We start from the raw sequence: 54727 nt of genomic DNA on the forward strand, positions 1-54727 counted from the left end.
AGTCTTGTACTGCTTCAAAACTCATCGCATACGGCTTGAGCTGGGAGTTCTCCGAAAGGGCTACGCGACTCGGTGGTACTCGTTGATCAACCCGTCGAGTAGCGTCCGGCGCTTGATCGGACCTTCCAGGGGTACGACGGTCCGCCCGTCATGATCGGGTGACAACTGCCGGCAGGACCGGTGCGGGCGATGCCCGTTGTAGTGATCGGCATAATCGATCAGCACCAACCGCAAATGCCGTTCGTCGTAGATCAGCACTCAGCCCGCACCCATCGTTCAGCGTAGCAGTTCGCCCGCGGCGTCCGCGGCGGCGTCTTCACCACCGCCACTCCCCCGTCGGCGAAAACCTCGTCGAAGACGAGCATCGGCGCTCTCGGCGGTGCATGAGGGCAATCCGTCGCTTGCGATTGGACCAGATACTCCGGACAGCGGCAAAACGGTCGAGGGGCAGCGGCGACCGCGCTGCCCCTCGACCGTTTCCACGCGCCTACCAGTGCAATTCCCCGCTTTCGTCGCGGAACGTTCCTGTTGGACCGTCCGCATCGAGGGTTGCCAGGCGTACGACAGTTCTGGCGCTCTCTTCGGGTGACCTTCCGATTCCGAAGGCCGCGGTCATGTCGGTGGCGGTGGTGCCGGGCTCGATTGCATTGAACTTGATGCCCGGCTGGGCCTTGGCGTACTGAACCGTGAGCATGGTGGCTGCTGACTTGGACGCGGAGTAAAGCGCGAGGGGCAAGTGGAACTCCGGCCGGTCGGGGTTGTTCACTGCCCAAAATGACCCGGCGCTGCTCGAAACGGTGACCACGTTAGGGTTCGATGATCTGCGCAGCAGGGGAAGTGCCGCCTCCGTGACGCGCACGATTCCCACCGCGTTGGTGTCGAACACGCGGAGAGCCGTGGGACCGTCGATGACTCCCTCTCCCAAGATGCCCGCGTTGTGCACCAGAACGTCGAGTCGGCCCTCAGCCGCGTCGATCGTCGCCAGTGCGCTGCTCACCGATGCGTCGTCGGTCACATCGAGGTGAACGAATCGTGCGCCAAGTGCTGCTGCGGCCTTCTCGCCTCGTTCGACGTCACGCGCGCCGATGTAGACGACGTGGCCCAACTCCAGAAGCTGTTTGGCTGTCTCGAAGCCGATGCCCTTGTTGGCCCCGGTGATCAGTGTGATGGTCATGCTTTTCCTTTCGACATATCTGGAGCGATGCCGCCACGGCCGGCGCCTGACAGCAGCCCGGGCCGGCCGTGTCCGCCCATGTGTTCGGCTTTCCGATCTATGCCACCGGCCCGGGAAGTCGAGCGCGATGTCGGCCTGAGCCGTGCTGACGGCCGCCACCGCGTTCAACTACGCCCGGTGCCGAGACTTGCACCATCCCTCGGACACCTGCGGGCGTCCCTGGCCCTGCGGCGTTCTCCGGGTTGCTGATGATCGCGGAGGTCAGCCGGTCAGCTGCCGGTGTAGTTCGCCGGCGTCGTGCAGGGCCGTCATATGCACGAACCGGCCGTCACGGACCTGATAGATGGCGTACTCGACGATTTCGAACGAGGCGCCGGTGGGAGCCACACCGAGCCACTCCTTCACCGGAGTGCCCGTGTTGACCAGACGCGCAGCCAGGCGGTCACCGTCGAAGAGCAGTTCCTTGAGCTCCCAGTGCAGGTCCGGAACCGCGTCCACGTCAGCCTTCTGAACCGCGATGAGGTCGTCCCGGGTGGCCGGCTCACTGTTCAACGTGGTCCGGTCGTTGATGAACTCGTCCATGCCGTCGAACCTGTGGGCGTTGAGCGCCTGGATGTAGCGCAGGTAGAACGCGCGTAGATCGCTGTCGGACATGAGATGACCCTTCTGTATGGCAGCCCCCGAGTCGGGGCTCCGACCACATGTCGTCAGGACGCGACGCCTTCACGGCTCCACCAACGTGGACGTCGGCGATGAGGGGCTCGGCGTGTACGCGGCGACCAAGGCCGCCACCCGGCAGTTCTCCCGGACCTGGGCCAACGAGCTCAAGAGGCGAGGTATCCAGGTCAACCCCATCACGCCCGGCCCGACCGATACCCCTGCTTTGAGGGGGCTCACCCCGACCCGGAGCAGTTCGAGCAGCACCTGGCTACGCGCGTGCCGCTGGGCCGGCTCGGGCGCCCGGAGGAGATCGCCGCGGCCGTGACCTTCCTCGCCGGCGAGCAGAGCAGTTTCATCCCGCCAGTCGCACGGCACTGGCCAGGCCGATTCCGGTGCTACCCCCGGTGACGAGAGCGGTCTTACCGTCAAGTAGCCCCACGATGATGCCCCCTTCGAGTTTTGCATCGATCGCTACAGAAGTCCGACGTTAGCACTTCTGTAGCGATCGCTGCAAAAGGCGGTAGGCTGAAGGAGTGGGGAGAAAGCAGAGCGGCCCCATGGGCCGGCCGCGAAAATTCGATGCCGACGAAGCTCTCGAGCGCGCCGTGCTGACCTTCTGGGAGCACGGCTACGAGGGGGCCAGCACGGCCCACCTGGCGAACGCGATGGGCATCTCCACCACCAGCATGTACGCGGCCTTCGGCAACAAGGAAGAACTGTTCCGCAAGGCCCTGGAGCGCTACACCGAGGGCCCGAGCGCATACCTGGTGCAGGCTCTGGAGGAGCCGACTGCCCTCGGCGTCGCCACCGCGATCCTGGCCGGCACCGTTCGAACCACCACCCGCCCGGCCCATCCCCACGGCTGCCTGGGCGTCCAGGGCGCCCTGGCCGCCAGCGACTCCGGGCGTGAAGTCCGCGACCTTCTCGTCGCCTGGCGCAACAGTTCCTACTCCTGTGTTCGAGAGCGGTTCCAGCGAGCCGTCGACGACGGCGACCTTCCTCCGGAAACCGATCCGGGGCTCCTGGCCCGCTACGTCACCACTCTGGCGTTCGGTATCGCCGTGCAGGCCGCGAGCGGTGTCGGCCGCGACGAACTCCAGGAGTTGGCCGACGCCGCCCTACGCAACTGGCCGCTCTCCTGAGAACCTGTCCCGCTCGAAAACCCAGTTTCGCGCTGTGAGCTGGGGTTTCGCTGCACGATCAGAGCGGCGGCTGCCATCATCGCGAGGTGGTGTTGTCGCTTGTCTGCCGGTTGATGAGGAGCTTTTTCGGCCTGCTGGCGGTGCTGGTCCGCTCTGATCTGTCCAGGGACGTTGAGCTGCTGGAGCTTCGTCAGGAGAACCGAGTGCTCCGCCGTCAACTCGGTGGCCGGCCGCGGTGGGGTCACGCTGACCAGCTCCGGCTTGCGGCGTTGTCCCGGCTGATCCACCGCCGCCGGTGGGCGGAGCTGTTCCCGCTCACCCCGGCGACAATCCTGCGTCGGCACCGTGAACTCGTAGCGCGTGAGTGGACCTTCACCGGCAGGATCCGCCCGGGACGGCCCAGCACCCGTCGGCCGGTCAAGGCGCACGCGATCGTCGCGTGTGACCTCCTGGTGGTCGAGACGGTACTGCTCAAACGGCTGAATGTGCTGGTCCTCATCGAGGTGGCGACGCGGCGTGTGCACATCCCGGGCGTGACCACGAACCCGACCGGCGCTTGGACGGCCCAGCAGGCCCGTTACCTGCTCATGGACCTCGGCGAGCGGCTCGACTCCTTCCGCTTCCTCATCCGTATCTTCGATGCCGTTTTCGCCAGCGCGTGCGTGACGGTACTCTCGGGGCAACTGCTATTCCGAGCGATGGGTGCGCACCGTACGAGCCGAGTGCTACGCCTGCGCCACCGCGTCCTCCCTGTGCGAACATCTCCTGGTGGGCTCCCCCGAACCGCAACGGACCTCGAACACCCGAAGCGTTCAGCGGAGCCCGCCCGCACGGATGACACCGCCACTTCGGAGCCGGTGGCGAAGCGGGCTTGGTCGGAGGCGGTGAAAAGGATGAAGTCGGCGATCTCGTCGGGGGCTGCGTTGCGGGGGACGGCGAGGTTGTCGACGGGGACGATCGGATTGCCGTCGGGGTCGTAGGCCAGGGGCGTTTCGATGATGCCGGGATGGACGGCGTTGACGCGGATGTTGTCGCGGGCGAGTTCTTTGGCGGCGGCGCGCATGAGCCCGCGCAGTGCCCATTTGCTGCTGCTGTAGGCGACGAGGCCGGGCGCGGCGGTGAGCCCGGCGATGGAGTTGACGTTGACGATGGCGCCGCCGCCGGCTTTGCGCATGGACGGGGCCGCAGCGCGGATGCCGAGCAGTGCGCCGGTGAGGTTGGTATCGAGCACACGCCGGAACTCGTCGAGCGGGATGCGCTCAGTGGTGCCGATGCGCAGGTAAGCGGCGTTGTTGACCAAGATGTCCAATGATCCGAAGTGTTCCTAGGTCCGGGTGATCGCCTCGGCCCACTCTGTCTCGCTGGTGACGTCGAGGCGGACGCCGAGGCTGTTGCCGCCGACCTCCTCGGCTACCTCGTCGTAGCGGCTGCGGGACGCGGCGACGACGTTCGCGCCGGCCTGCGCGAATTGGACGGACAGCGTGGTGCCCAGCGCGCCGGAGGCGCCGGTGATCAGGACGGTCTTGCCGGTGAAATCGAACATGACGGGCTCCTTCAGTGGGAGGTGGAGGTGGTGAGGGCAGGTGCGTGGACGACGTCGTCGGCGTCGGTGGAGTAGGCAAGGCTTCGCCCGGCCTCCAGGGCTTCGAGGCGGCCGCGCAGGGCTGTGGTCGCCAGCTCGTAGGCGTCGGAGCCCAGCGTCAGGCGGAGCGGCGCCTCGGCCTGGTCGGCGGAGGCGATGATGGCCGCCGCCATCTTGACGGGGTCTCCTGGTGTGGGCAGCGGCGGCAGTTCGCCGGAGAGCACGCGTCGCAGCTGCCCGGACGGGCCGTCGGCGTATTCGGGCAGCGGTGCGCCGAGGACGGCGCTGCCGGCGCCGAAGTTGGTGCGGGACATGCCGGGCTCGACGATCGTGACGCCGATGCCGAACGGCGCGAGCTCGGCGGCGGAGGACTCCCAGAATCCCTCGATTCCCCACTTGGTGGCGTGGTAGAGGCTCATGGCAGGGAAGGCGATCTGGCCGCCGACGCTGGCGATCTGGATATAGCGTCCGCCTCCCTGCCGGCGCAGATGCGGGGTGGCGGCGCGGGCGAGCTGGATCGAGGCGGTGAGGTTGGTCGCGATCTGCCGGTCGATCTGCTCGTCGGTGAGTTCCTCGGGTGCCCCGAACAGGCCGTAGCCGGCGTTGGACACCACGATGTCGATGCGGCCGAGGTCGGTGAACGCGCGGTCCACGACCTGACGCAGCGCGGTCGTGTCGGTGACGTCCAGGCGGGCTCGCCACAGTTGCCGGCCGTAGCGGGCCGCCAGGCCATCGAGGGACTCCGGACGTCGTGCGGTGGCGGCGACCCGGTCTCCCCGGGCGAGCAGTTGTTCGGTGAGTTCACGGCCGAAGCCGGAGGAGGTTCCGGTGATGAACCAGGTGCGCATGAGGGCTCCCCTTCGTTGGTAACTAACTAGATACATTCATACGGCATGCCATGCCGTATGTAAATCCCTGGATAGTTATGTACGATGGGTGGATGCCACCTGACGCGACCGAGACCAAGCGGCGACTCATGAAAGCGGCGGTCGACGAGTTCGCCCGGTACGGTCTAGCCGGTGCCCGGGTCGACCGCATCGCCGAGAACGCCGCGGCCAACAAGCGGTCGATCTACATGCACTTCGGCACCAAGGAAGAGCTGTTCGACAAGGTTGTCGCCGACACCTTCCTGGAGCTCGCGGCATCGATCCCCTTCGGCGACGATCACCTGATCGGCTACGCCGGGGACCTGTTCGACCGCCTGGAGAAGTGGCCGCACGTCCGGCGGCTCTACCTGTGGGCAGGGCTGGAACGAGAGCAGTCCTTCGAGCCCGAGGTCGCGGGATACCGCGCGAGGGTCGTCGCGATCGCGGCCGCTCAGCAAGCGGGCAAGCTCCGCACCGACATCCCGCCGGCAGAGCTCATGGCCATGGTGATCGGAGTGGTGATCAGCTGGGACAGCGCCGCCTGGTCGCTGAAAGCTCTGCAATCGGAATTCGGTTTCCACGATCTCGCCAGCCGCCGGGCCGCGGTGGTGAGCGCCGTGGCCGGGCTCGTTCAGCCACCCCGACCCCACTCCTGAGAACCATCCAACGACACACCGGTGAACTGGCCGCCACGGTCGCGGATCAAGAAATTCAGCTCCGTCATGTCGGTGCCGGTGTTCATCAGGAAGTTGCGAGCCGCCTGAGCCGTCAACGTGCCGGTGGGATTGGCAGTGACGCCGAGCAGGTGGGCACGACGGCTGCCGCGTTCGGGCGCAGCGGGGTCGATCCCGGCCTGCTTCAGTCTGTTCCAGACGGTGGAGGCGGCGATCGTGTGGCCGAGGCGGGTCAGTTCACCATGGATACGCCGGTGACCCCAGCTCGGGTTCTCCGCGGCCATGCGCAGGATAAGTGCCTTGACCGCAGCCGGACGCGGTACACGGTCCTGGCCCGCTCCAGCAACCCCTTAGCCGCCAAATAGCGATCCTGGAATCACGCCATCGAGCGATGCGAGTCACAGAGTGCGGTCACCGCCACCGTGACCGCGACCGACCGTAACCAGCATCCCTCGCCCTTCGGGCTTGCTGGTTACGGTCGGTCGCTGTCGTCGGGCCGGCCTTGATCGGCGTTCCTGCCCTTCTTCTTGCTGCTCTCCAGCAATACGGCGATGCCGATGGCGATCAATATGCCGATGGCGGAGATGATCCAGCCTGCCGGGTCCATCTGAGTTCCCTCTCTGGGCTCTGTCCTCTCAGCGGTACTTGTTCGGCGGGCCCGTCTGCGGTGCGACGAGCCCGCCGTTCGGCAAACCTCTCGACGTACCCGTCCCCGACGGGCAAAACCCTTTCAGCGAGCGAAACTCAGCGGAGCACGCGGGGACACCGAGCTCCGTCATCTGATGGGCCTTGCGAAAGACCTCGATCACGGCGGCCGGCGTGCCGATGTCAGACGGCGGGTCGCCGGCCACCGTGATCAGGTCCGCGTCGTAGCCAGGCAAAGTCTTGCCGTTGCGCTCCCCCGTTCCGCGGCCCGCGTCTCCTCGGGGTGCGTATGGGCCTCATCGTCAACCCCCGATCTTGGATGAGACCGTCTCGGGGCCCTGAGGAACCTCCGGAATCGGATCGGGCGCTGGAGTCGGGTTATGAGCGGGTCGTCAACACTTCTTCAGGTTGTAGAACGTGCCGGGCGACCTGTAGTAGTGGGTCCGATACCCACCAGGTCTGATGGTCCAGCACGGTCCATTGGGCCACCAGGCGATCCTCGCCCTCACTTGCTTCGTCTGCCCGCACTTGTTCTTGATCGTGACGCTACGGTAGAAGCCGACGTCGTTGATCCAGATGTCGTAGCAGGACACCTTCGCGCCAACCCTGCCTGACAGGTTCCCGGACCGCGCGGCTGGTGCTGTGGCACCGTCTGTGCCGGCGTGAGCAGTGCCCACGAAGCCGACTCCGGCGAGGGCGCCGGCCAGCACGAGGGCTCCCCCTATGATCGCGATACGCACGGTGTTTCCCTCCTTTTGTCGGGGCGCCGGCGTGGGTTAGCCGCAGGCCTTCGGAGTGGTGCCGCTGCCCTTGTTGGCGCGGCCGATCCCGGTCGTCACACTGCCCGTGGCCTTGGCACAGACGCCGCTGGGGGCGTAGACCATGTTGCCCCAGTGGTGCCCGCCGTTCCCGGGGCGGTAGCTGAAGGATCTGCTCGTCTTGCTGGTAAAGACCGTGATGGCGCCGGAACCGCTCTTGGCGACCGACACCTCGCCCCAGTTGGTGCCGCAGCGACGAGAGTAGAACAGCCGGATCGTGCCCAGGCTGTCGCCCACCTCGTTCTTCAGCGAGGCCTTCTTCCCGGTGTTCACCTTGGTGCTGGCGCACCCGGTCGTGTAGGGGTCCATTCCGTCGTAGGGGTGAGCGCTCGCTGGTGCTGTGGTCATCACGACCGATGAGATCGCCGCTACGGACACCGCAACCGCTGCTCTATGGATCTTCACGTCGAACCGACTCCTTTGCGACAGGCCCAGGCATGCAGGACGGCCAGAAAGCACTCCGCATGCCCAGGGGTTCTTTTGGTCGACGACGGTTTGCCACACCCCACGCTGACCACCGTGGATGGGTCCGATTCGAACCCGCGTACCGTCGCCGACGGACTGAAAACGCCCCCTCACCACGTGGCCATGTGTCGACGCCGGCTTAAAGCAGGTGCCCTTCCGGGCCACCGCCTGAGCACGACGCGGGCCACTCAGACCATGAGATGGGGGCTGCGGATGAGCCGTTGTAGCCAGTTCTCGCAACGGCCCCATCGCGATCTTTCGAATGAACCCGCAGATGACGGGCTTACCGGACCGACTCGGACAGCCACCGGCCACCTGCGTCAACAATCCTGCGGGTCAAAACAACTAGTGGCAGGCGACGCCCGTGAGGCTACGACGACCGTTGTAGCTCTCGTAAGGGCCAGTGGCGTCCTCGTGCATGGCGTGGATGCTCACGCACAAGTTCTTGCCGTAGACCTTGACCGGGCCGGCGTAGTACTTGAAGCTGCCCTCTTCCCGGTCGTGGTTGTTCTTGATGGCGTCCTCGGCGTAGCGCTCGTTGTACATCTCGATGAATAGCGGGGTCTTCTCGCCGTAGCGGGCCTGTCCGGGGCGCTTGACCAGGGCGGCGCAGTTCCAGCCGCTGGCCGGGTTGTAGAACAGCTTGATGTCGCTGCGGTAGTAGGTTTCGCCGGTGAGCAGGTCCTTCAGGGGCACCCGCCAGCTTCCCACGAGGTTGCCGCGGCAGCCGTAGGCGCCCGCGTTCGCCGCCGACGGAACCGCGATTGCCGTCGCCGAGACCGTCGTTGCCGCCGTGAGGATCGTGAGGATTCGCTTGAACGTGCTGTTGCTCATGGTGTGACGGCGGGCCTGCTTGTCCGATGGGGCGTCGCCCGGCCCGTGGTCCCGTCTCTGGGCATGCGCCGTTTTCCTGTCTACCCTCGGGGGCATTCGCCGCGAAAGTCTGTGCCGAAATGCACACTGAACCGTCCTTTTTCGTTCGCGGCTCGGGGGTGCACCGGCGCTCACCCGTACAAGAACGTCAGGAGGGGTTCGGTGGCACCTTCTTAGCCGGCAGGCACACCTCGTCGGCCGGGCGAGCCGTTGCGCACGCCGAAGTGCATCCCGACTCCCATCCGACTCAGAAAGCGGCCTCGCTCAGGCGGGCGTTGAGGAGGCGTCCAGGTTCCGGGCCGTAGTCGTCGGGAAGCCGAATACCACCCGGGGTGGTCAGCGGCTCAGGTCGGGGCCCGCGATCGACGTCGCGGCCGGGCGGCGGCCGGTAGGCCTGGCGGCGTGCACGCTCGTGCTGCCGCCCGGGTGTAGGGCGGGTGGGGTCGTCAGTCCGGCTCTCGGCCGAGAGCCAGGTCGCGCTCGACCGCGAAGAGGCACAGCAGGGGCGGCTGCGGCGCCACTACCGCCTGACCGACGACGGCGCCGAGGCCCTGCGCCTGCCGGAAAGTCCATCCATGCAGTTCAAGCGGCATGTGAGTACTCGTGGAGAACCCCGCCGAGCCGATCTCGTCGGCGTATATTCAGGTTATCGATTCGCTTCGGATCCGTGATCGGATCTGGGACGGTACGCAGCGGAGCCGCTTGAGCCCGGACTCGGTGCTCGTTGTAGAAGTGTTCGTACTCGCGCAGGGCGTGCCGCAGGCGGCGTTCGTTCCGTTCAGCACGGTCTGGATGCCGGCGTCGGACAGGATCTCGTCCATGAGAGCCGGAAACTTGGTAGCGCGCCCGGCCCGTTCAAGGTGATGTTCTCGATGAAATCGCAGGCCAACAAGGCGTCAAGTGGCGAGCGCAGGAAGTCGGCCCACGTCGTGGACGCCCTCTCGGGCGCCGGATCAAGCCCTTCCCGCTTGAGGATCTCCCAGATCGTGTACGGGGCGATCTTGATGCCGAGTGTGGTGAGCTCACCGTGCACCCGCCGATATCCCCACGGGGGATTTTCACGAACCAGTCGCAGCACGAGGACACGAATGGAGCGAACCGTGGGCGGGCGCCCTCGCCTGTTTGGCCGGCAGGTCTGGGCGTGACGCCGTTTCATCAGATCGCGGTGCCCCGGACGAGCAGCCGTACCTGGCGCGGGACCCCCGTGGCAGCGATGTCAGCAGCGCGGCCAGGAAGGCTCAGTCCTCGGGCATGAACCTCACTCTGGCATCGGCGCCGAGCTGCCGTTCAAGCATGGTGATCTGATGGCGCGGGGCGAGTATCTCGACGTCCTTGTCCCGATTGCCCATGGGTAGCAGCCGCAGCACGGCAAAGGCGTTCGTAACAGTGACATAGGCCAGGCGAAGGAGCACGGCCGATCATCATGCCGCACCCGCCCCCTCCTTGGTGGTGCAGAATGCTCAACCATGGCGGCTTTGTGCGCACTGGTCGGCGGGCGGGACACTCCGTCCCGTTTGCAGCGTCTTGGGGCGAAAGCATGAGGTGGCGACTCGCAGCCTCAATCGTTTGCGCGCTGGTCGCTGCAGTGCTGGCCGCCGCACAGGTCCTCGCCGCGCACCGCTTGGGCATCAACGAATGGACGACCGCAGGGGGTTCGTACTCGGAGTACATCGACTGGGACCACGCAGTAACTCGTTCCACATGGTATCCGGTCGCTTCCACGCTGGTCGCCTCCGCGATCACGTACCGCGTGTTTCAGCGTGCGCCGTGGTCGTGGCTGTGGCTGCCGCCGGCAGCTTGGCTCGGCTCCTGTCTGACCGCTACCCCGCTTCTGTACGGCCTGGCATCCGCAGCGCCGGAAGACGGCATCAACTCCAGCCCGCTCGAGGTGGCCTGGGCGACCATCTTCGGCGGCGTGATCGGCGTCGCCGCTGCGATGGCGGCGCTGCGGTATCGAGAGATCGGGGTCGGCCTGCTGGCCTACACCCTGTGGGTCTCCCTCCTGGAATTCGCCAGACCGTGGTGGTGGGACAGGGCGCCCACCTTCGACCCCATGCTCACGGAAGCCGGGCTGAGTAGCAAGACCGGTCAGTACGTCGTGAAGGCGACCTTCATCGAGGCCGGTGGGATCACTGCCGGGCTGATCGGACCAGTCATGGTCAGCGGAATCATCGCGGCGTGGGCGGCGGCACAGCACGGCCGATGGAAGCGCGGTGTCCAAGCGGGCGTGGCCGGTCCGCTTCTGCTCGCCTCTGTCTACCTCACGATCGACCCAGGCTTGGACAACCAGGACAGCATTCAGGCCACTCTGTGGGCCTACTCCCTGTTGGCGGTGGTGATCGGGCTGTGCGTCAGCGTGCTCACCGCCACCGTCGCCCAGATCATCGCGAAACGGAAACAGGCCGGTGTCTGTTAGAGCGTGTCCCGTGATCATGTGATGGCGGTGGGCAGGAGGTCCCCGCCAGCAAGGTCACCGACTTTGCTGGGGAGGCGGCGGTGCCGCCGTGTTGCGCGATTACGGGGGCGGAAGCCGTAGCTGCACGGTTCGGGATAACACCAAGGAAACATGTCCCGCCCTAGAACTGTGGCTCGACATCTGATTGTTCGGACTTCCACAGAGGGAGACTTCATGGTTTCGCGTCGAGCGACAGTAGCTCGCGTCGCCTCGGTGGCGTGCGCGGCGCTGGCCCTGAGTGTGGCCGCGCCCGCGACCGCCTCAATATCTGCCGACCCCATCAAGGTCGGGGATGTGCAGAAGGCGATGGAAGACTTGGTGAAGACGGGCTCTGTGGTGGGCGCCATCGGCGAGGTGTATGTGGACGGCAAGCGGGTCGGGAAGGGATCGGCCGGGTCCCGCTTGCTCGACGGCAAGGGTGGCGCGATCCCGTCTACCGCCCGCTACCGGATCGGCTCGCAGACCAAGGGCATGACCGCCACCGTGGTGCTGCAGCTGGTCAAGGAGGGCAAGCTGAGCCTGGATGACAAACTCAGCGCGGTCCTGCCGGAGGTGGCGGACAAGGACCTGGTGGAGCGGGCCGACGAGATCACGGTACGCAACCTGATCCAGCTGACCTCGGGCATCCCCGACTACATCGGCGCGGACGTGAATCCCCTGGACCCCACGCGCAACTATCGCCCGACCGACCTGCTGGCGGCCTCGCGCAAGAACCCCCGGCCCGTGGAGATCGGGACCTTCAACTACTCCAACACCAACTACATCCTGCTCGGCATGATCATCGAGAAACTGGCCGGGAGGTCACTGGCCGCTGAGTTCAACCGCAGGCTCTTCACCCCGCTCGGAATGCGCGATACCTACCTGCCCATGAAGGCTTCGGTGGGCATCAAGGGCCCGCACGGGCACGGTTACGCCCCGGACGAGACGGGCAAGCTGCACGATGTCGACAAGCTCAACGTCACCACCATGCTCGGCGCCGGCGGCGTGGTCTCCACCGCGCGCGACATGAGCACCTTCCAGCGCGCCTTCCGCCAGGGCAGACTCCTGCCGGAGTCGCTGCGCAAAGTGATCACCGATCCGGCGCCTGGCATGCCGCCGCTGCCTTCGGGCGGCCCGTGCGCCGGCAAGCCCGAGTTCGCCTCAGGAGGCGGGGGCAGCGCCCCCGGCTTCACCGCCGCGACCTACACCTCCTCCGACGGCCGCCTGCAGTTCGCCGTGTCCGTGACGGTGGCCATGGACGATGCCGAGCGCATGACCACGCCGCAACGCATCACCAACGCTCTCAAATCGGTGTTCTGCCCGGCGACATAAAGCGTGTCCTGTTCTCACGTGACGGGGTCCCGGAGCCAGATCCGGATCGAGGCGACATCGATGGTGCCCTGGTAGATGCGCTCTCGCTTGTCGAAGCGGGTGGCCACGGCCCGATGCTGGCGGAGCTTGTTGACGCAGCGCTCGACGGTGTTGCGTTCCTTGTACCGCTCAGCGTCGAAGTTGGGCGGGCGGCCTCCGGCCGAGCCCCACTTGAGGCGGTTGGCCTTTTGATCCTTCTTGACAGGGATGACCGCCTGAATACCGTGTCTGCGCAGGTAGGCGCGATTTCCCCGAGGGGATTACGCCTTGTCGCCCATCGCGCGGGCGGGCCGCTTGCGCGGCCTGCCCAGCCCGCGCCGCCGGATACGGATGGACTCCATCAGGGGGATGAAGCGGGGCGAGTCGCCGTGCTGGCCGGGGCTGGTGAGCCGGGCGATCGGACGGCAGCGCCGGTCGGCGACCAGGTGAATCTTGGTCGACAGGCCACCTCGGGAGCGGCCCAGCGCCTCCCGACTCGACGTCACCCGTTCGTGATCTTTATCGGCCCCTTTGACGGGATGTCGAGGGCCGGGGCATGCCGCGCCCCGGCCGCGTGCTGGTGGGCGCGCACCACCGTGGAGTCGGCGCTGACCGTCCAGTCCTCGCCCTCGGCCTCATCGCACCCCGCCCGCAACTCATCGAGGATCCGTGCCCAGGTCCCATCCAGTGACCAGCGGCGATGCCGGTTGCAGGCCGTCTTCCACGCCCCGTAGCAGGGCGGCAGGTCCCGCCACGGGGTGCCCGTCCGCGTTCGGTGGAAGATCCCGTTGATCACTGTCCAGTGGTCGTTCCACCGCGCGCCCCAGCCCGTGCTCACCGGCAGCAGCGGCTCCAGCCGTGCCCACTCCTCCGGGACGCGCCCTAGTTCCGGACCCCAAATCCGGCTTTGAAGGGGATCTGGTGAGCTGGAGGTCACTACGTGCACGCCCCGCCAAGTTCAGCCGAAAGGGACAGGCAGGGATTCGAGGTCGTGTACGCCGACGAGAGGGAGGGAGGCGGCGGGCGGGATTGGTGGCCAGCAGATTTCTCACCGACATTTCTCGACTGCTTGGCCAAGAGCGCTGTCCAAACTGATGTCCTCTGTCATCTATGGTTGACCAATGTCACTGGAAGTTGATGGCCATGAGGTTCATGCCGCCATAGTTTGACCGGAGAGGCTCCGGTCGTCATGAGTGGCAGTGGAGAAAAGGGATGGCTCGCCTCGTGGGAGAGGTTCTGTGAGACGTGTTCATGTGATCGCTATTGTCGCGGGAACGATCGTCACTCTTGGGCTGGCAGTCGTCATGATCTTCATGACGGCCAGAGTGCTCACAGCGAGGACCGGAGCGCCCCGATCTGAGCCGCACGTGACGTCCTTTGGGCTGCTGCCCGTGCTTGAGACGTCCTCCATTCCCTGCGCTACGGGTACGGTGGGCGCTCTCGACGGCACCTCGTGTTACAAGCTCGGCCAGGGCATGACCGACATCACAGCAGAGAAGGCGGCAGCCGGCCTGTCCGGAGGGGCGACCTGGGTAGTCCAGGTCACGCTCAACAACACCGACAGTGCCAAGTTCGCCGCGCTGACATCGGCCCTGTACCAGCTGCCCGCCCCGCGGAACCAACTCGCCATCGTCATCGACGGCAAAGTGGTCACCGCACCGGCCATTACACAGCCGATTTCTGGTCCCGTGCTGGAGATCAGTGGTGCCTTCACCCAGAAGGACGCCACCGACCTAGCCAGCCGGCTGACTGGCGTGCCTGACTGACCCATGCCTTCGCCAACCTATGTGATTACGCACTCTGAGTCGCAGGAAGGTGCCTGGGAGACGCAATCAAGCTTCGGTGGCACACGCTCATCCTTCGGTGGCACAGGACAACTGACCCGCAAACGCTGCCACTAGTCACCGACGAATCAGCGGCCCGCGCGGCGGTTTCCCGTTCGGCGGTGCGGAGGAAGTCGGCGACCTTGCCCGGCATGTCGAGGGTGACCGGCAGCTCCGGGGACAGGCTGTCCTCGTCGGCGGGGGTGTGCGCGGGCATGAGGTCGGCGAGGGCCGTGCGGATGGCGCCGGGGCTGACGGCGTGTTCGCGGGTGAGGACGGCGATGGAGCGGCCTTCCAGGTACGCGGTGCGGAGGTCTTCCCGGCCGCCACGGCCGGGCGGCGGCCGCCCTTGCGGCCCTTGGCCTGGGCGGCCCGCAACCCGTCGTAGGTCAGCTCGAGGACGCCCGGGGCCAGGGCATGGTGGGCCGTCCGTCGTCCAGGTATGCCGCCAGCGGGCCGGCCATCTGGGACTGTGCCGGCGGATGCAGGGCCAGCCCGGTGGCGTAGGTGGCGAGGTAGCCGACCTCATCGGAGGCCGTGGAGTTGAGGTCGCCGAGCAGTTCGACCGCGTGCGGGACTATCCGGGAGAGGGCGTCCTGCACGCAGTATCGGACGTACAGCGAGTCGGCGAGCGTCGACTCGTCCAGGCCATCGTCGCTGACGCTCACACCATAGAGAAACGTGGGCACCATCGTGAACGCCAGTTCATCGCCCGTGCCCTCCTCGCGGGGGACCATGACTCTGACGGCGAGCAGGTTCATTGACCGGGCCAGACTGCGCGGGCCCGTCCTGCTGCCCAGTGCGCGCTGCACCGCAGGGCGTCCAGGGCGCCGGCTCCCTGCCCGCCGTTGGAGATCGGCACCAGCAGCCCGGGGCCGCCGTGGTCTGTGAGGCGGCCCCGCCGCAGGCCCCGCAGGCGCGTTCCCGGATTCCGGGTGCGCGCCTGCTGCCAGGGGTATCAGTGCTGGCCCGGCAGGTCACGGAGAAGCGGCTCTACGCGAAGGTCGCCAGGGCCGCGCACCGGGCGGACCGCGCTCCCGGGCACTTGATGGCGCTGCTGGAGGGGCGGCAGGTCTCGAAGTTGGAGCGGCTGCGCAGGCCGCCGACGCGGACCACGGGCGCGGGGATCGTGAACGTCACCAGGCCCTCGGCGACCGCGACGCCACCCTCCGCATCACCGGCACAGAGCTGGTCGAGGGTCGGCGCGCAGGGGCCTCGCCCCCGCAATCGTTATCTTGGATTCTTTCCCTCTTCTCGCAGGTCAGAGCGAGATGATCTTTTAAGGCACGTTGGCTGGCGTTGAAGGCATGTTGCATCGATGTCGGCGCTGGGGCTGGCCCGGTCAGCGCGTGCGGCGGCGGGCGGGGTCATGCTCGGCGGTGATGCGAGCGGAGATTTCTTCGCCCAGGCGGATGTCGTGGCCGGAGGCCGGCCAGGTGGGGTGTTCACGGATAGGTTGGACCAGCGGCTGAGACTGGGCTACGAAGATCGCTTCCCTCGAGGGCGCTGATCGTTTCTCGCCACCGCCGCCCCACGAGACCCTCGGCGATTCAGTGACGCATGGCACGGATCAGTACAGGCAGCGCGACGAGCAAGGCGATTCCTCTCAGCGCCCCCGCGACCGGGTACGGCGCGCGGAGCCCGAACGCGTGCGCCACCAGCCCCCCGGCCAGCGCCCCGAGCGGGATCAGTCCCCAGCCGAGCATCCTGTAGACGCTGTTGACCCGGCCGAGCATCTCGGACGGCACGATCCGTTGCCGGAGGCTGACGGTCACAATGCTCCAGAGCGTGGTCACGAAGCCGTTGACGGCTAGCAAGGCGCCGAGCACGATCACGTTCGGGCTCAGCCCGATCCCGAAGAAGATGACGACGTTCGTGATGAGCGCGGCAAGAAGCGCGGAAAGCTCGCCCATCCTCTGGACGAGGCGCGCGCTGACCAGCCCGCCGAGCAGACTGCCGATCGCGGCGCCGGCGAGCAGCAGCCCGTAACCGGGGGCATCCAGGCGCAGTGTCTGGGTCGCCAGGAGGACCAGGGAGACGTTGCCGAGCTGAAAGCAGAAGGTGTTGACGCCGAGCAGGATGGCGAGGGTACGCAACAGCCGGTGACGGGCCAGCCAGCGCAGGCCGTCCGCGATCGCCGTCCGCATCGGTGGATGTTCGATTCGCTCGCGCCTGCGCCTGGGCAACGTCGCCAGCAGCGCGGCGGACAGGGCGAACGAGGCGGCGTCCACACTGAACGGCAACGCCACGGCGACCGCGAACAGCAGGCTGCCGGCCGGTGGCCCCGCGAACTGCAAGCCGACCGTGGTGATGACCTGCTGATGGCCGTTCGCCTTGTGCAGCAGCGGCTCGGCGACGATATCCGGCAGCACCGCCTGGGCCGCGTTGGCGAAAACGACCGTACACGCTCCTAGCCCGAAGGCGATGATGGCGAGCATCGGGATGCCGATCTGGCCGAAGGCGGCAAGGACCGCGATGACAGCGACGATCAACGCCTGGATCGCCTGAGCGCGCCACATGAGGGCGACGCGGTCGTGCCGGTCGACGAGCGCGCCGGCGGGCAGGGACAGCAGCAGCCAGGGAAGGTATGTCGCCGCGGACACGATCGACACGAGCCGGGGGTCGCGTGTGACCGTGACGGCCAGCAGGGGAACAGCCGCGGCGAACGCCCCGTCGCCGACGCTGTTGATACCGGTCGCCCACCACAACCGCCAGTAGCCCGCAGACAAGCGTGACTCGGTCTCACATTGCGTCATGTTCCGTGCCATGTGGTGATCTTCGGCTGCCGGGCGCCGGCACGACAGTATTTAGGCGAGTGCTAAATAATCGATCTGTGGCGCTGATGATCGATCTTGGTGTGGCCGAGTTGGCGGCGACCCGGTTCGCGATCTCGCCGCTGTCGGAGACCGTGTCCGGCTTGCAGCAGCTGGGTGATCTTGACCGGAACCCGCTCCACCTGCGGTGGCTGCGGTGGGCGGCGGATGAGCTCGCCAGAAATCCCCTGGATCTCTCGCATACATGGCCGCTGATCGTCAGCGACCGGCCGAACTGGCCGGAGTTCCTCGTTCCTGCCCCGCTCGGCTCGGGGGCATCCATCGACGACGACCTTGCCGCGTTGCGCAGGACACCCGCATCTCAAGTGCGGATCAGCCTCCGGCGCGTGTTCGGCGAGGACCTCCCCGCCCCGGCCGCCGCGCTCGCTGAACAGCCGGCGGCAGGGCTGCGTGCGATCGCCGCGGAACTGCGTGCGGCGCACGACCGGCTCATCGCGCCGCACTGGTCACGGATCCGGGCCGTCCTCGATGCGGATGTCATCCATCGGGCCAAGCAGATGGCTGCGGGCGGTGCCGAGAGGTTGTTCGCCGACCTGCATCCGGATCTGCGCTGGCGCGATGGCCGGTTGATACTGGGGGGAGCACGCTGGCGGGTCGAGCGTGTCGTGGAGCGCGGTCCGGGTGGGCTGGTGCTCATGCCGGTGGTTCTCGGCTCACCCTACGTGCTGATCAAGAAGAGGACGTCCACACAGACCACAGTGCGCTATCCGGCACGAGGCGTCGGGGCGCTGTGGACCGCCGGAACGCAGGCACCCGCGGGCAGCACGGTCCGGCTGCTCGGTCGGGCGCGCGCCGAACTGCTTGAGGCACTGCGGTCCCCCGCAACGACGACGGACTTGGCCCGACTGCTCGGGATCACGCCCAGCGCCGTGTCACAGCATCTTCGCGTACTGCGCGAGAGCGGGTTGGTCACCCGCGAGCGATCCGGGCGCAGCGTCTTGTATATGACGACTACTCTTGGGGCTTCCCTGAGCGGGACAGTCATCTAGGAAGTATCCCGTGGATCATTGAACCGGCCACGGAGCCAGATCCTGATCCAGACGACGTCGACAGCGCCCTGGTGGATACGTTCAAGCTTGTCAGTGGGGCGGGCGCGCCGGGGAAACGGATCAGCCGCGAGGCTGACACCACGCCCCGGTCCGACCCAACCCTGTTGCAGTTCCGGCAGCAGCCTCGCCCAGCGGGAACATCCGGCCTCGAAGATGTACCCCAGGGTGGCGGTCGGATGGTACGAGCTGGCGGCTACACACCCCGGCTTGTGCGAGATCGCCCCGAGTGACCAGCGCATCCAGCGCATCCAGCGCCGCGGGCAGCCCGGGGTCGGCCTGCTCGGCGCGCTTGCGACCCGCTCCGGAGCGGGTCGCAAGCGGCCCTCGGCCAGCGGACGGCACCCCTCGTTTCGGGCGGTCTTACATGGAGTAGGCGCCGGAGGCGAGGGCGATGACGCCGACCACGGTCATCAGCAGCGCCGAGCCGGGGTGCATGGCGATCGAGATGCGGATGTCCTGCTTCTTCCAGGCGAGCCAGACGCCCGGGTAGAGGAAGACGAGCTTCGACAGGACCGTCCAAGGGGCCCAGAAGTGGTACACCGAGAAGAAGAAGGTGTTGAAGAACGGAGCCCACTTGCCGAGCTGCGGGAGGCGGGGCAGCAGGAAGCCGCGGAAGTAGTACTCCTCGAGCAGGGGCAGGGTGAAGCCGGTGAACGGCGCGCAGATGAGCAGCGTGGTGAGCACGAGCTCCTGCGGGTAGCCCTGGAGGTAGGCGGTGCCGTCGGGGCCGGCGCCCTGGTAGTTCACCCAGGTGAAGAACCAGTCGTAGACGATGTTGTCCAGGGGGGTCAGCGAGAGCGAGACCACGGTCATCCACACGAGGCACGCGGCCCCGAGCCAGAAGACCTTGCCGCGCGAGAGCGGCTTGTCGCGGTAGTGGACGACGCCCTTCATCGTGAAGCGGCCGGTCTGCTTCTTGCCCAGCCACAGCAGGAACAGCTGGAGCGGGAAGAGCACAACCGCGAGGGCGATGGCCCAGGCCAGGAAGATCGGGAAGTGGATCGCCCGGACCAGGGGGGCGGCGATGAACGCGTACACGGCGACGATGACCGCGCCGGGCACCAGGTGTAGTGCGATGGAGAACGGGACGGAGTGACGGTCGGCGAGGAGCTTGGCGACGAAGCCTTTCGGCTGGGCGCCTTGGGTGTCGGCCGGGGGCTGCATTGCTGTATCCATGCCGGGAAGTGTGGCCCCGCGACTTGACACGGACCTGATGTCGCTCTGATACGGCTTCGAGTCGCCGTGAAAGGCGCAGGTACGGCGGGTGCGGACCGGGCGGGAGCTCAGGTCTGCACCCGGCCTTCCTTCGGGAGTCACCCGCCCGCGTACTGAACAGCACGGGCTCTGGTCCCGTCCTGGCTGTGCGCCACGGCGCGGAGTATGCCATCCTCGCCGCGCTGCACGCCAGCCGAAGTCCTCCAATGTGCGAGGTGACGGCGACGGGAAACCAAACGGCCTGATCAGCTCCATACTCACCGGCGCGACCCTCCGGGCCGGCATGACCCTGACGGCCAGCGCGCCCGATCCCGCGGCCACACGCCCTGCCCGGCACGCACCCCAGGCCGCGGCACAGCGCGCGGAGGGACCGCTGCTGGCCGACGCGGTCACCATGCTGCCGGTGGCCGCCGAGCGGCGCGAGGGCTACCAGCGGAACAGCTTCCGGCACTGGGTGGATGCCGATCGCGATAACGTTTTGCCCATCAGCGTGCAGACTGTCTCATAGCGTCGGATCACGCCGTCTGGGCCTTCGGCATCCCATGCGGCAGGCTTGCGGCCATGAGCAACGTATCCGAGTCGTTCGTACAGCGCTCTCGCACGAGGATTGCTCTCCTCAACGCTTAGCTCCGCGCGCTGCAGCCCCCTGGCGATAATGCGCTGCTCGGCCGCATGAATCAGAACAGTCCCGATGCCGCAGGACTGCAGAGCGGGGAGCACAGCCAGTTGCCATAGAGTTCCCGCTCCTGGGCTTACCTCATAGTCAACACCGCCGATCGCCACCGGCCGGTCAGATGGGGGACAAACGGCCAAGTAGTCCACGACGCCGCTCCGCGAGCGCTTGAGCTCTCGCGCGACCTGCGTCAGGTGCAGAGCCGAACCGGACCACGAACACCACTGCAGATCCTCCTGGGTCAGATCACGCACTGACAGACTTACTACGACTGCCGACATCGACAACACCTCCCTGCCGAACAGCGTAGAAGGGTTCTACAACCCTCGGCGCCTGCATTCGGCGCTCGGCACCCCGCCCCCCTGGAGGTACTCAAACGAGTCCCTCTCAGCCCAAACAGCCGCATAGGCTACGCCCCCAAGACGGCTGTCCGAAATCACCGTGGCCCCTCAACCGGTGAAGCCGCACAGTGCGTCCCCTAAGCCGGCGAAGGCTTTCGATCATGGAGCTAGTTGGGGGGATGGAATGGGATCTGGGCGAGCTTGTCGCGAAATACGACGTACCAGGCGCACAGGTCGCCGTGCTGGCCAACGGGGAAATCCAGGACGAGGCTGCGGGCGTGCTGAGTCTGCGCACCCAGGTCGAGGCCACGACCGACTCGGTGTTCAAGATCGGCTCGATCACCAAGATCTGGGCGGCCACGCTGATCCAGTAACTGGTCGACGACGGTGTGCTGGATCTCGACCGTCCCGTTCGCGACTACCTGCCCGGCTTTCGGCTGAGCGACCCGGCCGCCACCGGGTCCCTGACCGCCCGCCACCTGCTCACCCACACCGGCGGTATCGACGGCAACCATTTCACCGACACCGGTCGCAACGATGACGCGATCGAGAAGTTCGTCGCCACCCTCGCCGAGGTGGACCAACTCCTCCCGCTCAACACCGTCTTCTCCTACTCCAACAGCGGGTATGTGGTGCTCGGCCGACTCGTGGAGGTGTTACGCGACAAGTCCTTTCACGACGTGCTCCGCGAACGCCTGGTGACACACTGGGCCTGCACACCGCTGCTACCGACCCCTACGAGGGATCCTGCACTGCGCCGCGGTCGGCCACGTCCAGACCGACGGAAAGGTCGTTCCGGCGAAGGCGTGGGCGGTTTCCTACTACTCCGCGCCCAGCGGCTCACACTTTGCGATCAGCGCACGCGACTTGCTGGAGTTCGTCCGCCTGCATCTCACCGACCCCGCGCTGGCGGCACTGCGCGAGCCCCAGGTGGAATCCGTCCTGGACTACGGCGGCGGCGTCACCGGCTGGATGCTCTACCAGGACGGCGTCGTCGGCCGCACCGGCGTCGCCAAGGGACAGAAGGCATGGCTTCGCGTCGTCCCATCGGCGGGTGTGGCGGTGGCCGTGCTGACCAACAGCACGGGCGGCGAACGCCTGGCCTACGAGATCTTCGGTGCGGCGCTCAGGGACCTTGCCGGCGTCGAGACGGCACCACGACCCGTGCCACCCCTGAACCCGACCGGGACCGACGCGGACCGCACGTGTTATCTGGGGTGACTCCTGGTAGTCGGCCATGTCTGGCAAGTAAGGTTGGCGCTTACTTGCCAGACAGATATCTAGGGTCTTCAGCCATGTCAGGTGTGCTGCCTCGGTACTACCGGCCTGAGCGGGCGGTGGCCGCCGACGAGTCGGTGTTGTGGGTGGTGGTTGATGAGGATCTCGGGCTTCATGTCGAGGCGTGCGTGTATCTGGCGGGGCTGCGTAGGGCGGGGCGGGCGTTCAGAGGTGTCGCCGAACGCCAAGGCCGGCGTAGTTGATCTAGGTTTCGCCGAGGCGTGGACACACTCATGCCGGTGCCCGACGGATCCGCCACTCGGCCGCCGGCCGATGTCACCTCCGCGCCTCGGAGGCATTGCCGTGGGCAAGCGAGGGCCATCGGTCCGCGGCCCACTCCGGCCAGCCCAGCCACCCCGGTGGCGGACCGGGGATGTCGCCGCCACCGAGTTCGGCGGCATCTGGTGCCTGGAATTGCTTCCGCCATTTGTCGATGTCCGCCTCGCTCATCGGAAATGTCGTGTGCGGTGCGGTTGCCTGGCGGTGTGCGATCCGGGCGCGTTGGACGTCCTTGTCGATGGGCAGGTAGATGACTTGGCAGGCTGCCCCGGCCGATGTTGCCAGCCAGCGCAGTGCCGACCGTTCGTCGCGGCTCCAGAGCCCGAAGTCGAGCACGACGTTGGTGCCCAGTTGCAGCGCTTGCAGCGCTAGCACGATGAGCCGTCCTTCCAGGATGTCGCGCTTGCCGTCGGGCTGCGACCCGTCGAACAGGGAGATCATCCACTCGTCCGGGGTCAGCCGCAGCGCGTGGTGAGCCGCGGCGAGTTCTTCGGCCCGGGTGGTCTTTCCGGCGCCGGGGAGCCCGACCATCAGGAGAAGCTTGGCGGGTTCGGGCTGCCCATCATGGTTCGGCTTAGCTTTCGCGGTGGCTGCGGCCGGCTTGTCGGCGACGGCGAGCAATGCCTCGGACGTGCGAGGGAAAGGGTCTTGGTGCGTTGGATGGAACTGCTGCGACATGGATTTGCTCCCCGGATCACGCAGGACGATCCGGCAGCACAGCGAGACACGCGATCGGGCTGCCGGCGGGACACTGATCCGGCGGTAGGCCCTGACACTGACCCCAGCGGGGCAGGCAATGAGGCCACGGTTTACGGCAACCGCGATACCGCCGCTAAGCGGCGGCGCGGATGTTCATAGCGGCGAAGCAATCCATGCCGCCACCATATCCGACAGCACCAGCATGGTCGTCGACCGCGGCCGCGGTCAGTGACCGTTCGGTCCTGCCACTGCCGATCAGTGCAGCGGCTCCAAGTCGTCGTCGGTGTCCCACCGCGTTGAGGGCCAGTGTCGGTGTACAGGTAGATGTGCACAGGCGGGTACACGTAACCGGGCTCTGTCGCTGATCTTGTGACGCGGGACGTCAGTCCCGAAGCAGGATCTTCTTCCGGAGAAGGTCAAAGTTCGCGCGGCCGTCCCCCTGCCGTTTGATCAGCTTGACTCTCGTGTTCTGTCCTTCGACCTGGCCAGAACTCCAGGGTACCGACAGCCCGGCGGTCACCGCGTCCAGGTCGAGCGCCAGACCTGCGGCGTACTGGGCCAGCGGGGGCAGGCCGCTGCCGCGGACCTCCTGGATCCACGCCGCGAGCCGGCGTCCAGTTCCGGGCAGGCGGCACGGATCTCCTTCAGCGTCACGGCATCGTCGGGGCGCAGCTCATCGGGATGGACCATGACCCAGCGGGTGACGGTGCGCGGGCGTGGGATCGGGCGGGGTGGTGGCGGGGCCACCGCGTTGGCCTTCAGCAGTCGTACGTACCAGTAGACAGGACTCGCGCTGCCGCGGTAGCCCTGTGCGGCGACCTCGCGAAACAGCTGCGAGGCGTTGTGACAGCCGTCGCCGGTGACGCGCTGGTGCAGGTAGGGCTTGAACCCGTCCAGCAGCGCACGCCGATGGGCGGCCGAGGCCAGCAGTTCCTCCAGTCCGGCGGCGCGCGCGTAGCGGCGCACCGTGTAGTAGTTGAGGTCCATGTCGCGGCTGATTCCCGCAACGAGCGGCCCTCGGCCACCAGTTGCTGGACCGTCGCACAGCGTTCGGCGGTGCGGGCCACCAGGGAACGCGGACGGCCGCGCACATCGAGCATGCGCTCGCGCGGTGCCGACACCTCGCCGGCCGCTTCGCCGAGCACCGGGGCAGGCGCAGGCTCGGCGAGGGCGGTCTTGACGCAGGTGTGGTGGGCGCGGACGGTGGCATCGGCCGCCTCGGCCAGGTTGTGCCACAGGTGCCAACGATCGGCCACGTCCAACGCCGGCGGTGCTCCGGTCCGGATGGCCTCGGCGCGGATGGCCTCGGCGTAGGCGCGGGCGCGGTCTCGGCACACCACCTCGATCTCGGGGTGGGCGGCCAGCCACGCGGCCACCGGCTCGGCCTCCCGCCCTTGCAGCACGTCGACCGGACGGCGCGCCTCCAAGTCCACGACGATCGTTGCGTGGCTGGCGCGTTTGCGCAGCGCGAAGTCGTCCACAGCCACCACTCGCACCGCTCCAACCTGCGGCTCCGGCGCCGCGCGCACCAGCCGCAGCAGGGTGTCTTTGGCCACGGGTAAACCCAGGCGGGCGGCCAGCCGGGCACCCGCCCGCGCTGCCATCGCCACCGCGACCGAGACGAGCGCGCTGCGCAGCAGCGGCGTGAACCGGGCGTGCGGGCTGGTCGCCCCTCCACCTGTTCAGCGAACGTCACCGCCCCACAGTCCGCGTTCCCGCACTTGAACCGGCGAACCGTCAAGGCAAGCACTGTCCGAACTCCGCCCAGTGCGATATCGGCCAACCGCCGGACGTAGCGGCCGTGTACCCGGACGGAGGCCTGCCCACAGCGCGGGCAGTTGCCTCCCTCAGCCCGAACCCGAGCGTGCAGCGCGACTACGCCCGCCACCCACTCGATCACGTCCACGACAATCCCAGCCAGTTGCGGGAGAAGATCTTCAACGCACGCCGAGCATGATCAACTATCGAACCACTCGCCGAGCCTGACCGCCGCGGCGGTCCTACCCGACCCCGGGCTGAAACGCCCAGCGCGACCCGACCGGCCGTCCCCCTGCAACACCGCGCCCTTCGCCTGGCGGCGAAACTCGGCACGGGTGATCCGGCTGCGGACTTCACGGTCCCGGAGGGAAGACGCCCTGGCCTGGAGTGAGGATTCCGTCGGGGTCGTAGCGTTCGCGGGCCGCCTTGAAGTCGGCCCATGCGGGGCCGTAGTGGGTGCGCCACTCCTCAGGCGTGGTGGGTATGGAGCCGACCGGGTACTGGTAACCCCCGACGGCTCGGGCGCGCAGGTAGAGGGAACGGTTGGCCTCCACCATGTCCTGCGGGCTCTCGGCTCCGGGCGAGGCGGTTCTGAGCAGTGTGAAGAGGAAGACCGTCTCCTCGTCGGGCACGCGCAGCAAGGGCAGGTGCAGGCGGGCGCGGGGGAAGGGATAGAGCAGGACCACGCCGCTGGCGCCGACCTCGGTCTCGGTCAGGTCCTTGATGGCGGCCTCCACGAAGGCGTCGGTGCGGCTCGCGGGCAGGAACATGTTCCACCAGGGGTGCGGGCGGTACCACTCGCCTGTGGACTTCAGATAGGCGACGCCCGCGGCGAGCCGGTTGAGGAAGTCGAAGTAGGACATGTCCTGGATCTGCCGGTCGACGGGCTGGTCGCCCAGACCGTCGAGAAGCCTGGCGTCGTCGGGCGCGGTCGTGCCGTTGAAGAAGGCGACCGCTTCAAGCTGGTAACTCCAGCCGGCGGGGCCGGTCGGCAGCCCGAGCTCTCCCTCCACGTAGGCGAAGCGGCCGTCGTTGACCACGCGCCGCTGGTCGGCGGTCAGCGCGGCGACGCTCGGGTAGGAGAGCAGGTAGTGGCGGACCGTCGCGGGGGCGGGCAGCAGGCGCACGGTGGCCTTGGTGATGATGCCGCACTGTCCTCTGCCGGCCAGCGCCGCGTGGAAGAGGTCGGGGCGCGACTGCGCGGAACACCTCCTCAGGCTGGCCTCCCCCGTGACGACCTCCAGCTCCACGACGCTGTCAGCCTGGGATCCGTGGTGGTGGGTCTGGCCGCCGAGACCGCCCACCGAGAGCGTGCCGCCGACCGAGAGCTCCAGGTAGTCGGTGAAGACCGGAGGGGTCAGGCCGTGGGCCAGGGTCGCCTGCGCCAAGCTGCTCCAGAGCGCGCCCGCCTCCACGACGGCCGTGTCCTCTCGCACCTCAATCGCGTTGAGCGGGGTCATGTCGATGATCAGACCGCCCGCGACCTGGCCCTGACCTAAGGTGGCGTGTCCCTGGCCGCGTGCGGCCACCTGGAGGCTGTGCGTCCGGCAGTACTTCATCATCGCCATGATGTCCGACACGGCGCCGGGCTCCAGTACGGCCCCGGGGGTCCGATGGATCAGGTGCCCGAAGTCGTCGGCCGCTTGGCCGCGCGAGGCGGGATCGGTCATTACCTTGCCCTTCAGCGGCGGCAGGTCGACCATCCCCTGAGAGTGGGCGGCGTCGGTGACCCATGTGCGCGTTGACGGGTCGAAGCCGATCACGGCCGCCCCCGCCGTGAGGAAGGTCTGTCTCCACGGATGCCACGTCATACCCGATCCTTTCGCCGCGCGATCATGTCGCGTCGATAGTCTCCGACGGCACCCGGCGACGCTACCCGAACGAAACTGGATGACAGCCACAAAAGGGTTACTACGGCGCTGCGGGCCTCGACGGGCGAGCCGTGGGGCAGGCGAGCATCATCGGGGCAGGATGGACCGATGGGTTTCGCGTGCCTGGCCGGCCTGCATCGCCCTCGCCCCGCGTGGTCGCATCGTCGCTGCAACATGCTGTGAAGATCAGCCAACGTGCCACACGTGAAAGAAAAGATCATCTCGCTCTGACCAGCGAGAAGAGGTCGTCAACCCGAGATAACAATCGACCTGCGGCGATCTTCTACCTTGTCCCCCAGTGACGCCGACCCGAGAACCGGGCCGACATGGCGGTCGAGCTGTACTGGTGATCGCGATTTGACCTCGAGTTCGGTTGAGGTTGCATGCTGAGACCGACATCAGCTGAACAGAGGAGAGTGTTGTGCGTGCGGTGTGGCTGAAGGAGTTCGGCGGGCCCGAGGTGCTCGTACCTGGAGACGCCCGCGATCCGGTCCCGGGGCCGGGGCAGGTGTTGATCGACGTCGCCTACGCCAACATCACCTTTGTGGAGACCCAATTCCGGTCAGGCGCCCCGTCACCGTTCAAGCCGGAGCTGCCGATGATCCCGGGCAACGGCGTCGGGGGCATCGTCACGGCGGTCGGCGAGGGCGTCGACTCCGGCCTGGTCAGCCGTCGGGTGGTGACCTCCACGGGGGGCTCCGGCGGCTATGCCGAACGGGTCGCGGTGGATGCCTCCGGGCTCTTTCCCGTCCCCGACGGCCTGGAATTGGACGACGCGGTCGCGCTCTTGGCCGACGGGCGTACCGCGACCATGATGATCCGGGCGACCGCACCACAGCCCGGGGAACGGGTTCTGGTCGAGGCGGCGGCCGGCGGCGTGGGCTCGCTCCTCGTGCAGCTCGCCAAGTCGGCGGGCGCCACCGTCGTCGGAGCGGCCGGGGGCTCGCGCAAGACCGGTGTGGCCCGCGACCTGGGCGCCGACGAGGTGGTCGACTACACGGCTCCGGGCTGGACCGACGAGGTCGACCCCGTCGACGTCGTTTTGGACGGGGTCGGCGGCGACATCGCTCGGGCCGCCTTCGAACTGCTCGGCCAGGGCGGGCGGATGGTCAGCTTCGGGCTGGCGAGCGGAGAGTGGGCCGACATCGAGGCGGAGGCCGCTGGTGCGCGCGGCATCACGCTCGTCCAGGCGAAGCCCACCCCGGAGATGATGCGCGAGTACACCGAGAGCGCCCTCGCCGAGGCCGCGGGCGGACGGCTGCGGCCGCTGATCGGGCAGCGCTTCCCCCTCGACCGGGCCGCCGCCGCGCACGCCGCCATCGAGTCGCGCGCCAGCGTCGGCAAGACCCTGCTCGAGGTGCGCTGATGCTCAAGGTCGGCGTGAACCTACCGTCGTTCGGCGTGGATGAGACCGCTGGGGTGCGCGAGCATGCCCGGCACGCCGAGGAGCTCGGCCTGGAGTCGATCTGGGTCGGTGACCATCTGATCCCGGTGCGGCCGTTCCTCGACAGCACCATAGTGCTGGCCACGGCCGCCGCCGTCACCGAGCGCGTCAAGATCGGCTTCGGGGTGATGGTCTTGGCGCTGCGCCCGGCCGCCTGGGCCGCCAAGCAGATCGCCAGCCTGCAGCACCTGTCCGGCGGTCGGGTGCTGCTCGGCGTCGGCTCGGGCGGCAGCGTGCACGGCGACGCAGCCTGGCGGGCCGTCGGTATCTCCTACGCCGAGCGCGCGCAGCGCACCGACGCCGCCCTGGAGATCCTGCCGAGCCTGGTCGAGGGCAAGCCCACGAACGTGAACGGCGAGGTGATCACTCTCTCTCCGGGCGCGACGATGCCGCCCGTCCTCATCGGCGCCGGCCCCATGCGCCGAGCCGCCCGTTTCGCCGACGAATGGTATCCGGCGTTCTCCACGCCGGCTGAGATCGCCGAACAGACCCGCCGACTGGCCGGCCTCGCCGCCGAATACGGCCGCCCGGCGCCGCGCGTCACGATCGGCCTCAGCGTCGGTCTCGGCGACCTGCCCGCGTCGGTGATCGACGCTCAGGCCCGGTCGCTGATGGAGTACGGGATGACCGAGGAGGAGGCCCGTGGTGGCCTGGTCACCGGCCCACCCGCCGCGGCCGCCGAACGGCTGGCCGCACTCGCCGAGGTCGGTGTGCACCGCGTCATCGCGATGCCGTTCCCCGCCGACCGCCTCCGCCAGAGCGAGCTGCTGGCCGAGACCAACCGCCTCCTCAACCCCTGAAGATCTGGACCTGCCGCTCGGGTCCGTACCACCAGCCTCAAAGCGGAGGGCCAGGTTCTGCTCCCCGTGGGCAGGCGCTGATCGGGCCAAAAGGCGCTTCCGGAACAAGTGCCGGCTGGACGCACGCAGTCCCCGGCCACGGGTATTGACAGCGGGTCTTACGAAACGGGCAACGCCCGCGCATTGATCACAACATCACAGACTCCAGTAGCCGACAGAATCCGATTGGGTCAGACCAGTTGTTCGAGTTCGGCCAGTTGGGAGGGATCGCGCAGGAGGCCGCCGAGGATGAAGCGGGCGCCGGCGCGGGCGAGTTGTTCGGGGTCGCCCTGGTCGTACTGTGCGGCGTACTCGATGTGAGCGAGGGTGACCCCGGCGAGCATGGTCTGGCCGAGGGCCGGGTCGATGGCGGTGAACTCTCCGCTCTTCACGCCCTGGTCGATCAGCGAGCGCAGGGCCTGGTAGAGGACGTCGAGTTTGTCGGCCCAGTGGGAGAGCTCCGGAGAGAGCAGGACGTCATTGGCGTAGACGCCGGACAGGACGAGCGGGAGGCGGTGCAGGGCCGCCAGGTCCCCTACGACGTAACGGTACAGCCGCTCGGCCGGGGAGCCCGGGGAGTGCGCCGCGCGGTCGGCGGCCGCGAGGGAGTCGTCGAGGCTGAGGGCGAGCAGTTCCTCGAGGATCGCCTGCTTGTTGGGGAAGTGGTAAAACAGCGTGGGCTGCCGCACCCCCACGGCCTCGGCGATCTGCCGGGTCGAGGTGCCCCGGTAGCCGTGGCGCCGAAATAGCGCCGCGGCCTCGGCGAGGATCCGCTGCCGGGTGTCGGTGCTGGCGGCGAGTTCGGCCGCCTGTCCTACTCGTGCCACTGCCTCAGCGTATCCGGGTTCTGTCCACACTCCATTCCAAGATCCCCGGCCGGTCGTAGTGGCCAGTGACGTCGAGGTCGTGCTTGAACGCGACGGTCTCGGCGAGGTTGACGTCGGCGACGACCAGGTCAGGGCCGTAAACTGGCCCGACGCGCCACTCCCCGTCAGGGCCGATGACCCCCGAGCCGCCGGGGAAGAAGATCTCATCCCGCACGTCGGCGCCCACTCCCTGGGCGTAGGCCCGGTGAAGCTGCTGCGGCACGGAGTCGACCGGGAGGTAGGTCGCGGCGGCGACCACGAAGCAGCGTCCCTCGAACGCGTAGCAGCGGGAGGCCAGCAGGTGCGGCTCGGGCATGTCCGGCCAGAGCGCGATGTGGACCTGTTCGTCGTCGGCGTGCAGCGCCTGCCGCGCGACGGGATGCCAGTGCTCCCAGCAGATCAGGCCGCCCACCTTCCCGGCAGGGGTGTCGTGGGCGCGCAAGCCGTGGGCGTCGCCGGGGGTCCAGACGAGCCGCTCAGTGTGGGTCGGCAGCAGCTTGCGGTGGACGCCGAGGATCTGCCCGTCCGGACCAATGGTGATCATGCTGTTGTAGAGCGTCGCTGCGGTGGGGCGGGCTCGTTCATTGAAGCCCATGACGACGGTCACGGCGTTGCTCGCCGCCGCGTCGCACAGGACTTGGATGTGCGGCCCCGGCACGGTGGCGCTGGCGTTGACCAGTTTCGTGAACCAGCGCCGGGCCTCGGCGTCGTCCCAGCCCGCCAGGCCGAAGACCCAGGCCGGGTAGCCGCCGAGCCAGGTTTCCGGGAAGACGACCAGATCGGCGCCCAGAGCCGCGGCCTCGGCGATGTAGCGGGAGGCGCTGCTGACTCCGGCGTTCAGGTCGAGCAGGTGCGGGGGTCGCTGAACGATGCAGATACGGGTCATTTTCCCTACCAGTTGATGATGGCGCGGGCCGCCACCCAGGTCCATGCGAGCGCGAAACCCGCGAAGCAGGCCCATTCGACAATCTGGAGTGACCGCGAGCGGTCCACGAAGTCCGGCCACCACGCCAGGGCACCGGTGGACAGCGCGGTGTAGTAGCCGGTGATGAGCAGGATGATCGACGCGCCGAGGTCGACGACCCCGGCGGCGTCGGCCGCCACGAAGACGGTGCCGATGATGAGGGCGTCCACGTGGCCCTGGCGCAGCCGCGGCAACTGCTTGATGCCCGCCCAGCCCTTGGGCTTGGCCATGCATGCGTAGAGCAGCAGTCCCGACCAGGCGCCGATGACCAGCAGGACCAGCCCGCCCGTGCCGAGAGCGTTCATCGCCGACGCCCCGAAATGAGGATGACGGCCAGCGCGAGTACGGCGATCGCGGCGAAGACCCACACGCCCGCCCAGACCTGCCAGGCGGGCGCACCGGGCGATGCAAGCTCCGCGCGCGGCCAGGCGATGTTGACGGTTTCGAACGCCAGCCAGCCGAACGCGACCAGGTTCACCGGTGTCCCGGTCCGGCTCAGACGGAGCGATCCGGCGGGCCGCCAGCGCCCGGTCAGCCGCGCGTAGAGGGCGGCGGCCACGACCAGCAGGAAGGTGATATAGAGCCCGCCGGTGCCGAAGGTAATCATCGTGCCCATCGCGCCGTCGTTCAGGCCGAGCAGCAGGCCCGCGCCGGCGCCCAGGGTCACGGCGGTCATCGCGGCCAGCGGCACCCGACTGCGCGGGGTGACCCTGGCCAGGTAGCGGGGCAGCTTGTCGTCCCTGGCCAGGCCGAAGGCGACCCGCCCGAGATAGCCCTGCATCGACACCAGGCAGGCCAGGAACGTGGTGACCACGATGGCCAGGAACGGTTTGGCCGACCACGCGCCGAACGAGTCGATCACGGTGGGCGTGACCGGATCCGGCACCTCGCCCCTGGCCAGGGCGCCCAGGTCCTTGGAGGCGAGAGTGACCGCGACCGCCACGAGGATCACCGCGCCGCCGACGACAGCGGTCGCGGCGGCGATGGCCCGTGGCACGTTCGCCCCAGCGCCCCTGGTCTCTTCGGCCACCGACGCGCTCGCGTCGAAGCCGACGAATGCCCAGCCGCACACCGCCAACGTGGCCAGGAACGAGCCGCCAGTTCCCGCGGTGTCGAAGAGCACCGAGAAGTCCTGCTCCTGGAAGAAGAGCAGCAGCGCCAGCCCGATGACCACGGACCCGATGATCTCGGCGGCGATGCCCGCATTAACGATCGTCCGCATGACGCGGACGCCGTAGCCGTTCACCAGGAGCGCCAGGGCCAGCAGCCCGGCCGACACCAGCAGCCTGGTCGCGCCGCGCGGCTCGGCGCCGGTGAACAGCAGGCTGACCCAAGGCGCCGCCAGGTAGGCTACCGTGGCCAGCGCGGCGGTCACCGCCGCCAGATAGACGATCCCGGTGAACCAGGCGAAGCGCGGACCGACCAGCCTGCGCGCCCACTGGTATGGCCCACCCGCCACCGGAAACTCCGAGGCCAGCTCCGCGTATACGACCGCGACCAGGAGCTGCCCGGCCAGCGCCACCCCGAGCATCCACAACCAGGCGGGACCGCTGAGCAGCGAGCCCAGCGAGAAGATCGCATACAGGCCCACCACCGGTGCCACGGCCGCCACACCGATCGAGAACGTGGAGAAGACCCCCAGCCCCCGGCGCAATTGTTGCTGGTATCCGAGCTGTTCGAGCCGGGTGTCGTCAGTCTTCATAGGAACCTCTCTATCGATTGATAGAGAATCGTTCGTCAGTTCTTCTGAAAAGTCAAGAGGCGCTCTCAAGCGCCCGGCCCAGGGCTGGCTAGGGGTCCCGGTAGCAATGAGGAAACTTTCAACGAAGAGCGCGGTACCGGGCTGGGTGGGGAGTTCAGCGACATCCGGACCTGGTTCGTGGTGGAGGGCGACGCGGCTTCAGCGTTCCTGGCCTCCGGCCAGCTTTAGGGATCAGGAAGCCGTGCACAGCACGCTGCGCCAGACCCCCGTCCGGACGGCGGGCCGAGGGCCTCGCGGTCAGAGCAGGACGGTTTGCTCGTAGTCAGGAGGGTCGAAGTGAGTGACCAGATCGGCGTTGATGAGACCCGTTGCGGTGACGAGTGCCTTCTCGCGGGCGTTGCGTACGAAGATCCGTGTGGAGTCAGACAGTCGCCCCAGCGAGTACGGGCAGGGTCTGGCCACTCCGTAGAGGCGGTGGCCGGCGTAGAGAGCGATGCCGTAGGCGTGCTCGCTCATGCAGAGTACCGCGATGCGGGCCAGGAGTTCGGTGAGCTGAGTAGTGGACAACTCGTCCCACCATTGCTGTGCTGCGGCTTGCTCCCGGCGGTCGCGCTCGCGGCGTGCCGCCTCTTCTTGCCGGGTCTGTTCCTGCTGTTGACGCTCCTGTTCGCGGCGCTGTGCCGGCACCATCCACCGATCGCCAGCCGTTGGCGGGTTCGCCGGTGTCACAGCGATCGCAGGGACCGCGCACAGCCACAGGACGCGGTCACGGGAGCTGACCCAGCAGACGTCGATGCCGTCGTCGGCATACCGGTCGGTGCGCATCTGGATATCGGCGCCGGTGATCGGAGACAGTTGCGCCTCCCACGCCGTCTGGCGGCCGTGCGTGGTGGAGGTCGCCATCACATCGGCCCGCCAGGAGCCGTCGGGCGCCGGCAGTTCCAAATCGGCCGACCAGCCCGCACTGCGGATCGCCTCGGCTGGGGGTTCTTGTGGCGGGTCTTGCCCATGACCTCCCGCTCCGGCCCCGGAAACGGGACGTCGAGATGGGGTGGACGCCACCGGTCGCGTGTCCGCTGCCGCTGTAACAGGCCGGCCAGGCCGTCCGTGGCGAACCGCATGGCGGCATGAGCCGTTTCGGCCCGCAGGTGGGGGTGAATCCGGTCCTAGTATGGCGCCATCGCCGCCTGGTGGCAGGCGTGCACCGCCGTCGTCAGCGCGAGCCGTGCCTGGCGGTCGTCGGCGTCGAGGCCACGTACGGGCGCGGGAAGGACCTGCCGGTTCGGCAGCGTTTCGAGCCGCTCGCGCATCCAGTGGACAGGTGCCGTCCGCACGGTGTCCAGGGCCTCGTCGAGGTCGGGCGTGTGCCCGGCCAGGGCCGCCAGATCGAGCGGGATCCGGCTGGCGGGCGTGAGGAACCGCATGACGGGCAGGGCTGAAAAACCTTGCCGGCTTATGAGGCGCCCGGTAGGGATGGGCAGGCGAACATCGAACCGGATCAGCCGGTGGCCCTTGTCGTCGGCGCCTCGTCGGGGGTGGGCCGGGCGACCGCCGAGGCTCTGGCGAGAAGAGGTCATGCCGTATTCGGCACGAGCCGTACACGGTCGCGCGTGAACAGCCCGGACCTCACCCCATTGGAGCTCGAGGTCGGCAGCGAGGATTCGGTCAATTCGGTTCCTCGGAGTCCACCGCGTGGTACGCGCGATCCTGCCGGCCATGCGCCGGCAGGGCAGGGGCCGGCTGATCCTGATGAGTTCCAGTGCTGCCGTCTCCGCCATTCCCTTTCACTCCCTCTACTCCGCGAGCAAAGCCGCACTCAACCACTACGCTGACGCATTACGCGACGAGGTCGCGCCCTTCGGCATAGAAGTGGCGTGCATGGAGGCCACCAGCGTACGCACGGGGGCGGCGGACTCCATGATTACGGACGAGCCGATCCACGCCTACGAACCCCGGCGAACGCGGGTCGTCGACCGCTTCCGTCAACTCCAGCACGACGGGCGCTCACCCGAACCGCTCGCCCAGGCCATAGTGCGTGCCGTCGAATCCCGGAAAATGCGCCACGTCTATCGCGTCGGACCACGGGCCCCGGTTCCTGCCGGTCCAGCGTTCCGTGCTGCCCGGACCTGCGTTCCGCCGGGTCTACGGTGGCTTCTTCGGTTTGACGCGGACTCGCTGAAACCCTCCCGCTCACAGGTCCGCGGTCCGGCGATGCGCCAACCATCCGGATACCGGCAACGCCCTCCATGCGCAACTCGCATCCCAGTCAGACCGCCACCATGGCGTCCTGGCGCCCACCGCGCTTGAAGCTGCCCGGTTCAGCGCCGTGCCTTACATACCTGACAAGATCATCTCGCTCTGACCTGGGAGAAGAGGCCAGATCCCAAGATAACGATTGCAGCGCGTGCAGCCGCTCGTTCTCCGCCCGCCGCACCTCGCCGACTCCACCGAGGCCCACAGCCGCGCCGCCACGGACTGGCGCACCTCGGCCTCGCACGCGCCGAAGTCGCGGTAGCCCAGCAGCTCGTGGATCTCCCACGCGTGCTCGTAGGCGGTCTTGGGACGCTGGCCAAAGTCGGCCAGGCAGGACGGGTCGAGGTCAAGCTGCTCGGCGACGAAAGCGACCGCGCCGGAAGGCACCACGAGCGGGTCCTCGGTCAGGAACACCCCGAGCATCCGGACCGTCCCCCACTGCACCGCCCACCCCAGAATCGTCGCAGGGCGCCGCTTGCTCGCCAGAGCGTCCAGGGCCGCACGGTCCAGCCGGAAGAACTACTCCAGCTCCGCCGGTGAGGGCTCCTCAGGGAAGCGACCATAGCGGGCGATCTGCTCATCAGAGAGAAATTCGAAAGGCATGGCCCAGGAACGTAGGCCCCGCAACCAGGACAAACGAGAGCAGCCACCGAACCGAAACGAAGATCACGTTCCTGGCGCCAATTTCTGCACCCAGGCTCCTCAAAGGCCGATCCACACCGTCCTGCGGCGCCGCGCGGCCGGCGAACCCGTCGAGAAAATCCGCAAGGACCTGATGACCCCCACTGGCAGACCAAGGGACACAACTCCTCCCTTGCCAGCGTCTACCGCGCCCTCGCAGAACACGAGAAAACCCAGCGCCACCCCGACGCTGTCGAACAGGCCCGCGCCGAGTACGCCGTCCTGCGCCAGGGGCGCTGATCTCGCTCAATCAGCCCTCACCGCCGATAACCAGGGCGGGTCGTCCCTACTGGGCCCCCTGTCAGCGTGCCTCCGATGGAGGGTGGGGTAGCCCGCCGCGGTGTGTGGCCACAAGAGATGCCGTCAGCGTGGCTACAGCCGCGATGCCGATGGACAGAATCACCCTGCCGACGCCTAGGACGGGGGTGGCCAAGGCCAGCACCAGCACGATGACTGCCCCGGCAACCATCAGGTTCGGATGTGCCAGGCCGGTGCGTGTCAGTCGGCGCAGCCAGCACATGATCAGGAGGAACCCGGCCACCGGTACCGCCACCGCGAACGTCGCCGTCGTCGGGGCCACGTGGGCGCGGTGCACGGCCACGTCAACGGTGACCTGCAGGCCTGCGCCGAGTGCGGCGACCGCGGCGAACACCAGGTAATGGGCGTAACCCCAGGACAATGCGATACGCGGCGTGCTCAGGGCGGCGTCCGGGCCCATGAAGTAGATCCACCACATTGTGAACACCAGGATGAGGCCGCCAGCGGCTATCAGCAGCATCTGTCCGGAGACGCCGCGTTCGGACAATGCGGATTGGATGCTGGTAAGGCTAGCGAAGATGACCTCGCCGAGGACGATGATGGTGAACAGCCCGTAGCGTTCAGAAATGTGGCCAGGGTGCCACGGCGTGGCCATGCCCCGGAACTCGGCCCACAGCGGCACCACTAGTTCGGCGATCACGAGGACCGCGAACCCCGTGTAGTCCCATGGATGCGGCAGCGCCAACCGAACAAGCCAGCCTGCCTGGACCGCCATGATGCCGACGGCGTACCGGATCCCCGCCGGGCGGCCGGTGGGGTCTTGCCGAGCTACCCGCAGCCACTGGGCGACCAGCGCCACGCGCATCACCACATAACCAATGGTGATCACGGTGAAGTCGTAGGAGGTCGCCGCGGCGGGCACCCCGGCCGCCAGTACCAGAACACCCGCCATCTGGAGCAGAGTCAGCAGCCGATAGGCAACGTCATCGGTGTCGTAGGCCGAGGCGAACCAGGTGAAGTTCATCCACGCCCACCAGATCGTGAAGAAAACCATCACATAGCCCAACAGTCCGACGCCGAGGTGGGCTTCGGTCACGTGGTGGTGCAACTGGGCGGCCGCCTGCGCCACCGCGACCACGAAACAGAGGTCGAACAGCAGCTCCAACGGGGTAGCAACGCGGTGTGCCTCGCGCGGATCCCGCGCCCGCATCGTGCGGAGCCATCGCCTGGCCCGAGTCGGGTTCGCCGATCGCCGATCGCGCGTCATCCGTTCCCCTTATGATCGTCAGAGTCGGAGGCCGCGCACCTGGTCCGCCTGACCGGTGCCGATGTTCCGCTCCCACGCCCGCAAACCCGATCAGCAGCACAAGCCCCCGCGTCATAAACCTGGCCCATACGATCTTGGCCGGCCGCCTTGGCCTGCGCGGTACCGATGCGCTGCAGCTCGATCTGCTCGGTGCCTCGATCGAACCGGCGGTCTTCTCCCGAACGTATCCCAGCCGCCCCCTGTCCGGAATGACCACTGCTGCCCACACCGCCATCGTCCCGCTCCGTGCCGCCGACGCCGGACAGGCCCTGATCAACGCTACGGCCGCGCTGCAGGAGGCAACCAAAGAGGCACACCGGAAGGCGTTCAGGTGTCATGCAGCCGCATTCAGGCCGGGTGGCGTTTCATCAGCGGCAGGCGCAGGACGAAGCGCGCGCCTCGCGGAGAGTCATCGATCTTCAGGGTCCCGTAGTGGGCTGTGGCGATCGCCCGGCTGATGGCAAGGCCCAAGCCGGTGCCTGCGGGGTCCTTCCGGTGCCCTTCTTCCAGGCGGACAAAGGGCTGGAACACGCGGTCTCGGTCTTCGAGGGCGATGCCATCCCCGTCATCGCTCACTGTCACCACGGCCTGGTCATCCTCGCGGCCGGCGCTGACCTCGACGCTGGTTGCTGCGTGCCGCTGGGCGTTGACTACCAGGTTGTTCAACACTCCGATCAGCTGCATATGGTTGCCGAGAACCATCACCTCGCCCTTCACCCGCGTGCGCACCGGCACGTCCCGGGTTGTGGTGACCAGCTCATCGTGTACCAGCGCGCCGAGATCGACCGGTTCGGGAGGCTCAGGAGCCGCCGTGCGGATCCGGGCGAACACCATGATGTCATCGATCAGCGCTCGTAGCCGGTCCGTCGTCGCCAGCCCTGTTCTGATCGTCTCGCGAGGATCGACGTCATCCGGATACAGCACGGCTTCCTCGAGTTGGGTCTGGAGACCGGCCACGGGGGTCTTGAGCTCGTGGGAGACAATCGAGGCGAATTGCCGTTGCTGCTGCACTGCCGTCTCCAGCCGGGACAGGGTCTGGTTGGCGGTGCGTGCCAGCTGTCCGATCTCATCACCGCCCGGTGGTTCCGGCACCCGAAGGCTCAGATCGGTGACGCTGATCTCCGAGATTCTCGCGCGGATCGCTGCCACCGGTCGTAGCGCTCGCCCGACCGCAGCCCAGGTGATCCATGTGGCGAACCCGGTCGCCAGCAGGGCTGCGGCCAGCGTGCTGAACTCGAGGATGTGGGTGGACAGGGCGGGAGGCTCGGCCGTTCCGGCGTAGACGACATGGGGCTCTCCTCCCCAAAGGAATGAGGCCTCCTGGGGTGAGACACGGACCGACGTGAGCACGAAGCATCCGCTGGGGGAGCACTCTGTGAGGTGGATGATCCGGTCGTCATGGGGCGGCCGGACGGCGCTCAGCGGGGGCCTGCCCGCGCCCGCGGGACTGGCGGCCACCACCCGACCGCGGGAGTCGACGAGTTGCAGAAGGTTGACAGCGGCCGGGGGAACCGGGCTCGCGATGCGGCCGGGCGTCATGGACGCGATCCAGTCTGTCGCCACTCGCTGCGTGTCACGGAAGATCTGGTCCCGGACTCTGTTGCGGACCGTGAGGTCGAGACCGATGGCGATCAGCACGAAGAAGATCAGGGACAGCGTCGCCGCGGCCACTGTGAAACGTGTTTGGATTGAGCGACGACGAAAGAGGAATCTCACCCATGCACTCCCGTGACTCCCGCCGCACTCACCAAGTCCATCCATGCACTGGTGGAAGCAAAAGTCCGTTGTTACGATCTGGGACGAGTTCGGCGTGACACGGCATTCAGCGGCGGATCACGGCCACTGGCCTGCGCTAACAATGCTCCCGCGTACGCCCTGTCTCCTACAGGGTTACCACACCAGGGCATCTGCTCCGTCCGCCCAGCCCCTGGCCGGCCTGCTGTGCCAGGTGTTCGATGTGCGGTTGTGCCCGGGTACTGGGCGGGCTCGCCTCCAACTGGGCCCCGGCTGGAGCGAAGACGCAATTTTCCAACCTGTATACCGTCAACCTGCAGTAATAACGGTCACGGTAGGGTCGGGAGCTGGCGCGGTTGTTTCTCCTGGTGGTAGGACCTGAGGCCGTCGATGCCGCCGGTTTCCCGGACGGGTGTGCTACCCCCAGTGGCCATGACCAGGTTCTTGGCTCCGTTTCCAGCTCCCGCCGCTTCGAACGTGCATGCGGTTCTTCCGCACACGGCTCTCCGACGCCCTTCACCGATGGCGTTCGGCCGTCGCCCGCCAGGAGCGGAAGGGCTTGGGAGCGACGACGGCTCCATCGAGGTTGATCAGGCCGAGCTGAGTGGGGTCGGTGTAGATGGCCTGAAGCCAGCCCCACTTGCGCCCTCGTTTGTGCTTCTTGCCGAGGAATAACGCCAGCCTCGCCATGCCCTTCCTCGCCGACGACGGCACCGACCCCGACCCGGACGCGCTAGCGGCTACTCCACGATCATCACGGAAAACGCCTCTGGGTACCGTTTCCCTGGCTTGGCTCGGCCGGCAACGCCACTGACCACGCTCTACCTGGACAAGCGACGGCTGGGTGAAATGGCCGTCCACCAGGTCGACCGGCTCCTCGCCGGTGAACTGCCGCCCCCGCCGTCCTGACGCCGCGTCTGAACGTTCGCGGCACGACCTGACCCGGGGAGGGCGGCGGTAGTGAACGTGGTCCCGGGTGAAGAGGCCGTCCCGGACTGCACTGTCCTGCCGCTGACGGTGACCGTGACGGTATCCAAGAGAGCTCTTGCCGACCGCCCGCGGATTGGGTCAGAAGCCGCCAGGATTTGAGGGACCTGATCGACCAGAGGTAGATCGCGAAACCAGAGGGCCGTCCTCGGACTCCGCGCTCCTGTCGCTCTTGAACTGTCCGCTGAGCACGATCCAGGTGCTGATCGCGGCGAGCGGGGTGGTGACGAGCAGTGTGGTGGTGTTGATGTCGAGGTTGGGCAGAAGCATGCCGGTCAGCAGGAAGAGCACCATGTTGTTGCCCGCGTGGGCCAGACTCGATGCCCAGATGGTGCCGCTGCGCAGCCGTAGCCAGGCGAGGATGATCTCCTGAAAGAGAAAAGTGACGGTCCAGATGAACAATCCGAGGGGGACGTTCTCGAACTCGATGTAGCCGACGAAGGCCAGCGGGTAGTGCCACACCGCCCAAATAAGTCCGGTAACGGTCACGGACAGAATCGGGCGGTCGGTGAAGATACGCGACCTCAGATAGCTGGTCCAGCCGAATTCCTCTCCCCAGTAGACGGGGACGAGCAGGACGACGACCGCCATCAGCAGGGAGAGCGATGCCCAGGCGGGCAGGCCCACCACTATGGTGTCCAGCGGCGACAGGTCCGGACTCCACAGCCCCAAGGCCGCCGCTAACCCGACGGCCGCCATGACAACGAGCAGCGGACCCACCCAGGCGACGAGATAGTATGGCCAGCCGCTGCTGAGCCGGAGTGCTAGTCCGGCGTCGCGGAACCCCTCTCTGGTGATCCAGCGGCGGACAATGATCGCCGCTATGGCTGGAAAAAATGCCATCGGCAGTTGTACCAAGGGATTGACCAGGGATAGGCCCAAGAGGAATGAGGCCCCGAAAATGTATGCCCATGTCGTCCCGAAACAGATGACGAGAAAGGCCACGACGCCTTTATTTTTCGTGCTCATCCGCAGCCCTTTCGGTGCTTGGTCCACAACGAGCACAGATCGTTTCAGCAAGGATTGTGTACCCGGCTCGGCTTTTTGACCGAGATTCGTCGGGGATCTATCGACCGTTCGGCCAAGGCCGGTCGTGGTGGGGCACCGCCCCATCCGGGATCACGGGCGGCCGAGGTGGGCTGAGGCCTCTTCCGGCTCCATCGGGTGCCGTGGTGCTCGACCACTCGATGACGATCTGGCCGATCAGCGAGGCGAAGTCGGGTTCGATCCGATGGCACTGGTGTTATCTGGGGTGGTTGAGCGAACGCGCTGGTCAGGGCTCGGGGAGGGCTAAGAAACGTCAGCCACGTAGGAGTTCTCCGAGTTGTGCTGCTCGGTCTGCGCGGGTGCGCTGGAGGGCCTGGCGGAGGCGTTCGGCGGGGACTTCGAACGCTGCGAAGTGGCTGGGATTGCCGTACTGGTATGGCCCGTACACCGGGGGCCGCCAGTCGCCGTCGACCATGGCTCCGCGCTGGAGCACGTCCCGGTCGAAGAACGGCGCGGGTGCCCAGCGACCCCGCTCCGGCTGGTCCAAATCGCTCTCCCAGGCTTGCTCTCCGCCCATCTTGTCCTCGGCCCGTCCGGCGAGCTCCCCGTCCTGATAGGTGTCGGGGTGCCACCTGAGGGCGGCGGCGATCTGGGCGCGGCTCTTGCCCACTCGCACACGCAGATGCACGATCCGCTCGCCGTCGCGCAGGCCACACAGGTCGAGAGGTTCAGGCAAGCCGACCGCACGAGCCAGCCGCGGCAGAACCGGAGCGCGAGGGCGGCGGGTGCCGGCCAAGGAGAAGTTCACCGCCCGCTCCGACAGACCGGCAGCGGCCGCGATCTCCGCCACCGTCAGCCCCTGTGCCTCCCGAGCGGCGCGTAGGCGCAGGCAGTCGTACCCGTAGTCGGCCTCCCACACGGAACCTCCAGCAGACGATGGTGCGGGTCTTGCCGGACGCCGGCGTGCCACATTCCCCTGAACAAACCGTGGAGACGGACAGGGGTCCGACGGTGCGCTGCGTACGCTTCCACCGTTTGTTCAGGGCGAAGTCTGGAGCACGGCACATCCCTTACCTGGCTGACGTGACAGAACAACCCCTGGATATCCGTAAGCCACGTGCGCACACTCGCGTCGACGCAGGCTCGGAGTTGCGGCCGTTCCACGACCCGGCCGCCGGGGGATGAGGGTTCCGCGCTGGCTCGCCGGGCCGGGTCATTGGGCGGTGTACCCGCCGTCGACGAAGAGCGCGACGCCGGTGACGTAGCTGGCGCCGGGGCTGCACAGCCACAGCCCGGCCTACCCTCCCGTCGTCCTGTGTGGAAGGGTGCGTTCTAGATCACCAGCGGGTGTGGGAGGACATGCGGGTGCCCAGCGAGAAACTGAAGCCGCTTGAGGCGGGCGACCCGAAGACGGTCGGTGGGTACCGGTTGCTGGCGCGGCTGGGGGCGGGCGGGATGGGTCGCGTCTACCTGGGCCGCTCGAAGGGCGGCCGGCCGGTCGCGGTCAAGGTGATCCACCCGTACCTGGCGGAGGACGCGCAGTTCCGGCGGCGGTTCGAGGCGGAGGTCGCCGCGGTGCGGCGGGTCGGGGGCATCCACACCGTGCAGGTGGTGGACGCCCGCGCCGACGCCGATCCGCCCTGGCTCGTGACCGAGTACATCGCGGGGCCGTCGCTGCACGAGGCCGTCGGCGAGCACGGCGCGTTATCCGATGCGGCGGTCGCGGGGCTCGGCGCGGGCCTGGCCGAAGGGCTGATGGCGATCCACGAGCGGGGCGTCGTCCACCGGGACCTCAAGCCCGGCAACGTGCTGCTCGCCCAGGACGGGCCCCGCATCATCGACTTCGGCATCGCCCGCGCGCTCGACGCCACCTCGCAGACCACCCGCACCAGCGTGGTCGGCACGCCCGGGTTCATGTCGCCCGAGCAGCTTCGGGGCCGCGAGGTCGGGCCGGCCAGTGACGTGTTCTGCCTGGCTGCCGTGCTGGCCTTCGCCGCCACCGGCCGGCGGCCCTTCGGCGAGGGCCCGATCGAGGCCCTCGGCTACCGCGTCATCCACGAGGAACCCGACCTGACCGGCGTGCCGGAGCCGCTGCTCCCGCTGATCGCGTCCGGCCTGGAGAAGGATCCGGAAGACCGGCCCGGCCTCGACGCGTTCCTCGAACGTTGCTCCGCGCTCGCCGAGGGCGGGGACGCTCCGCTGCCGGAGCCCGTCAGCACGATGATCGCCACGCGGGTGGCGGAGACCGAGGTGCTGGCGCCCCCGCCGCAGGACGCGCCGGGGAACGGCCGGCGGATTCCGCCGCTCGGACGAATGAAGCTCCCGGTGGCCGCGGTCGTGGGCGTCCTGCTGGTCGCCTTCGCCGCCTGGGCCATCGGGGACGACGGAAACGCACCGGCCACCTCCAAGGCCATCGCCACTCCCCAGCAGACCCCGACTTCCCCGACACCCGCGCCTCAGCCGTCCGAGACCGCGAGCGCCACCGACAGTGCCACCCCCACCCCCACATCCGATCCCACCCGCAAGGCGTTCGAGAAGATCTCGGCGGGCGACTGCCTGGACGCCTACGAGCGTCCGTCCGGCGAGTGGAACAGGAGCAAGCCGCGCGCGGTCGGCTGCGGCCGCTCCGACGCCTACCTGAAGGTGCTCAAGGTGGTCGACGACTCCTCCGAGTGCCTCAGGCACAGCGCCGATCTGGACGGGGAACTGTGGTGGAGCTACGGCGAGGACGCGAACGAGATCGCCCTCTGCGTGCAGCGGCAGTTCCGCACGGGTGACTGTTTCCTGGCCACAAAGGGTGAGAACGAGAACTCGGTCGCCATCAACAACGCGGATCTGATGACGTCGTGGCCGTGCGGGGCCGGCTCCGCTCCAAGGGAGTACGACTTCGTCCTCCGTATCACCGCGTTCACCAGCGGTTCCTGCCCGCCGGGCGGCAGAAGGGTCCACTGGGAGGTCCGCGGCCGCACCCTCTGCACCCGCATAGTCTGACCACGTCCGCCACCACGGCACCGGCACCACACCTGGAACGGATCCTGCCGGCCGCGCGGGACCTGGTCATCGAGCGCGGACCCGCCGTGCCGCTGGACGACATCGCGCGCCGGGCGGGCGTCGGCGGCGGGCGAGGGCGTGCTCGGCGGTGCCGCGAGCTGGAGGTCTCCTCGCCGAGGCGAAGGTCGTGGCCGACGCCGGCCAGGTGCTGGTGGCGGGACTTGGCCTGGAGTTCGGGGGCGGTGCGGCTGGCGGCGGCGGTCAGTGCGGCTGGTGCAGTGCCGCTCGCCCAGACTCCGGTCGGGGCCGCGACCCGGACGAGGAGCGGCGGCCGCCGGGCCTGGCGCAGCCGGACGAGGTCATCGAGGGTCGGCCACGCCACGATCGACGACGTGGAGATCCGGGTGGCAGGGCTGATCTGCAAGGACGATCTCAGCGGAGTCAACCGCCATGCTGAGCCGCATCGTCAGTGCGTGCCAGCCGGGTGATCGCAACCGCCGCAAGGCGCCCGGACCACTGCAAGCCGGGCTCAATCCCTGCGCAAGGCGCCACCCTTAGCGTCGCAGCGTGTTCAAACGACTGGTCCTCGGCGCCGCCCTCACTGCGGCTGCGACACTGACGCTCTCCTCCACCGGCCCCGCCTTCGCCGCTCCCGTCTCGGCCGGGACGCCCGCGCCCGGCACGGTGGCGAACAAGCTGTTCCACGCCTGGCTGGCCGCCGACCGCGCGGCCGCGGCGAAGGCGGCCACCCCCACCGCGGTCAAGACGATCTTCACTTATGCCTACCGCGCACCCGACCGCTTCGACGGCTGCTCCAGCAACGTGTGCCGGTTCGTGCACACAAGCGTGCGCGTGCCCGGCGGGCTTGACGGCATCGCGATGGTGGTCACCGGCTCGAAGGTCAGCAAGGTCTACCTGTCGCGGCACATCACCGAGCCGCCCACCGTGGCCAAGCACCTCTTCGCCGCCTGGAAGCGCGGCGACGAGTACAGCGGCCTCGAGGTCGCCACCTCCACCACGGTGCAGAAGCTGTTCAAGGTCACCTACGACCCGCGCGGCGCCACCCACTTCTTCCAGGGCTGCAGCAAGGAGCCGCAGGGTTACTCGTGCGCCTACTCCTATGAGGGCGGCGCGATGCTGATGCACGTACGCGGCTCCAGGAACGCCGGCTACGAGGTTCGCTCGATCTCCTACCTGGCCGACTGAGGGGAGAGCGGTCAGGGGCCTGCCAAGGCGACTTCAGGCGGCCACACGCGATCGAAGACCCGCCCGGACTGGTTTCGACGGCAGGCCTCCAGTGCCGCGATCTGGCGGTCAGCCTCTGCCCGGGTACGCCGCGTCAACCGGACCGGCGCGGGATGTGATCGTCGTTCAGGAGGAGTGGACTTATGCCACTGCGGTCCTATGGTGTGCTGGCCGGGCGCGCGGTCGACCGGCGTCGCGAAGGGGGCGCGGACACCCCGCGCTACCGGATCCACCTCACCGACGCCACAGGGACCGATTACAGGGTGGCGGCGAACGTGCAATCGCAGCAGGCCCCCTCCGAGCTGGTGTACCTGGCGGCCGCAGACTTCCGTCAGATCACCCTCCTGGATGACACCGGGCTCAAAATTCATGGGGTCGCCTACACCGCAGACCAGGCCAACCCCGAAGGGTGGACCTGACGTCTCGCAACGAAGGGCAGGCGCCCCCGTCCCTCAACGCCGGGCGTGCCACTGACCCGTGTGGAGATGCGAAGCCCGTCCCGGGTCGCTTCTCGATTGACTGCCGCGTGGAGTCGCTCTCTGTCACCAGGTAACGGCCGATCAACCGTACCGGCTGCAGACTTTACTCATCGGGCGGCGTTTCATGCGGGAACACTGCGTCACGTTCCGCTACCCTCCCCACCGCAACCTGCCACCGCGGACCTACACAGGAGGACACCCGACGATGCCGATTGACCCGTTGATGTCAGAACGGTTCCCACGGACCTCCCGCTACAACCCGGACTGGATCCGCTCCAGTGTCAGCGGCGGGGCCAACTCGCTGTGGCTGGCCGAGTGGCTCACCGAGGCGATGTCGTTGGGGCCCGGCATGCGGGTGCTGGATCTGGGTTGCGGCCGGGGCGCCTCGTCGATCTTCCTGTACCGCGAGTACGACGTCCAGGTCTGGGCCACCGACCTGTGGTTCAGCCCCGACGAACGCATGCAACGCATCTACGACGCCGGCGCCGAGCACGCGGCGTTCCCCATCCACGCCGACGCCCGAGCCCTGCCGTTCGCCGCGGGCTTCTTCGATGCCGTCGTCAGCATCGACTCGTTCGTCTACTACGGCACCGACGATCTGTACCTGAACTATCTGGCCAGGTTCGTCCGGCCGGGCGGGCAGATCGGCATTGCCGGTGCCGGACTGGTCCAGGAGATCGACGGACCGACGCCCGAGCACCTGGCGGCGTGGTGGGAGCCGAGCATGGCCAACCTGCACTCGGCCGAGTGGTGGCGCCGCCACTGGGATCGTAGCGGTGTCGCCCATGTGGACGTGGCCGACACGATGGCCGACGGGTGGAAGTACTGGCTGGAATGGCAGCGGGCGATCGCACCGGACAACCAGGTGGAGATCGACGCCCTCACCGCCGATGGCGGACGCCACCTCGGTTACGTGCGCGCGGTCGCCCGTCGCCGGCCGGACGTCGCACTCGACGAGCCCATCTCCTCGGTCCCCGTCACGTATGTCAAGCGGCCCCTGTACCGCCCCCGGACGAGGACCAACAGGCTCGACGCCGGCATTTGACGGATGCCTCGCCCGCCCGACCGACCGAACTTCAGGGCGGGCGAGGTCTCGGTTGGCAACGCATCGTGTTGGCGTAGTTCTCTGCGTCGACGTCGCCCTTGACGGCGTGCTCAAGGAGCGTGATGTGCTCCATCACAGAACGCTGGAGGTCGGAGATGGGCCGGACGCCAGCTTTCATCGACCAGGCGCGCGCCGCCGGCTTGGCGCGCAGGGGTGGTTTCCGAACGAAATGATCCACCCTCCTGGGGACATATGATCGTTTCAGCAGGTATTTGCCCGATTGTCGGAAGGCCTCCATGACCCACCCCCTCAGTCGGCGGTCCGCCCTTCTGGGCGCCGCGGCCTTAACCGGCCTCTCCCTGTGGGAGCGACCGGCCGAGGCGGTCGGCGCCGCCGCGTTCGACGCCGCGCGCGAGCGGTGGGTGAGCCTGCTGGCCGGCGGGTCGTACGACGCCGCGTACGCCGACAAGACGCAGGCGGTCGAAGGCTCGGCCAACGCGGTGCTGCGCAAGCTGAAGCTCACCCCCGGCGCCCCGAGCCTGTGGCCCGACCTGCCGCTCGGAGACCCCCGGACGGGCAACTTCAACCGCGCCTACAACCGCATGCGCACGCTGGCGCTGGGCTGGGCCACGCCGGGCACCGCCCTGCACCGGAACGCGCAGGTCGCCGAGACGGCGGTCAGCGCGCTGGACTTCCTGTACGAGCACGCCTACCGCGAAGGGCTCGACCGGCAGGGCAGCAACTGGTACTGGTGGGAGATCGGCGTCCCCCGCGCGCTGACCGACACCTGCGCCCTGATGTACGACGGCCTGCCCAAGGACCGCATCGAGCGCTGGCTGCGCCCGTTACGCCGCTGGTGCCCCGACCCGGAGCGCCGCGTCAGCCACCCCGGCGTCGTCGAGACCGGCGCCAACCGGGCGGGCAAGGCCATGGCGGTGGCGATGCGCGGCTTGCTCACCCACGACGCACGCCTGGTCAAGCGGGCCAGGGACGCCGTCTCCGATCTGCTGCGGCGGACCAAGGGCCCGGGCGACGGCTTCTACCGTGACGGGTCGTTCATCCAGCACGACGTGTTCCCGTACACCGGCAGCTACGGCGTGGACTATCTGGACAGCGTGGCCAAGCTGATCGCCATGCTCGCGAAGTCACCGTGGGAGATCGGCGGAATCGGGAACGTCTACGACATCGTGGACCGCTCGTTCACGCCGTTCATCTTCGACGGGCTGATGATGGACTGCGTACGCGGCCGGCAGATCTCGGTGCAGGGCCACCGCGACTACCACTCGGGGCAGAAGGCGGTCGAGGCCATCCTCACCTTGCTGGAGGCGGCGCCCGAGCGCTATGCCCAGCGCTGGCGGCCGCTGGTGAAGGGCTGGCTCACCCGCAACCAGGCCATCCCGTACGACACGCTCGCGCCGCTGCCGAGCATCGCGGGAGCCAAGGCCCTGCTGGCGGACCCGTCGGTGCCGGTCGGTCCGCGTCCGACGGGCACGTACGTCTTCGCGGACATGGACCGGGTCGTGCACCACCGTCCCACCTGGGCCTACGCGATCGCGATGAGCTCGGAGCGCATCGGCGCGGCCGAGGCCATGAATCTGGAGAACCTGCACGGCTGGTACACCGGCGACGGCATGACCTACCTCTACACCGGCGACCTCACCCACTGGAACGACGACCTGTGGCCCACGATCGACCCGTACCGGCTGCCGGGCACGACGGTCGACACCCGCAGACGCGCCGATCTCCGGCACGGCAAGCGTCGCCTGCCGCCCACCCCGTGGGCGGGCGGCGTGGCGCTCGACGGCGAGTACGGCGTGGCGGCCATGAGGCTGATCGCCGACGGCTCCTCGCTGCGGGCCAGGAAGGCGTGGTTCCTCCTCGATGACGCGGTGATCGCCCTCGGCGCCGGCATCACCGCCTCCGACGGCCGCCGCATCGAGACCGTCGTGGAGAACCGCAACACCCACGACACTCACCCGCCGCTGACCCAGGGCGACGGCTGGGTCCACCTCTGCGGGGTGGCCGGCTACGCGCTGCTCGACGGCGTCAAGGCGAAGGTGATCCGCGGGAAGCGCACCGGCCGCTGGCGGGACATCGACAAGGGCGCCACCACCGGCGGCGACGACACCCCCGTTACCAGGCACTACACGACGATCCTCGTCGACCACGGCGTCGATCCGCGCAGGGCGCGCTACGCCTATGCCGTGCTCCCCGACGCCTCCGTCGCCCAGACCGCGGCGTACGGCGGGCGGGTCGAGATCCTCGCGAACTCCCGCACGGTGCAGGCCATTTCCCGCGACGGCGTGCTCGCCGCCGTCTTCTGGCGCGCGGGGACCGTCGAGACCGCGGACGGCCCGCTCGCCGCCGACGGCCCCTGCACGCTGCTGATCCGCCGCGACCAGAAGCGGGTACGGCTGGCGGTCTCCGACCCGTCCAGGACCGCCGACGAGGTGAAGATCAAGCTGCCCTGGCCGGTGAAATCGGTCAAGGAGAGCGATCGCAGCGTGCGCAAGTCCAAGAAAGCGGTCAAGGTGGAGGTCGGCGGCAGTCGCGGGCACGCTCACACCGCTGTGGTGCTCGTCTGAAACCTCCGGGGCGAGCCCATGGGCTGATCACCGCCGGTGTGGCACGATGCGAATGGGCACCCTAGCCGGGCGGAGCCGCCATGAAGGCCCCGGAACGGATCTACGCCGGTGCGGCGGTGGCCGCCGGCGTGGTCGTGCTGGTCGTCGTGCTCCGGTTCGGCGGCGCGATCCAGCCGGAGCTCCCGGGGCTGCCCACCGCCGGGCCGGTCACCGTGTGGGGGCTGCCGCTGGTCCGGTTCTGCTACGACGTGTGCGCGCTCGCCTGTGTCGGAACGCTCACGGCGGCCGCCCTCGCCCCCAACGGTACGAAAGAGTCCGAGGCGTGCCTGCGCGCGGCCGGCTGGTGGGCGCTCGGCTGGACCTTCGCCGCGCTGCTGAGCTACGTGCTGACCCTGTCCAACCTCATCCCCCTGCCCGTCGCGGACCTGCTCGGGGCCCCTGACCTGCTGCGGTTCGGCACGGCGCTGCCGCAGACCCGGGCCCTGCTGTGGGTCCCGGCCGTGGCGGCGCTGGCGGCCGTCTCCTCGCGGCTGCGGACGCTGCCCGCCTGGGTACGCCCGCTGATCGCCGCCGTCGGGCTGTTGCCGCCCGCGTACGTGGGGCATGCCGCCTCCGCCGGTGACCACGACATCGCCGTGTCCGCGTTGATGTCGCACCTGGTCTCGGTCTCCGTCTGGGTCGGCGGCCTGGCCGCGGTGCTCGTCCACTTCCGCCGCTCCGAACACCTTCCGACGGTGCTGCCCCGCTTCAGCACGCTCGCCCTCTGCTGCTTCGCCGCCGTCGCCGTCTCCGGCGTGGCCGGCGCCTGGGTACGGCTCGGCAGCCCATCCGACCTCTGGCAGAGCACCTACGGGCAGCTCCTGGTGGCCAAGACCGTGGCGCTCGTGACGCTGGGCCTGTTCGGCTGGACGCATCGCCGCCGCACCGTCGCGGGCGTCGCCGACCGGACCGTACGCCACACCTTCGTGCGACTGGCGACCGGCGAGCTGACCGGGATGGCGGCGGTCATCGGGCTGGCCGTCGGCCTGTCCCGCACCCCGCCACCACCAGGCAGCGGCGGCGGCCACGACCACCTCGTCCTGGAGTACCCGCTCGCCCCCTTCACCCCAAGCGCACTGATCACCGAGGTCCGCCTGGACCCGACCGTCCTGCTGCTCCTGGCGCTGCCCGCCGTCGCCTACCTGGTCGGCGTGCGCCGGGCCGCGTCATGGCCGGTCGGACGTACGGTCGCCTGGTGCGCGGGGGTGGCGCTCATGGCGCTGGTGCTGCTCGGCGGCGTGGGCGGGTACGCGCGGGCGATGCTGTCGGCGCAGGTCCTGCAGCACGTCGTGCTCACCGCCGTCGCCCCGCTCCTGCTCTGCCTGGGTGCGCCGCTCACCCTGGCCGCGTCCTTACGCGAGGACCTCGAACTCCCCGCCCGCCGCCTGACCCACCCTGCCTTCCTCCTCGCCGTCTACCCGGTCGCTTTCCTGCTGCTGTACGCCACGCCGTGGCTCCCGTGGTCCCTGTCCGGCTACGCCCAGCACCTGCTCACCCAGGTCCTGTTCGTCGGCCTCGGCCTGCTGATCTTCTGGGTGCCGGCGGGTGTCGACCCGCTCCCCCGCCCGATTCCCTGGGCCGTCCGCGCCCGGCTGCTGGCCGCCGCCATCCTGACCCACCTGGCTCTGGGCGCGTTCCTGCTGCTCGGGCCGCCGGTCGCGAACGACTGGTTCTCCCTCGCGGCCCCGCCCGGCGTCCCGGACCTCCTCGCCGACCAGCGGCTCGCCGGAGCCGTGGCCATGCTCCTTCCGCTGCCCGTGTTCGCTCTCCTGGCCGTACGCATGGCCTGGCTCAGGCAGGCGGCGCTCGCCCGCGTACGGACGGGCCCGCCCTTGAAGTGACCGCGCTCTGTCAGTGCCGGGCCGTGTGCATGAGGCGTAGCGCCGCCTCGGCCGTCTCATACCGCCAGGCGGCCACGACGTGGTCGAAGCCATGCGCCTGGTCCCGCTGCCTGCGCAGGCTGCGGATGATCGGCTCGATGCGCTCTGCCTGCGCGTCCAGCAGCGGGCGCGGGTCCGCGCCGGATCGCTGGAGCAGGGCGAACTTGATCAGGAACTCGGTACGGATGTCGCGGATGTGCTCGACCGGGCAGATCAGCCAGCCGTTCACGGCCGACGTCCCAGCCGCCGTGGCGGTGAATACCGTACGCTGTGGACCGCCCTGCCCCCGCTCCTTGCCGCACGGCTCGATGAGAGACAGGTCGGCGAGCCGATCGAGCGCGCGGTAGACCCGAGGCCGCGGCACCTGCCAGATCGCGCCGACGGCACCGGTGGGAGCGGTGAGCCTCGCGACGGCGAAGCCGTACGTGGGCCCCTCCGCCACGAGCGCGAGCACGATCCACTCGGTGAGCGACAGCACGCGAGGATTCACACGCTCAAGGGTAGGGCCAGTCGCGGGCGTCAGAGGGTCGCCAAGTAGTCTCGCATTGACTAGCCACGGCTGCGGAGGACTGCTCTGTGAGGGAGAACGAGGCCGGCACCTTAGGGCGTCGCCAGGGATGAGACCCGTCCCGAACGCCATCTGCGTCGGCGGCCCGCACGACGGCATGCTGACCCGCATCGATCAGGACGTCGGCGTCGTGGAGGTCTTCGCGTTCGAGGCGGACGGCTCGACGCTCGGCGCCCCCTATCGGGTCACGGCGGGTCGGGTCCACCATCCTTCGTGTGCCGCCCCGTTCGTCGTGCTCAGCTGGGTCGAGCCCGCCCACGGCCAGCTCTGAGGTCGCGGCGCGCCGCCGCCAGCATGCCGATCATGCCTTCTGCCTTCCACGAGCCCCGCAGCCTGGTCCGCCTGAGATCGACGGGGTCCATCGGCACCCAGGCGATCGACGTCATCGAGCGTAACCGCGACCGCTTCCGGGTCAAGGCGATCTCCGCCGGAGGCGGCAGCCTGGAGACGCCCGCGCGGCGGGCGCTGCCCTGGGCGTGGAGTACGTGGGCATCGCGACCGACCACGCGGCCGTGTTCGAGAAGGGGTGGGCGCGGCCGGCGGCGTGCAGGTTCCCGCCTGGCAGCGCGCCGCCCGCGCCCACCCCTCGTTTCCCGGGTCCGCCAATCCCGAGCCCGGGAGGTCCTCTACAGCTGGGTGCACACCGCCTTCACCTCGGTGTACGCCTCCAGCACCTCGTGACCCATCTCCCGGCCCCAGCCGGACTGCTTGTAGCCGCCGAACGGCAGGGCCGCGTCGAAGACGTTGTAGCAGTTGATCCAGACGGTGCCCGCCTGGAGCTTGCCCGCCAGGGCGTGCGCCTTGGAGATGTCGCGGGTCCAGATGCCCGCGCCGAGGCCGTACGTGGTGTCGTTGGCCTGGGCGGCGATCTCGTCCAGGTCCGAGAACGGCGAGGCCACCACGACCGGGCCGAAGATCTCCTCACGGACGATCTTCATCTCGGGGTGGGTGTCGGTGATCACCGTGGGCTGGACGAAGTAGCCCTGGTCGCCGTGTCGGGCGCCGCCGACGACCGTACGGGCCCCTTCGCTGCGCCCGGAGTCCAGGTAGCCGGTCACGCGCTGGAGTTGTTCGTCGGAGACCAGCGGCCCCATCTGCGTGTCGGGCTCCAGCCCGGAGCCGAGTCTGATGCCGCGGGCGATGTCGGCCACGCCTTCGACGACCTGCTCGAAGTGACTCTGCTGGACGAACAGCCGGGATCCGGCCACGCAGCACTGGCCGTGGTTGAAGAAGATGGCGTTGGCCGCGCCCTGCACGGCGAGCTCGGGGTCGGCGTCGTCGAAGACGATGTTGGGGCTCTTGCCGCCGAGCTCCAGGGAGACCTTCTTCAGGTTGCCCGCCGCCGCGTGCACGATGAGCTTGCCGACCTCGGTGGAGCCGGTGAAGGCGACCTTGTCGACGCCGTCGTGGGCGGCCAGCGCCGCTCCGGCCGTCTCGCCGTACCCGGGAAGGACGTTGACCACGCCGTCGGGGATGCCGGCCTCGGCGATCAGCTCGGCCAGCCGCAGCGCGGTGAGCGGGGTCTGCTCGGCCGGTTTGAGGATGACGGTGTTGCCCGTGGCCAGCGCGGGGGCGAGCTTCCAGGCAGCCATGAGCAGCGGGAAGTTCCACGGGATGATCTGGCCGATGACGCCGATGGGCTCGCGCAGGGTGTAGGCGTGGAAGGTGGCGCCCGGCATGTACGGCACCGACGGCGTGATCGTATTTCCTTCGATCTTGGTCGCCCATCCGGCCATGTAGTGGAACATGTCCGCCGACAGGGGGATGTCCGCGGCCCGTGCCACGGCCAGCGGCTTGCCGTTGTCGAGCGATTCGAGCTGGGCCAGCTCGTCCGCGTGCTCCAGGATCAGGTCCCCGATCTTCCAGATCAGCCGGCCGCGCTCGGAGGGGGTCAGCCGCGACCACGGGCCGTCGAAGGCGCGGCGGGCGGCCCGCACGGCGCGTTCGACGTCCTCGGCGTCGGCCTCGGCCACCTGGGCGAGCGGCCGGCCGGTGGCGGGGTTCGGGGTGGCGAAGGTCCTGCCGGAGGCGGCGTCCACCCACCGGCCGTCGATGAAGAGCTGCCGAGGCGTCGCCACGAAGTCTTCGACGCTCTTGTCCAAGGTCACCGTCATCAGCGTCGGCTTCCTGTCGATGAACGTGCGCTCGCCCGGGGCCTGGCTTGGCCGACCGAGCTGGCGCTTGGTAGTCCCCATGAGACTACTGACGGCGCATGAAGGCAAGAGGCGTTAGCACTCACAAGCGGCGCCGTTAGCCGTCTTTCCATCTCATCCGCTATGAAGAAGCTGATTCCACCTCGCAGATGAGGACTGCGAGTCGCGGCGCCACAAGCCCGGTGTGCGCCGACGACCGGCTATGAGTCCAGGCCGCACGAGCATGGCGGGTCTGCCCAGTGCAGGGCGATGTACGGCTCGGCCTGGCCGAAGTACCGCACCCGTTCGCGGGTGATGCGGTAGCGGGCGCACGTCTCGGGCTCGTCCGGTGAGAGGCGCGGCACGGGGACGGTCAGGATGCCGATGTCCTGGTCGACGTGGGTGAGGAGACCGTGGCAGGGTCCGCCGAGGCAGATGGCGTTGCAGTCGTGGCGGCCGTCGGGCGGGAGCTCGTTCATGCGGGGTGGGCGTGGGTCTCGGCGGCCTTGACCGAGGCCCGGATCTGCCGGCCGGGGGTCAGGTCGAGGTCGGCGACGGCGGGCGGGAAGGCGACGAACGCGGGCCCGTCGAGCCGTTCGGAGGTGTCCGGCAGCAGCCCGGCCGGCGGCAGCACCAGGAAGGCCAGGCCCACCGGCGCGGGCACGACCAGCATCCACGACAGCCGCCCGGAGACCTCGCGACCCGCGACCGGACGCCCGGGGAGCCCGGCACGCGAACCGGCCGGACACCCGGCGAGCCCGCCGCGCGGGCCCGCCGGGTCGAGTTGCTCCGGTGCCGAGGAGCTCATCCCGGATCAGGGGGCCTCGAAGCCGGCCTTGGTCAGCACGTCCTTGCCCTGCTGCGACACCACCAGGTCCACGAACTGCTTGGCCAGGTCACCCGCGGGAGCCTTGGCCAGGGTGGCGATCGGATAGTCGTTGATCGCCTTATCGGCCTCAGGGAAGGCGATGCCCTGGACCTTGCCCGCCGACGCGATCACGTCGGTCTTGTAGACCAGCGCCGCGTCCACCTCGCCCAGCTCGACCTTGGTCAGCGTGGCCTTGACGTCCTGCTCCAACGTCACCGGCTTGACCTTGAGCCCGGCCGCGTCCAGCGCCTTGATCGCCGCCGCCCCGCACGGCACCTGCTCGGCGCACAAGGCCACCTTCACCTTGCTGTCGGCCAGATCCTTCAGCTCGTCCACCTTGGCCGGATTGTCCTTCGGCACGGCGATCTCCA

The 54727-nt window shown here is 68.4% G+C and carries 60 protein-coding genes and 5 pseudogenes (1 of these 65 running past the window's edge); 23 read left to right on the forward strand and 42 right to left on the reverse strand.

Annotated features, from left to right (window positions below; translation table 11 throughout):
- Positions 1-60: 60 nt before the first annotated feature.
- The 3 genes from ABZX61_RS31450 to ABZX61_RS31460 form a co-directional block, all read right to left on the reverse strand.
- Positions 61-258, reverse strand: a complete 198-nt coding sequence (locus tag ABZX61_RS31450; RefSeq protein WP_355199762.1) for a hypothetical protein — start codon at positions 256-258, stop codon at positions 61-63.
- Positions 259-487: 229 nt separating this feature from the next.
- Positions 488-1174: an SDR family NAD(P)-dependent oxidoreductase gene (locus ABZX61_RS31455; RefSeq protein WP_355199763.1), complete on the reverse strand. Its 687-nt coding sequence runs from the start codon at positions 1172-1174 to the stop codon at positions 488-490.
- A gap of 261 nt (positions 1175-1435) precedes the next feature.
- Complete coding sequence (locus ABZX61_RS31460; protein ID WP_355199764.1) at positions 1436-1828, reverse strand: ester cyclase; 393 nt, start codon at positions 1826-1828, stop codon at positions 1436-1438.
- Between the two features lie 16 nt (positions 1829-1844).
- On the opposite strand from ABZX61_RS31460, the gene ABZX61_RS31465 reads away from it, so the two are divergent.
- The 3 genes from ABZX61_RS31465 (at position 1845) to ABZX61_RS31475 (ending at position 2976) form a co-directional block, all read left to right on the forward strand.
- Positions 1845-2159 (forward strand): SDR family NAD(P)-dependent oxidoreductase, encoded by a 315-nt coding sequence (locus tag ABZX61_RS31465; protein ID WP_355199765.1) that lies wholly within the window; start codon positions 1845-1847, stop codon positions 2157-2159.
- Positions 2111-2242 carry a hypothetical protein gene (locus tag ABZX61_RS31470; RefSeq protein WP_355199766.1) on the forward strand — a complete coding sequence of 44 codons (132 nt, stop codon included), beginning with the start codon at positions 2111-2113 and terminating at the stop codon, positions 2240-2242. The genes ABZX61_RS31465 and ABZX61_RS31470 overlap by 49 nt, the downstream gene beginning before the upstream one ends.
- A 125-nt stretch (positions 2243-2367) precedes the next feature.
- Complete coding sequence (locus ABZX61_RS31475; RefSeq protein WP_355199767.1) at positions 2368-2976, forward strand: TetR/AcrR family transcriptional regulator; 609 nt, start codon at positions 2368-2370, stop codon at positions 2974-2976.
- 577 nt (positions 2977-3553) lie between these two features.
- On the opposite strand, the pseudogene ABZX61_RS31480 reads toward ABZX61_RS31475, so the two are convergent.
- Positions 3554-4519, reverse strand: a pseudogene (locus ABZX61_RS31480) (SDR family NAD(P)-dependent oxidoreductase).
- Between the two features lie 11 nt (positions 4520-4530).
- Entirely contained in the window at positions 4531-5406 is an 876-nt protein-coding gene (locus ABZX61_RS31485; protein ID WP_355199768.1) for an SDR family oxidoreductase, read from the reverse strand.
- 92 nt (positions 5407-5498) lie between these two features.
- Here ABZX61_RS31485 and ABZX61_RS31490 point away from each other — a divergent pair, with 92 nt between their 5' ends.
- Positions 5499-6080 (forward strand): TetR family transcriptional regulator, encoded by a 582-nt coding sequence (locus ABZX61_RS31490; protein ID WP_355199769.1) that lies wholly within the window; start codon positions 5499-5501, stop codon positions 6078-6080.
- Here the strand turns inward: ABZX61_RS31490 and ABZX61_RS31495 are convergent.
- The 9 genes from ABZX61_RS31495 to ABZX61_RS31535 all read right to left on the reverse strand — a co-directional run bounded on the left by ABZX61_RS31495 (position 6056) and on the right by ABZX61_RS31535 (position 10311).
- On the reverse strand, positions 6056-6382 hold the full coding sequence (locus ABZX61_RS31495) for a hypothetical protein (RefSeq protein WP_355199770.1): 327 nt from the start codon (positions 6380-6382) through the stop codon (positions 6056-6058). The genes ABZX61_RS31490 and ABZX61_RS31495 overlap by 25 nt on opposite strands.
- Before the next feature lie 188 nt (positions 6383-6570).
- Complete coding sequence (locus ABZX61_RS31500) at positions 6571-6705, reverse strand: hypothetical protein (RefSeq protein ID WP_355199771.1); 135 nt, start codon at positions 6703-6705, stop codon at positions 6571-6573.
- Positions 6706-6733: 28 nt separating this feature from the next.
- Positions 6734-6979: a hypothetical protein gene (locus tag ABZX61_RS31505; RefSeq protein ID WP_355199772.1), complete on the reverse strand. Its 246-nt coding sequence runs from the start codon at positions 6977-6979 to the stop codon at positions 6734-6736.
- A 156-nt stretch (positions 6980-7135) separates the two neighbouring features.
- Positions 7136-7483 carry a hypothetical protein gene (locus ABZX61_RS31510; protein WP_355199773.1) on the reverse strand — a complete coding sequence of 116 codons (348 nt, stop codon included), beginning with the start codon at positions 7481-7483 and terminating at the stop codon, positions 7136-7138.
- A 36-nt stretch (positions 7484-7519) separates the two neighbouring features.
- On the reverse strand, positions 7520-7909 hold the full coding sequence (locus ABZX61_RS31515; protein ID WP_355199774.1) for a DUF2690 domain-containing protein: 390 nt from the start codon (positions 7907-7909) through the stop codon (positions 7520-7522).
- A 462-nt stretch (positions 7910-8371) separates the two neighbouring features.
- Positions 8372-8860 carry a hypothetical protein gene (locus ABZX61_RS31520; protein ID WP_355199775.1) on the reverse strand — a complete coding sequence of 163 codons (489 nt, stop codon included), beginning with the start codon at positions 8858-8860 and terminating at the stop codon, positions 8372-8374.
- 485 nt (positions 8861-9345) lie between these two features.
- Positions 9346-9492 carry a hypothetical protein gene (locus ABZX61_RS31525; RefSeq protein WP_355199776.1) on the reverse strand — a complete coding sequence of 49 codons (147 nt, stop codon included), beginning with the start codon at positions 9490-9492 and terminating at the stop codon, positions 9346-9348.
- 185 nt (positions 9493-9677) lie between these two features.
- On the reverse strand, positions 9678-9932 hold the full coding sequence (locus ABZX61_RS31530; protein ID WP_355199777.1) for a hypothetical protein: 255 nt from the start codon (positions 9930-9932) through the stop codon (positions 9678-9680).
- Positions 9933-10137: 205 nt separating this feature from the next.
- Positions 10138-10311: a hypothetical protein gene (locus tag ABZX61_RS31535; RefSeq protein WP_355199778.1), complete on the reverse strand. Its 174-nt coding sequence runs from the start codon at positions 10309-10311 to the stop codon at positions 10138-10140.
- A gap of 173 nt (positions 10312-10484) precedes the next feature.
- Between ABZX61_RS31535 and ABZX61_RS31540 the strand changes: the two genes are divergently transcribed.
- A complete protein-coding gene (locus ABZX61_RS31540; RefSeq protein WP_355199779.1) occupies positions 10485-11315 on the forward strand; it encodes a hypothetical protein in 831 nt (276 codons plus the stop codon).
- Positions 11316-11483: 168 nt separating this feature from the next.
- Positions 11484-12665 (forward strand): serine hydrolase, encoded by a 1182-nt coding sequence (locus tag ABZX61_RS31545; protein ID WP_355199780.1) that lies wholly within the window; start codon positions 11484-11486, stop codon positions 12663-12665.
- 14 nt (positions 12666-12679) lie between these two features.
- On the opposite strand, the pseudogene ABZX61_RS31550 reads toward ABZX61_RS31545, so the two are convergent.
- Positions 12680-13584 (reverse strand): annotated as a pseudogene (locus ABZX61_RS31550) (IS5 family transposase).
- Positions 13585-13936: 352 nt separating this feature from the next.
- Between ABZX61_RS31550 and ABZX61_RS31555 the strand changes: the two are divergent.
- Positions 13937-14449, forward strand: a complete 513-nt coding sequence (locus ABZX61_RS31555; RefSeq protein ID WP_355199781.1) for a hypothetical protein — start codon at positions 13937-13939, stop codon at positions 14447-14449.
- Positions 14450-14711: 262 nt separating this feature from the next.
- Positions 14712-14894: a hypothetical protein gene (locus tag ABZX61_RS31560; RefSeq protein ID WP_355199782.1), complete on the forward strand. Its 183-nt coding sequence runs from the start codon at positions 14712-14714 to the stop codon at positions 14892-14894.
- Between the two features lies 1 nt (position 14895).
- On the opposite strand, the gene ABZX61_RS31565 is transcribed toward ABZX61_RS31560, so the two are convergent.
- From ABZX61_RS31565 to ABZX61_RS31575, 3 genes are all read right to left on the reverse strand, one after another.
- A complete protein-coding gene (locus ABZX61_RS31565) occupies positions 14896-15267 on the reverse strand; it encodes a hypothetical protein (protein WP_355199783.1) in 372 nt (123 codons plus the stop codon).
- A 232-nt stretch (positions 15268-15499) separates the two neighbouring features.
- Positions 15500-15733, reverse strand: coding sequence for a hypothetical protein (locus tag ABZX61_RS31570; RefSeq protein ID WP_355199784.1), 234 nt, complete (start codon positions 15731-15733; stop codon positions 15500-15502).
- 323 nt (positions 15734-16056) lie between these two features.
- Positions 16057-17235, reverse strand: coding sequence for an MFS transporter (locus ABZX61_RS31575; RefSeq protein ID WP_355199785.1), 1179 nt, complete (start codon positions 17233-17235; stop codon positions 16057-16059).
- A 113-nt stretch (positions 17236-17348) separates the two neighbouring features.
- Here ABZX61_RS31575 and ABZX61_RS31580 point away from each other — a divergent pair, with 113 nt between their 5' ends.
- Positions 17349-18329 carry a metalloregulator ArsR/SmtB family transcription factor gene (locus tag ABZX61_RS31580; protein ID WP_355199939.1) on the forward strand — a complete coding sequence of 327 codons (981 nt, stop codon included), beginning with the start codon at positions 17349-17351 and terminating at the stop codon, positions 18327-18329.
- A 420-nt stretch (positions 18330-18749) separates the two neighbouring features.
- Here ABZX61_RS31580 and ABZX61_RS31585 read toward each other — a convergent pair whose 3' ends face one another.
- Positions 18750-19565, reverse strand: a complete 816-nt coding sequence (locus ABZX61_RS31585; protein WP_355199786.1) for a CPBP family intramembrane glutamic endopeptidase — start codon at positions 19563-19565, stop codon at positions 18750-18752.
- 322 nt (positions 19566-19887) lie between these two features.
- Here ABZX61_RS31585 and ABZX61_RS31590 point away from each other — a divergent pair, with 322 nt between their 5' ends.
- Positions 19888-20112, forward strand: coding sequence for a hypothetical protein (locus ABZX61_RS31590; protein WP_355199947.1), 225 nt, complete (start codon positions 19888-19890; stop codon positions 20110-20112).
- Here ABZX61_RS31590 and ABZX61_RS31595 read toward each other — a convergent pair.
- Positions 20031-20558 carry a GNAT family N-acetyltransferase gene (locus ABZX61_RS31595; RefSeq protein ID WP_355199787.1) on the reverse strand — a complete coding sequence of 176 codons (528 nt, stop codon included), beginning with the start codon at positions 20556-20558 and terminating at the stop codon, positions 20031-20033. The two genes, ABZX61_RS31590 and ABZX61_RS31595, sit on opposite strands and share 82 nt — an antisense overlap.
- Positions 20559-20797: 239 nt before the next feature.
- On the opposite strand from ABZX61_RS31595, the pseudogene ABZX61_RS31600 reads away from it, so the two are divergent.
- Both ABZX61_RS31600 and ABZX61_RS31605 read left to right on the forward strand, forming a co-directional pair.
- Positions 20798-21310: pseudogene (locus ABZX61_RS31600) on the forward strand (serine hydrolase domain-containing protein); the annotation flags it as partial.
- Between the two features lie 55 nt (positions 21311-21365).
- Positions 21366-21839, forward strand: a complete 474-nt coding sequence (locus tag ABZX61_RS31605; RefSeq protein ID WP_355199940.1) for a serine hydrolase — start codon at positions 21366-21368, stop codon at positions 21837-21839.
- A gap of 333 nt (positions 21840-22172) precedes the next feature.
- Here the strand turns inward: ABZX61_RS31605 and ABZX61_RS31610 are convergent, their stop codons facing one another.
- The 5 genes and pseudogenes from ABZX61_RS31610 to ABZX61_RS31630 form a co-directional block, all read right to left on the reverse strand.
- Positions 22173-22853 (reverse strand): ATP-binding protein, encoded by a 681-nt coding sequence (locus ABZX61_RS31610; RefSeq protein WP_355199788.1) that lies wholly within the window; start codon positions 22851-22853, stop codon positions 22173-22175.
- Between the two features lie 403 nt (positions 22854-23256).
- Positions 23257-23427, reverse strand: a pseudogene (locus ABZX61_RS31615) (transposase); the annotation flags it as partial.
- 205 nt (positions 23428-23632) lie between these two features.
- A complete protein-coding gene (locus tag ABZX61_RS31620) occupies positions 23633-24478 on the reverse strand; it encodes a transposase (protein WP_355199941.1) in 846 nt (281 codons plus the stop codon).
- A gap of 125 nt (positions 24479-24603) precedes the next feature.
- A pseudogene (locus ABZX61_RS31625) lies at positions 24604-24780 on the reverse strand (transposase family protein); the annotation flags it as partial.
- A 205-nt stretch (positions 24781-24985) separates the two neighbouring features.
- Positions 24986-26443 (reverse strand): FAD-binding protein, encoded by a 1458-nt coding sequence (locus tag ABZX61_RS31630; RefSeq protein ID WP_355199789.1) that lies wholly within the window; start codon positions 26441-26443, stop codon positions 24986-24988.
- Between the two features lie 481 nt (positions 26444-26924).
- Here ABZX61_RS31630 and ABZX61_RS31635 point away from each other — a divergent pair, with 481 nt between their 5' ends.
- Together ABZX61_RS31635 and ABZX61_RS31640 are read left to right on the forward strand one after the other, a co-directional pair.
- On the forward strand, positions 26925-27869 hold the full coding sequence (locus ABZX61_RS31635; RefSeq protein ID WP_355199790.1) for a zinc-binding dehydrogenase: 945 nt from the start codon (positions 26925-26927) through the stop codon (positions 27867-27869).
- A gap of 35 nt (positions 27870-27904) precedes the next feature.
- Positions 27905-28747, forward strand: coding sequence for an LLM class flavin-dependent oxidoreductase (locus ABZX61_RS31640; RefSeq protein WP_355199791.1), 843 nt, complete (start codon positions 27905-27907; stop codon positions 28745-28747).
- A gap of 230 nt (positions 28748-28977) precedes the next feature.
- Here the strand turns inward: ABZX61_RS31640 and ABZX61_RS31645 are convergent, their stop codons facing one another.
- The 6 genes from ABZX61_RS31645 to ABZX61_RS31670 all read right to left on the reverse strand — a co-directional run bounded on the left by ABZX61_RS31645 (position 28978) and on the right by ABZX61_RS31670 (position 33742).
- Positions 28978-29613, reverse strand: coding sequence for a TetR/AcrR family transcriptional regulator (locus ABZX61_RS31645; RefSeq protein ID WP_355199792.1), 636 nt, complete (start codon positions 29611-29613; stop codon positions 28978-28980).
- A gap of 4 nt (positions 29614-29617) precedes the next feature.
- A complete protein-coding gene (locus ABZX61_RS31650; RefSeq protein ID WP_355199793.1) occupies positions 29618-30538 on the reverse strand; it encodes a carbon-nitrogen hydrolase family protein in 921 nt (306 codons plus the stop codon).
- Between the two features lie 5 nt (positions 30539-30543).
- Positions 30544-30921 carry a hypothetical protein gene (locus ABZX61_RS31655; RefSeq protein WP_355199794.1) on the reverse strand — a complete coding sequence of 126 codons (378 nt, stop codon included), beginning with the start codon at positions 30919-30921 and terminating at the stop codon, positions 30544-30546.
- Positions 30918-32318, reverse strand: a complete 1401-nt coding sequence (locus ABZX61_RS31660; protein WP_355199795.1) for an APC family permease — start codon at positions 32316-32318, stop codon at positions 30918-30920. The genes ABZX61_RS31655 and ABZX61_RS31660 overlap by 4 nt, the downstream gene beginning before the upstream one ends.
- Before the next feature lie 297 nt (positions 32319-32615).
- Positions 32616-33263: a hypothetical protein gene (locus tag ABZX61_RS31665; protein ID WP_355199796.1), complete on the reverse strand. Its 648-nt coding sequence runs from the start codon at positions 33261-33263 to the stop codon at positions 32616-32618.
- Positions 33264-33484: 221 nt separating this feature from the next.
- Positions 33485-33742, reverse strand: coding sequence for a hypothetical protein (locus tag ABZX61_RS31670; RefSeq protein WP_355199797.1), 258 nt, complete (start codon positions 33740-33742; stop codon positions 33485-33487).
- 235 nt (positions 33743-33977) lie between these two features.
- Between ABZX61_RS31670 and ABZX61_RS31675 the strand changes: the two genes are divergently transcribed.
- Positions 33978-34625 (forward strand): SDR family NAD(P)-dependent oxidoreductase, encoded by a 648-nt coding sequence (locus ABZX61_RS31675; protein ID WP_355199942.1) that lies wholly within the window; start codon positions 33978-33980, stop codon positions 34623-34625.
- Between the two features lie 24 nt (positions 34626-34649).
- On the opposite strand, the gene ABZX61_RS31680 is transcribed toward ABZX61_RS31675, so the two are convergent.
- The 6 genes from ABZX61_RS31680 to ABZX61_RS31705 all read right to left on the reverse strand — a co-directional run bounded on the left by ABZX61_RS31680 (position 34650) and on the right by ABZX61_RS31705 (position 41443).
- Positions 34650-35081: a DUF4158 domain-containing protein gene (locus tag ABZX61_RS31680; RefSeq protein WP_355199943.1), complete on the reverse strand. Its 432-nt coding sequence runs from the start codon at positions 35079-35081 to the stop codon at positions 34650-34652.
- 472 nt (positions 35082-35553) lie between these two features.
- Positions 35554-36675, reverse strand: coding sequence for a low temperature requirement protein A (locus ABZX61_RS31685; protein WP_355199798.1), 1122 nt, complete (start codon positions 36673-36675; stop codon positions 35554-35556).
- A gap of 489 nt (positions 36676-37164) precedes the next feature.
- Positions 37165-38487 carry a HAMP domain-containing sensor histidine kinase gene (locus tag ABZX61_RS31690; protein WP_355199799.1) on the reverse strand — a complete coding sequence of 441 codons (1323 nt, stop codon included), beginning with the start codon at positions 38485-38487 and terminating at the stop codon, positions 37165-37167.
- A 579-nt stretch (positions 38488-39066) separates the two neighbouring features.
- Complete coding sequence (locus ABZX61_RS31695) at positions 39067-39240, reverse strand: hypothetical protein (RefSeq protein ID WP_355199800.1); 174 nt, start codon at positions 39238-39240, stop codon at positions 39067-39069.
- Between the two features lie 378 nt (positions 39241-39618).
- Positions 39619-40506, reverse strand: a complete 888-nt coding sequence (locus ABZX61_RS31700) for a CPBP family intramembrane glutamic endopeptidase (protein WP_355199801.1) — start codon at positions 40504-40506, stop codon at positions 39619-39621.
- Between the two features lie 331 nt (positions 40507-40837).
- Positions 40838-41443 (reverse strand): helix-turn-helix transcriptional regulator, encoded by a 606-nt coding sequence (locus ABZX61_RS31705; protein WP_355199802.1) that lies wholly within the window; start codon positions 41441-41443, stop codon positions 40838-40840.
- Between the two features lie 446 nt (positions 41444-41889).
- On the opposite strand from ABZX61_RS31705, the gene ABZX61_RS31710 reads away from it, so the two are divergent.
- The 6 genes from ABZX61_RS31710 to ABZX61_RS31735 all read left to right on the forward strand — a co-directional run bounded on the left by ABZX61_RS31710 (position 41890) and on the right by ABZX61_RS31735 (position 50749).
- Positions 41890-43515 (forward strand): protein kinase, encoded by a 1626-nt coding sequence (locus ABZX61_RS31710; protein WP_355199803.1) that lies wholly within the window; start codon positions 41890-41892, stop codon positions 43513-43515.
- 567 nt (positions 43516-44082) lie between these two features.
- Positions 44083-44721 carry a hypothetical protein gene (locus tag ABZX61_RS31715; protein WP_355199804.1) on the forward strand — a complete coding sequence of 213 codons (639 nt, stop codon included), beginning with the start codon at positions 44083-44085 and terminating at the stop codon, positions 44719-44721.
- 182 nt (positions 44722-44903) lie between these two features.
- Entirely contained in the window at positions 44904-45179 is a 276-nt protein-coding gene (locus tag ABZX61_RS31720; RefSeq protein ID WP_355199805.1) for a DUF2278 family protein, read from the forward strand.
- Positions 45180-45462: 283 nt separating this feature from the next.
- Positions 45463-46284 carry a class I SAM-dependent methyltransferase gene (locus ABZX61_RS31725; protein WP_355199806.1) on the forward strand — a complete coding sequence of 274 codons (822 nt, stop codon included), beginning with the start codon at positions 45463-45465 and terminating at the stop codon, positions 46282-46284.
- Positions 46285-46580: 296 nt separating this feature from the next.
- Positions 46581-48869, forward strand: a complete 2289-nt coding sequence (locus ABZX61_RS31730) for a polysaccharide lyase 8 family protein (RefSeq protein ID WP_355199807.1) — start codon at positions 46581-46583, stop codon at positions 48867-48869.
- An 80-nt stretch (positions 48870-48949) separates the two neighbouring features.
- Positions 48950-50749: a cytochrome c oxidase assembly protein gene (locus ABZX61_RS31735; protein WP_355199808.1), complete on the forward strand. Its 1800-nt coding sequence runs from the start codon at positions 48950-48952 to the stop codon at positions 50747-50749.
- A gap of 10 nt (positions 50750-50759) precedes the next feature.
- Here the strand turns inward: ABZX61_RS31735 and ABZX61_RS31740 are convergent, their stop codons facing one another.
- On the reverse strand, positions 50760-51278 hold the full coding sequence (locus ABZX61_RS31740; RefSeq protein ID WP_355199809.1) for a helix-turn-helix transcriptional regulator: 519 nt from the start codon (positions 51276-51278) through the stop codon (positions 50760-50762).
- A 127-nt stretch (positions 51279-51405) separates the two neighbouring features.
- On the opposite strand from ABZX61_RS31740, the gene ABZX61_RS31745 reads away from it, so the two are divergent.
- A complete protein-coding gene (locus ABZX61_RS31745; protein ID WP_350735477.1) occupies positions 51406-51627 on the forward strand; it encodes a hypothetical protein in 222 nt (73 codons plus the stop codon).
- Between the two features lie 32 nt (positions 51628-51659).
- A complete protein-coding gene (locus ABZX61_RS31750; RefSeq protein ID WP_355199810.1) occupies positions 51660-52037 on the forward strand; it encodes a hypothetical protein in 378 nt (125 codons plus the stop codon).
- Here ABZX61_RS31750 and ABZX61_RS31755 read toward each other — a convergent pair.
- The 4 genes from ABZX61_RS31755 to modA form a co-directional block, all read right to left on the reverse strand.
- Positions 51983-53551 carry an aldehyde dehydrogenase family protein gene (locus ABZX61_RS31755; protein WP_355199811.1) on the reverse strand — a complete coding sequence of 523 codons (1569 nt, stop codon included), beginning with the start codon at positions 53549-53551 and terminating at the stop codon, positions 51983-51985. The two genes, ABZX61_RS31750 and ABZX61_RS31755, sit on opposite strands and share 55 nt — an antisense overlap.
- Before the next feature lie 158 nt (positions 53552-53709).
- The gene (locus ABZX61_RS31760) at positions 53710-53967 is read right to left on the reverse strand and encodes a hypothetical protein (protein ID WP_350735482.1); all 258 of its coding nucleotides are present in this window, start codon (positions 53965-53967) and stop codon (positions 53710-53712) included.
- Positions 53964-54296 carry a hypothetical protein gene (locus ABZX61_RS31765; RefSeq protein WP_355199812.1) on the reverse strand — a complete coding sequence of 111 codons (333 nt, stop codon included), beginning with the start codon at positions 54294-54296 and terminating at the stop codon, positions 53964-53966. Before ABZX61_RS31765 ends, ABZX61_RS31760 begins: the two co-directional genes overlap by 4 nt.
- 6 nt (positions 54297-54302) lie before the next feature.
- A protein-coding gene (gene modA / locus ABZX61_RS31770) for a molybdate ABC transporter substrate-binding protein (RefSeq protein ID WP_355199813.1) crosses the window boundary here: on the reverse strand, positions 54303-54727 show its 3' portion. It continues 385 nt past the right edge of the window; 425 of the gene's 810 nt are visible here — the last part of the coding sequence; its start codon lies beyond the right edge, outside the window; the stop codon is at positions 54303-54305.

It is taken from the genome of Nonomuraea sp. NPDC003709 (assembly GCF_040610775.1).
GTDB lineage: Bacteria > Actinomycetota > Actinomycetes > Streptosporangiales > Streptosporangiaceae > Nonomuraea > Nonomuraea angiospora_A.

Bases quoted from the DNA above. Each gene is read 5' to 3' on its own strand.
- ABZX61_RS31460 (WP_355199764.1), bottom strand. From the start codon at position 1,828: ATGTCCGACAGCGATCTACGCGCGTTCTACCTGCGCTACATCCAGGCG.
- ABZX61_RS31465 (WP_355199765.1), top strand. From the start codon at position 1,845: ATGGCAGCCCCCGAGTCGGGGCTCCGACCACATGTCGTCAGGACGCGA.
- ABZX61_RS31515 (WP_355199774.1), bottom strand. From the start codon at position 7,909: ATGACCACAGCACCAGCGAGCGCTCACCCCTACGACGGAATGGACCCC.
- ABZX61_RS31580 (WP_355199939.1), top strand. From the start codon at position 17,349: ATGATCGATCTTGGTGTGGCCGAGTTGGCGGCGACCCGGTTCGCGATC.
- ABZX61_RS31490 (WP_355199769.1), top strand. From the start codon at position 5,499: ATGCCACCTGACGCGACCGAGACCAAGCGGCGACTCATGAAAGCGGCG.
- ABZX61_RS31520 (WP_355199775.1), bottom strand. From the start codon at position 8,860: ATGAGCAACAGCACGTTCAAGCGAATCCTCACGATCCTCACGGCGGCA.
- ABZX61_RS31485 (WP_355199768.1), bottom strand. From the start codon at position 5,406: ATGCGCACCTGGTTCATCACCGGAACCTCCTCCGGCTTCGGCCGTGAA.
- ABZX61_RS31660 (WP_355199795.1), bottom strand. From the start codon at position 32,318: ATGAAGACTGACGACACCCGGCTCGAACAGCTCGGATACCAGCAACAA.
- ABZX61_RS31565 (WP_355199783.1), bottom strand. From the start codon at position 15,267: ATGAACCTGCTCGCCGTCAGAGTCATGGTCCCCCGCGAGGAGGGCACG.
- ABZX61_RS31595 (WP_355199787.1), bottom strand. From the start codon at position 20,558: ATGTCGGCAGTCGTAGTAAGTCTGTCAGTGCGTGATCTGACCCAGGAG.
- ABZX61_RS31730 (WP_355199807.1), top strand. From the start codon at position 46,581: ATGACCCACCCCCTCAGTCGGCGGTCCGCCCTTCTGGGCGCCGCGGCC.
- ABZX61_RS31585 (WP_355199786.1), bottom strand. From the start codon at position 19,565: ATGGATACAGCAATGCAGCCCCCGGCCGACACCCAAGGCGCCCAGCCG.
- ABZX61_RS31610 (WP_355199788.1), bottom strand. From the start codon at position 22,853: ATGTCGCAGCAGTTCCATCCAACGCACCAAGACCCTTTCCCTCGCACG.
- ABZX61_RS31525 (WP_355199776.1), bottom strand. From the start codon at position 9,492: ATGCCGCTTGAACTGCATGGATGGACTTTCCGGCAGGCGCAGGGCCTC.
- ABZX61_RS31670 (WP_355199797.1), bottom strand. From the start codon at position 33,742: ATGCGGTTCCTCACGCCCGCCAGCCGGATCCCGCTCGATCTGGCGGCC.
- ABZX61_RS31455 (WP_355199763.1), bottom strand. From the start codon at position 1,174: ATGACCATCACACTGATCACCGGGGCCAACAAGGGCATCGGCTTCGAG.
- ABZX61_RS31760 (WP_350735482.1), bottom strand. From the start codon at position 53,967: ATGAACGAGCTCCCGCCCGACGGCCGCCACGACTGCAACGCCATCTGC.
- ABZX61_RS31725 (WP_355199806.1), top strand. From the start codon at position 45,463: ATGTCAGAACGGTTCCCACGGACCTCCCGCTACAACCCGGACTGGATC.
- ABZX61_RS31745 (WP_350735477.1), top strand. From the start codon at position 51,406: ATGAGACCCGTCCCGAACGCCATCTGCGTCGGCGGCCCGCACGACGGC.
- ABZX61_RS31735 (WP_355199808.1), top strand. From the start codon at position 48,950: ATGAAGGCCCCGGAACGGATCTACGCCGGTGCGGCGGTGGCCGCCGGC.
- ABZX61_RS31700 (WP_355199801.1), bottom strand. From the start codon at position 40,506: ATGAGCACGAAAAATAAAGGCGTCGTGGCCTTTCTCGTCATCTGTTTC.
- ABZX61_RS31720 (WP_355199805.1), top strand. From the start codon at position 44,904: ATGCCACTGCGGTCCTATGGTGTGCTGGCCGGGCGCGCGGTCGACCGG.
- ABZX61_RS31495 (WP_355199770.1), bottom strand. From the start codon at position 6,382: ATGGCCGCGGAGAACCCGAGCTGGGGTCACCGGCGTATCCATGGTGAA.
- ABZX61_RS31695 (WP_355199800.1), bottom strand. From the start codon at position 39,240: ATGGCGAGGCTGGCGTTATTCCTCGGCAAGAAGCACAAACGAGGGCGC.
- ABZX61_RS31630 (WP_355199789.1), bottom strand. From the start codon at position 26,443: ATGACGTGGCATCCGTGGAGACAGACCTTCCTCACGGCGGGGGCGGCC.
- ABZX61_RS31655 (WP_355199794.1), bottom strand. From the start codon at position 30,921: ATGAACGCTCTCGGCACGGGCGGGCTGGTCCTGCTGGTCATCGGCGCC.
- ABZX61_RS31765 (WP_355199812.1), bottom strand. From the start codon at position 54,296: ATGAGCTCCTCGGCACCGGAGCAACTCGACCCGGCGGGCCCGCGCGGC.
- ABZX61_RS31620 (WP_355199941.1), bottom strand. From the start codon at position 24,478: ATGGCAGCGCGGGCGGGTGCCCGGCTGGCCGCCCGCCTGGGTTTACCC.
- ABZX61_RS31500 (WP_355199771.1), bottom strand. From the start codon at position 6,705: ATGGACCCGGCAGGCTGGATCATCTCCGCCATCGGCATATTGATCGCC.
- ABZX61_RS31590 (WP_355199947.1), top strand. From the start codon at position 19,888: ATGACCCTGACGGCCAGCGCGCCCGATCCCGCGGCCACACGCCCTGCC.
- ABZX61_RS31750 (WP_355199810.1), top strand. From the start codon at position 51,660: ATGCCTTCTGCCTTCCACGAGCCCCGCAGCCTGGTCCGCCTGAGATCG.
- ABZX61_RS31650 (WP_355199793.1), bottom strand. From the start codon at position 30,538: ATGACCCGTATCTGCATCGTTCAGCGACCCCCGCACCTGCTCGACCTG.
- ABZX61_RS31755 (WP_355199811.1), bottom strand. From the start codon at position 53,551: ATGGGGACTACCAAGCGCCAGCTCGGTCGGCCAAGCCAGGCCCCGGGC.